This window comes from Mycolicibacterium sp. lyk4-40-TYG-92, assembly GCF_030209435.1.
GTDB lineage: Bacteria > Actinomycetota > Actinomycetes > Mycobacteriales > Mycobacteriaceae > Mycobacterium.
The window spans coordinates 452,202-509,872 of the sequence record NZ_JARVRX010000001.1 but is presented as its reverse complement, the minus strand read 5'-3'; the positions used below and the strand labels follow the sequence as shown (position 1 = coordinate 509,872).

At 68.1% G+C, this 57,671-nt stretch carries 51 protein-coding genes (2 of these 51 cut by a window edge); 23 read left to right on the top strand and 28 right to left on the bottom strand.

Annotation, left to right across the window (positions count from 1 at the left end):
• Both QRN63_RS02480 and QRN63_RS02475 read right to left on the bottom strand, forming a co-directional pair.
• A protein-coding gene (locus tag QRN63_RS02480) for a helix-turn-helix domain-containing protein (RefSeq protein ID WP_267318767.1) crosses the window boundary here: on the bottom strand, nt 1–228 show its 5' end (the start). The gene continues 228 nt to the left of window position 1, outside the view; 228 of the gene's 456 nt are visible here — the first part of the coding sequence; it begins with the start codon at nt 226–228; its stop codon lies off the left edge, out of view.
• Nucleotides 229–336: 108 nt separating this feature from the next.
• Complete coding sequence (locus QRN63_RS02475; protein WP_285029057.1) at nt 337–1,725, bottom strand: DUF445 domain-containing protein; 1,389 nt, start codon at nt 1,723–1,725, stop codon at nt 337–339.
• 49 nt (nt 1,726–1,774) lie between these two features.
• Between QRN63_RS02475 and QRN63_RS02470 the strand changes: the two genes are divergently transcribed.
• Both QRN63_RS02470 and QRN63_RS02465 read left to right on the top strand, forming a co-directional pair.
• Nucleotides 1,775–2,479, top strand: coding sequence for a TetR/AcrR family transcriptional regulator (locus tag QRN63_RS02470; protein ID WP_267318765.1), 705 nt, complete (start codon nt 1,775–1,777; stop codon nt 2,477–2,479).
• Between the two features lie 4 nt (nt 2,480–2,483).
• Entirely contained in the window at nt 2,484–3,344 is an 861-nt protein-coding gene (locus QRN63_RS02465) for a polyphosphate kinase 2 family protein (protein ID WP_285029056.1), read from the top strand.
• A gap of 63 nt (nt 3,345–3,407) precedes the next feature.
• Here the strand turns inward: QRN63_RS02465 and QRN63_RS02460 are convergent, their stop codons facing one another.
• The 4 genes from QRN63_RS02460 to QRN63_RS02445 all read right to left on the bottom strand — a co-directional run bounded on the left by QRN63_RS02460 (nt 3,408) and on the right by QRN63_RS02445 (nt 7,743).
• Nucleotides 3,408–4,283, bottom strand: a complete 876-nt coding sequence (locus QRN63_RS02460) for a cyclopropane mycolic acid synthase family methyltransferase (protein WP_267318763.1) — start codon at nt 4,281–4,283, stop codon at nt 3,408–3,410.
• A gap of 163 nt (nt 4,284–4,446) precedes the next feature.
• Nucleotides 4,447–5,307 (bottom strand): 3-hydroxybutyryl-CoA dehydrogenase, encoded by an 861-nt coding sequence (locus QRN63_RS02455; protein WP_267318762.1) that lies wholly within the window; start codon nt 5,305–5,307, stop codon nt 4,447–4,449.
• Nucleotides 5,308–5,399: 92 nt separating this feature from the next.
• Complete coding sequence (gene aceA / locus QRN63_RS02450; protein WP_267318761.1) at nt 5,400–6,692, bottom strand: isocitrate lyase; 1,293 nt, start codon at nt 6,690–6,692, stop codon at nt 5,400–5,402.
• Nucleotides 6,693–6,966: 274 nt separating this feature from the next.
• Nucleotides 6,967–7,743 carry an acyl-ACP thioesterase domain-containing protein gene (locus QRN63_RS02445; RefSeq protein WP_502888080.1) on the bottom strand — a complete coding sequence of 259 codons (777 nt, stop codon included), beginning with the start codon at nt 7,741–7,743 and terminating at the stop codon, nt 6,967–6,969.
• 216 nt (nt 7,744–7,959) lie between these two features.
• Between QRN63_RS02445 and ramB the strand changes: the two genes are divergently transcribed.
• Nucleotides 7,960–9,381: an acetate metabolism transcriptional regulator RamB gene (ramB, locus tag QRN63_RS02440; RefSeq protein ID WP_285029054.1), complete on the top strand. Its 1,422-nt coding sequence runs from the start codon at nt 7,960–7,962 to the stop codon at nt 9,379–9,381.
• A gap of 14 nt (nt 9,382–9,395) precedes the next feature.
• On the opposite strand, the gene QRN63_RS02435 is transcribed toward ramB, so the two are convergent.
• Entirely contained in the window at nt 9,396–10,727 is a 1,332-nt protein-coding gene (locus tag QRN63_RS02435) for a phosphatase PAP2 family protein (protein WP_285029053.1), read from the bottom strand.
• Nucleotides 10,728–10,812: 85 nt separating this feature from the next.
• On the opposite strand from QRN63_RS02435, the gene QRN63_RS02430 reads away from it, so the two are divergent.
• Complete coding sequence (locus QRN63_RS02430; RefSeq protein WP_410506105.1) at nt 10,813–11,394, top strand: carboxymuconolactone decarboxylase family protein; 582 nt, start codon at nt 10,813–10,815, stop codon at nt 11,392–11,394.
• Here QRN63_RS02430 and QRN63_RS02425 read toward each other — a convergent pair whose 3' ends face one another.
• A complete protein-coding gene (locus QRN63_RS02425) occupies nt 11,395–11,616 on the bottom strand; it encodes a hypothetical protein (RefSeq protein WP_323848914.1) in 222 nt (73 codons plus the stop codon). It lies immediately after the preceding gene.
• A 55-nt stretch (nt 11,617–11,671) separates the two neighbouring features.
• Complete coding sequence (gene lpdA / locus QRN63_RS02420; protein WP_285029052.1) at nt 11,672–13,078, bottom strand: dihydrolipoyl dehydrogenase; 1,407 nt, start codon at nt 13,076–13,078, stop codon at nt 11,672–11,674.
• A gap of 105 nt (nt 13,079–13,183) precedes the next feature.
• Here lpdA and QRN63_RS02415 point away from each other — a divergent pair, with 105 nt between their 5' ends.
• A complete protein-coding gene (locus QRN63_RS02415) occupies nt 13,184–14,047 on the top strand; it encodes a cyclopropane mycolic acid synthase family methyltransferase (protein ID WP_285029051.1) in 864 nt (287 codons plus the stop codon).
• Between the two features lie 23 nt (nt 14,048–14,070).
• Here the strand turns inward: QRN63_RS02415 and QRN63_RS02410 are convergent, their stop codons facing one another.
• Entirely contained in the window at nt 14,071–14,559 is a 489-nt protein-coding gene (locus tag QRN63_RS02410) for a DUF779 domain-containing protein (protein ID WP_267318754.1), read from the bottom strand.
• Between the two features lie 35 nt (nt 14,560–14,594).
• Between QRN63_RS02410 and QRN63_RS02405 the strand changes: the two genes are divergently transcribed.
• Nucleotides 14,595–16,640, top strand: coding sequence for a prolyl oligopeptidase family serine peptidase (locus QRN63_RS02405; RefSeq protein ID WP_267318753.1), 2,046 nt, complete (start codon nt 14,595–14,597; stop codon nt 16,638–16,640).
• A 51-nt stretch (nt 16,641–16,691) separates the two neighbouring features.
• Here the strand turns inward: QRN63_RS02405 and QRN63_RS02400 are convergent, their stop codons facing one another.
• The 7 genes from QRN63_RS02400 to QRN63_RS02370 form a co-directional block, all read right to left on the bottom strand.
• On the bottom strand, nt 16,692–17,573 hold the full coding sequence (locus QRN63_RS02400; protein ID WP_285029050.1) for a hypothetical protein: 882 nt from the start codon (nt 17,571–17,573) through the stop codon (nt 16,692–16,694).
• 27 nt (nt 17,574–17,600) lie between these two features.
• On the bottom strand, nt 17,601–18,467 hold the full coding sequence (gene ppk2, locus QRN63_RS02395; protein ID WP_267318751.1) for a polyphosphate kinase 2: 867 nt from the start codon (nt 18,465–18,467) through the stop codon (nt 17,601–17,603).
• Nucleotides 18,468–18,525: 58 nt separating this feature from the next.
• Nucleotides 18,526–20,043 carry an aldehyde dehydrogenase family protein gene (locus tag QRN63_RS02390; protein WP_285029049.1) on the bottom strand — a complete coding sequence of 506 codons (1,518 nt, stop codon included), beginning with the start codon at nt 20,041–20,043 and terminating at the stop codon, nt 18,526–18,528.
• Nucleotides 20,044–20,132: 89 nt separating this feature from the next.
• The gene (locus QRN63_RS02385; protein WP_285029048.1) at nt 20,133–20,699 is read right to left on the bottom strand and encodes a phosphatase PAP2 family protein; all 567 of its coding nucleotides are present in this window, start codon (nt 20,697–20,699) and stop codon (nt 20,133–20,135) included.
• The gene (locus QRN63_RS02380) at nt 20,696–21,229 is read right to left on the bottom strand and encodes a mycothiol transferase (protein WP_285029047.1); all 534 of its coding nucleotides are present in this window, start codon (nt 21,227–21,229) and stop codon (nt 20,696–20,698) included. Before QRN63_RS02380 ends, QRN63_RS02385 begins: the two co-directional genes overlap by 4 nt.
• A gap of 10 nt (nt 21,230–21,239) precedes the next feature.
• The gene (locus tag QRN63_RS02375; RefSeq protein WP_285029046.1) at nt 21,240–21,638 is read right to left on the bottom strand and encodes a VOC family protein; all 399 of its coding nucleotides are present in this window, start codon (nt 21,636–21,638) and stop codon (nt 21,240–21,242) included.
• A gap of 83 nt (nt 21,639–21,721) precedes the next feature.
• Entirely contained in the window at nt 21,722–22,333 is a 612-nt protein-coding gene (locus QRN63_RS02370) for a hypothetical protein (protein ID WP_502888068.1), read from the bottom strand.
• Between the two features lie 133 nt (nt 22,334–22,466).
• Here QRN63_RS02370 and QRN63_RS02365 point away from each other — a divergent pair, with 133 nt between their 5' ends.
• The 3 genes from QRN63_RS02365 (at nt 22,467) to QRN63_RS02355 (ending at nt 25,472) form a co-directional block, all read left to right on the top strand.
• Nucleotides 22,467–24,203, top strand: coding sequence for an N-acyl-D-amino-acid deacylase family protein (locus QRN63_RS02365; protein ID WP_285029045.1), 1,737 nt, complete (start codon nt 22,467–22,469; stop codon nt 24,201–24,203).
• Nucleotides 24,204–24,227: 24 nt separating this feature from the next.
• Nucleotides 24,228–24,578, top strand: a complete 351-nt coding sequence (locus QRN63_RS02360; protein ID WP_285029044.1) for a pyridoxamine 5'-phosphate oxidase family protein — start codon at nt 24,228–24,230, stop codon at nt 24,576–24,578.
• A gap of 63 nt (nt 24,579–24,641) precedes the next feature.
• Nucleotides 24,642–25,472 (top strand): endonuclease domain-containing protein, encoded by an 831-nt coding sequence (locus QRN63_RS02355; RefSeq protein ID WP_267318744.1) that lies wholly within the window; start codon nt 24,642–24,644, stop codon nt 25,470–25,472.
• A gap of 68 nt (nt 25,473–25,540) precedes the next feature.
• Here QRN63_RS02355 and QRN63_RS02350 read toward each other — a convergent pair whose 3' ends face one another.
• The 4 genes from QRN63_RS02350 to QRN63_RS02335 form a co-directional block, all read right to left on the bottom strand.
• Nucleotides 25,541–26,941: a hypothetical protein gene (locus QRN63_RS02350; protein WP_285029043.1), complete on the bottom strand. Its 1,401-nt coding sequence runs from the start codon at nt 26,939–26,941 to the stop codon at nt 25,541–25,543.
• Between the two features lie 206 nt (nt 26,942–27,147).
• Complete coding sequence (gene groL, locus QRN63_RS02345; protein WP_267318742.1) at nt 27,148–28,773, bottom strand: chaperonin GroEL; 1,626 nt, start codon at nt 28,771–28,773, stop codon at nt 27,148–27,150.
• Nucleotides 28,774–28,995: 222 nt separating this feature from the next.
• Nucleotides 28,996–29,832 (bottom strand): LLM class F420-dependent oxidoreductase, encoded by an 837-nt coding sequence (locus QRN63_RS02340; RefSeq protein WP_285029042.1) that lies wholly within the window; start codon nt 29,830–29,832, stop codon nt 28,996–28,998.
• A gap of 10 nt (nt 29,833–29,842) precedes the next feature.
• A complete protein-coding gene (locus QRN63_RS02335; RefSeq protein WP_267319024.1) occupies nt 29,843–30,409 on the bottom strand; it encodes a TetR/AcrR family transcriptional regulator in 567 nt (188 codons plus the stop codon).
• Between the two features lie 102 nt (nt 30,410–30,511).
• Between QRN63_RS02335 and QRN63_RS02330 the strand changes: the two genes are divergently transcribed.
• The gene (locus QRN63_RS02330; RefSeq protein WP_267318740.1) at nt 30,512–31,417 is read left to right on the top strand and encodes an SDR family NAD(P)-dependent oxidoreductase; all 906 of its coding nucleotides are present in this window, start codon (nt 30,512–30,514) and stop codon (nt 31,415–31,417) included.
• Between the two features lie 72 nt (nt 31,418–31,489).
• On the opposite strand, the gene QRN63_RS02325 is transcribed toward QRN63_RS02330, so the two are convergent.
• A complete protein-coding gene (locus tag QRN63_RS02325) occupies nt 31,490–31,825 on the bottom strand; it encodes a pentapeptide repeat-containing protein (RefSeq protein ID WP_285029040.1) in 336 nt (111 codons plus the stop codon).
• A 737-nt stretch (nt 31,826–32,562) separates the two neighbouring features.
• On the opposite strand from QRN63_RS02325, the gene QRN63_RS02320 reads away from it, so the two are divergent.
• Nucleotides 32,563–36,633 (top strand): PGRS repeat-containing protein, encoded by a 4,071-nt coding sequence (locus QRN63_RS02320; RefSeq protein ID WP_285029039.1) that lies wholly within the window; start codon nt 32,563–32,565, stop codon nt 36,631–36,633.
• Between the two features lie 77 nt (nt 36,634–36,710).
• Here the strand turns inward: QRN63_RS02320 and QRN63_RS02315 are convergent, their stop codons facing one another.
• Together QRN63_RS02315 and QRN63_RS02310 are read right to left on the bottom strand one after the other, a co-directional pair.
• On the bottom strand, nt 36,711–37,388 hold the full coding sequence (locus QRN63_RS02315; protein ID WP_267319023.1) for a M24 family metallopeptidase: 678 nt from the start codon (nt 37,386–37,388) through the stop codon (nt 36,711–36,713).
• Between the two features lie 31 nt (nt 37,389–37,419).
• On the bottom strand, nt 37,420–38,181 hold the full coding sequence (locus QRN63_RS02310) for a polysaccharide deacetylase family protein (RefSeq protein WP_285029038.1): 762 nt from the start codon (nt 38,179–38,181) through the stop codon (nt 37,420–37,422).
• A 135-nt stretch (nt 38,182–38,316) separates the two neighbouring features.
• On the opposite strand from QRN63_RS02310, the gene QRN63_RS02305 reads away from it, so the two are divergent.
• Entirely contained in the window at nt 38,317–38,814 is a 498-nt protein-coding gene (locus tag QRN63_RS02305; protein WP_267318736.1) for a cupin domain-containing protein, read from the top strand.
• A gap of 332 nt (nt 38,815–39,146) precedes the next feature.
• Nucleotides 39,147–40,538, top strand: coding sequence for a hypothetical protein (locus QRN63_RS02300; RefSeq protein WP_285029037.1), 1,392 nt, complete (start codon nt 39,147–39,149; stop codon nt 40,536–40,538).
• 65 nt (nt 40,539–40,603) lie between these two features.
• Here QRN63_RS02300 and QRN63_RS02295 read toward each other — a convergent pair whose 3' ends face one another.
• The gene (locus QRN63_RS02295; RefSeq protein ID WP_285029036.1) at nt 40,604–43,357 is read right to left on the bottom strand and encodes a helix-turn-helix transcriptional regulator; all 2,754 of its coding nucleotides are present in this window, start codon (nt 43,355–43,357) and stop codon (nt 40,604–40,606) included.
• Nucleotides 43,358–43,470: 113 nt separating this feature from the next.
• Between QRN63_RS02295 and QRN63_RS02290 the strand changes: the two genes are divergently transcribed.
• Complete coding sequence (locus tag QRN63_RS02290) at nt 43,471–44,112, top strand: TetR/AcrR family transcriptional regulator (RefSeq protein ID WP_285029034.1); 642 nt, start codon at nt 43,471–43,473, stop codon at nt 44,110–44,112.
• A 30-nt stretch (nt 44,113–44,142) separates the two neighbouring features.
• A complete protein-coding gene (locus QRN63_RS02285; RefSeq protein WP_267318732.1) occupies nt 44,143–45,861 on the top strand; it encodes a DEAD/DEAH box helicase in 1,719 nt (572 codons plus the stop codon).
• Between the two features lie 3 nt (nt 45,862–45,864).
• On the opposite strand, the gene QRN63_RS02280 is transcribed toward QRN63_RS02285, so the two are convergent.
• On the bottom strand, nt 45,865–46,680 hold the full coding sequence (locus tag QRN63_RS02280) for an HAD-IIA family hydrolase (RefSeq protein ID WP_267318731.1): 816 nt from the start codon (nt 46,678–46,680) through the stop codon (nt 45,865–45,867).
• 67 nt (nt 46,681–46,747) lie between these two features.
• Between QRN63_RS02280 and QRN63_RS02275 the strand changes: the two genes are divergently transcribed.
• Genes QRN63_RS02275 through QRN63_RS02255 form a run of 5 tightly spaced genes read left to right on the top strand, consistent with a single transcriptional unit; the run spans nt 46,748 to nt 52,709 of the window.
• Nucleotides 46,748–47,668 (top strand): SDR family NAD(P)-dependent oxidoreductase, encoded by a 921-nt coding sequence (locus QRN63_RS02275; protein WP_267318730.1) that lies wholly within the window; start codon nt 46,748–46,750, stop codon nt 47,666–47,668.
• Nucleotides 47,669–47,672: 4 nt separating this feature from the next.
• On the top strand, nt 47,673–48,860 hold the full coding sequence (moeA, locus tag QRN63_RS02270) for a molybdopterin molybdotransferase MoeA (RefSeq protein ID WP_285029033.1): 1,188 nt from the start codon (nt 47,673–47,675) through the stop codon (nt 48,858–48,860).
• A gap of 29 nt (nt 48,861–48,889) precedes the next feature.
• Nucleotides 48,890–49,618 (top strand): phosphatidylserine decarboxylase, encoded by a 729-nt coding sequence (locus tag QRN63_RS02265; RefSeq protein WP_285029032.1) that lies wholly within the window; start codon nt 48,890–48,892, stop codon nt 49,616–49,618.
• Nucleotides 49,615–50,505: a CDP-diacylglycerol--serine O-phosphatidyltransferase gene (gene pssA / locus QRN63_RS02260; RefSeq protein WP_285029031.1), complete on the top strand. Its 891-nt coding sequence runs from the start codon at nt 49,615–49,617 to the stop codon at nt 50,503–50,505. The genes QRN63_RS02265 and pssA overlap by 4 nt, the downstream gene beginning before the upstream one ends.
• A complete protein-coding gene (locus tag QRN63_RS02255) occupies nt 50,502–52,709 on the top strand; it encodes an AAA family ATPase (protein ID WP_285029029.1) in 2,208 nt (735 codons plus the stop codon). Before pssA ends, QRN63_RS02255 begins: the two co-directional genes overlap by 4 nt.
• Here the strand turns inward: QRN63_RS02255 and QRN63_RS02250 are convergent.
• A complete protein-coding gene (locus QRN63_RS02250) occupies nt 52,706–53,296 on the bottom strand; it encodes a TetR/AcrR family transcriptional regulator (RefSeq protein ID WP_267318725.1) in 591 nt (196 codons plus the stop codon). The genes QRN63_RS02255 and QRN63_RS02250 overlap by 4 nt on opposite strands.
• A 91-nt stretch (nt 53,297–53,387) precedes the next feature.
• Here QRN63_RS02250 and QRN63_RS02245 point away from each other — a divergent pair, with 91 nt between their 5' ends.
• The 3 genes from QRN63_RS02245 to QRN63_RS02235 are packed head-to-tail and all read left to right on the top strand — an operon-like array spanning nt 53,388 to nt 56,898.
• Nucleotides 53,388–54,662 (top strand): NADH:flavin oxidoreductase/NADH oxidase family protein, encoded by a 1,275-nt coding sequence (locus QRN63_RS02245; protein ID WP_285029028.1) that lies wholly within the window; start codon nt 53,388–53,390, stop codon nt 54,660–54,662.
• Entirely contained in the window at nt 54,659–56,146 is a 1,488-nt protein-coding gene (locus tag QRN63_RS02240; protein WP_285029027.1) for a flavin-containing monooxygenase, read from the top strand. The genes QRN63_RS02245 and QRN63_RS02240 overlap by 4 nt, the downstream gene beginning before the upstream one ends.
• Nucleotides 56,143–56,898 (top strand): alpha/beta fold hydrolase, encoded by a 756-nt coding sequence (locus tag QRN63_RS02235; protein WP_285029025.1) that lies wholly within the window; start codon nt 56,143–56,145, stop codon nt 56,896–56,898. The genes QRN63_RS02240 and QRN63_RS02235 overlap by 4 nt, the downstream gene beginning before the upstream one ends.
• On the opposite strand, the gene QRN63_RS02230 is transcribed toward QRN63_RS02235, so the two are convergent.
• On the bottom strand, nt 56,861–57,671 hold the 3' portion of the coding sequence (locus QRN63_RS02230) for a zinc ribbon domain-containing protein (protein WP_285029024.1). The gene runs 686 nt beyond the window's last position; 811 of the gene's 1,497 nt are visible here — the last part of the coding sequence; its start codon lies off the right edge, out of view — the gene reads right to left on this strand; it ends in the stop codon at nt 56,861–56,863. The genes QRN63_RS02235 and QRN63_RS02230 overlap by 38 nt on opposite strands.

Here is a 57,671-nt window from a genome sequence, read left to right as displayed (position 1 = left end):
GAGCACCTCGGCCGAGACCCTGAGCGCCTTGGCGATCTGGTTCAGCACATCGGCCGACGGCTTGCGCAGGCCACGCTCGATCTGGCTCAGGTAGGGGTTGCTGACGCCCGCCTTCTCAGCGAGCTGGCGGACCGAGACCTGCGCAGCCTCCCGCTGGGTGCGGATGAAGCTGCCGATGTCCTGGGCTGCATTCGACATGACGGCGGCGATATCTGCATCCTGCGCCATGTCGTGCCCCTGTCTCCGTCGACCGCATTTGGTTGGCGGTCCGTACCAAAACAACGGTACGAGGGGGTGCTAACTATTGCAAGCGCTAGCAAGCGCCAGCTAGCACTTTCAGACGAACAGCTCCGCGATGGTGTAGATGACGAGGCCCGCCAACGAGCCGACGACGGTGCCGTTGATGCGGATGAACTGCAGGTCACGACCCACGTGGAGCTCGATTCGCCGGCTCGCCTCATCGGCGTCCCAGCGCTCGATGGTCTCGGTGATGATCGCTGTGATCTCCGTCCCATACTGCGCAACAAGGTGTTTTGCGCCCCTGACGAGCCAGTTGTCGACCTTGTCCCGGAGCTCCGCGTCGTCCCGCAGGGACTCCCCGATCCGCACCACCGAGTCTGCAATCCGGGTGCGCAAAACTGACGACGGATCGTCCACCGATTCGAGGATGATGCGCTTGGCGGTACTCCACGCGGTCTCCGCCGCGCGGGCCACCTCGTCGCGCGCCAGGATCTGTTCCTTGATCCGTTCCGCGCGCGCGATGGTGCCTTCGTCGTTCTGCAGATCGTCGGCGAAGTCGAAGAGGAACTTGGTGGCCGACATCCGCAACTCGTGCTCGGGGTTGCGGCGCACCTTGTCGGTGAAATCCATCAGCTCGCGGTGAATCCGGTCGCCCACCAGGTGGTCGACCCAGCGCGGCGACCACGTCGGCGAATCCCGCTCGATGACGCGCTCGATGGTCTCGCCGGCGTTGAGCGACCACTGGAACGCGCGGTCGGCCAGCAGCTGCAGCAGCGCCTCCTGCCGTCGTTCCGCCAGCAGGCTCTCCAGCACCCGGCCGATCGGCGGACCCCACTGCGGTTCGGCGATGCGCTTGACGATCATCCGGTCCAGGACGTGCTGGACGTCTTCGTCACGCAACAGCTCCACCAGCACCCGCAGCACCGTCGACGCCTCGGCGGCCACCCGCGCCGCATGCACCGGCTCCGACAGCCACTTACCCAGCCGGCTGGCCACCTGGGCGTCGCGCAGCTTGGTCTCCACCACTTCCTGCGACATGAAGTTCTCGCGGACGAACGTGCCGAGACCCTCGCCGAGCTGGTCCTTCTTGCGCGGGATGATCGCGGTGTGCGGGATCGGGATGCCCAGCGGATGCCGGAACAACGCGGTGACGGCGAACCAGTCGGCCAGCGCGCCGACCATGCCGGCCTCCGCGGCGGCCCGGACATACCCCACCCACGGCCCGGTCCAGCTGTACGCACCGCCGCGGGCCTGCAACCACGTGCACACCGCAAACAGCACCGTCGCGCCGAGCAGGAAGCTCAGCGCGACCGCTTTCATCCGGCGCAGATTGCGGCGCCGCTCTTCGTCGGCAGTCTGGTCGGCGCCGGCAAACGACTCCGCGAGGCTGACGGGCGGTTCGGGGGGTGCCTGGTGCCTCGGATGAGGTTCGGTTCCCGGCCTGGGTCGGTGTGCCACCATTCCATCATCCTGCATGCCCGACATGGTCGCCCCGTATTATTAAGCGGACCTAGCGGAATGGACTACTGCGACCGTGGCACAGCAAAACGCACCCTCGTCGGCAAAAGCCGACGGGCGTAAACGACGCTGGCACCAACACAAGGTCGATCGCCGCAACGAACTCGTCGACGGCACCCTCGAAGCCGTCCGGCGCCGCGGCAGCAACGTCAGCATGGATGAGATCGCGGCCGAGATCGGCGTGTCGAAGACCGTGCTCTACCGCTACTTCGTCGACAAGAACGATCTGACGACCGCGGTGATGATGCGGTTTGCGCAAACCACGCTGATCCCGAACATGGCGTCAGCGCTGTCGTCCGACCTCGACGGCTTCGAACTCACCCGCGAGATCATCCGCGTGTACGTCGACACCGTCGCCGCCGAACCCGAGATCTATCCGTTCGTCTTCGCCAACAGCTCGGCGAGCAAGAGCAAGGCCATCGCCGACTCGGAAAAGATCATCGCGCGGATGCTCGCCGTGGTGCTGCGCCGCCGGATGGCACATGCCGGTATGGACACCGGTGGCGTCGACGCCTTCGCGTTCCACACCGTCGGCGGTGTACAACTGGCCACCCACTCGTGGATGTCCAATCGCCGGATGACCGCTGAGCAGCTCATCGACTACCTGACCCTGCTGTCCTGGAGTGCACTGCGCGGCATCGTCGAGGTGGGCGGCTCACTCGCGCAGTTCAACTCGCAGCCCCATCCGTCCCCGGCCCTGCCGAGTCATCTGCTTCACTGATCGCGTGACCTCCGATCTGCCGTCGTTGTGGACCCACGAACCGCACAAGCACCTGGAGTTCAAACCCGGCCTTCGGGTCGCCGACATCGACCCGGACGCCACCCCCGGATTCCGCGGCAGCAAGGCCGACGCCCCGGAGCTGCAGATCGAACGCAACGAGCGGTTCGCCGAACTGCAGGAGATGCTGTACGCGGGCAGCCGCTCCGGCGATACCCGCTCGATCCTGCTGGTGTTGCAGGGCATGGACACCGCCGGCAAGGGCGGCATTGTCAAACATGTTGTGGGAGCGGGTAATCCGCAAGGTATCCGCTATGCCAGCTTCGGCAAGCCGACGGAGGAAGAGCTGTCGCACCACTATCTGTGGCGGATCCGCAACGCCCTGCCCCCGGGTGGTCACGTCGGCGTTTTCGACCGGTCCCACTACGAGGACGTGCTGATCGTCCGGGTGCACAACCTGGTGCCGCCGCCGGCGTGGGAAGGCCGGTACGACGAGATCAACGCGTTCGAGCGCGAACTCGTCGACGCGGGGACGACGATCATCAAGGTGGCGATGTTCGTATCGCTCGACGAGCAGAAGAAGCGGCTCGCCAAGCGGCTGAATCGGCCCGACAAGTACTGGAAGTACAACCCCGGCGACATCGACGAACGGCTGTTGTGGCCCAAGTACGAGGAGGCCTACCAAGCCGTACTCGACCGCACCTCCACCGACTACGCGCCCTGGCACGTCGTGCCCTGCAACCGCAAGTGGTACTCCCGGCTGGCCATCACCGAGTTGCTGATCGAGGCGCTCGAACAACTCGATCTTTCTTGGCCGCCGGCAGATTTCGATGTCGAGGCGGAGAAGAAGCGGCTGGCCGAGGCTTAGGGCCCCAGAGCGCGGACAAACGAAAGCCGCCCCCGACCATGTCGGGGGCGGCTTTCGGAAAAGCTACTTGACCAGCGTGAACTGGCCGATGTTGGTGATGCCGCGACGGAAGAAGTCGGCGCACCCGGTCAGGTACTTCATGTACCGGTCGTAGACCTCCTGGCCCTGCAGGGCGATGGCCTCGTCCTTCTTGGCGGCGAGGTTGGCCGCCCACATGTCCAGGGTGCGCGCGTAGTGCGGGCGCAGCAGGTGGATGCGCTCCAGCGTGAAGCCCGAGCCCGCGGCGAGCTGCTCGATGTCCTCGACCGCCGGCAGCTGCCCGCCGGGGAAGATCTCGTCGCCGATGAACTTCATGAACTTCAGGTCGCTGATGGTCAGCTTGATGCCGTTCTCGCGGAAGAACTGCTGGGTGTGCGCGAGGATCGTGTGCAGCAGCATCCGGCCGCCGTTCTCCGGCAGGATGCTGTAGGCCCGCTCGAAGAAGATCGGGTAGCGCTCCTGCTTGAAGGCCTCGAAAGCGCCGATCGAGACGATGCGGTCGACGGGCTCGTCGAACTCTTCCCAACCCTGCATCCGGATCTCGATGCTGCGGTTGGTGTCGATCTTGGCGAGGCGCTCGCGGGCGTACTCCGACTGCGCCTTGCTCAGGGTGATGCCGATGACGTTCACGTCGAACTGGGTGATGGCCCGCTCCAGCGCGCCACCCCAGCCACAGCCGATGTCGAGCAGGGTCATGCCCGGCTTCAGGTCGAGCTTGCCCAGCGCAAGGTCGAACTTGGCGTTCTGCGACTCCTCGAGAGTCATGTCCTCGCGCTCGTAGTAACCGCAGGTGTACCCCATGGTCGGTCCGAGCCACAGCGCGAAGAACTCGTTCGAGATGTCGTAGATCGACTGCGACTCCTCGTAATGGGGGGTCAAATCGATGTCGGCTTGTGACATTTCGGTATCTATCCTTTGCGTTTACGTCCGCTGGCGCGGGCGGCGCTACCGCGTGTTGCGGTCAGCTGGCAACCCGTACGTGCGCAGCCCTGACGGGCCCAGCGAAAAACAACCCGCACGCAAGGTTAACGAAAATTACTGCCAGGCTCCAACCCGGCGTCTGTCAATAGGTGTAAAAGCCCTTGCCCGACTTCTTGCCGAGCTGGCCGGCCTCAACCATACGCAGCAACAGCGGCGGCGCCGCGTACAGCGGTTCCTTGTACTCGTCGTACATGGAGTCGGCGATCAGCTTCATGGTGTCCAGGCCCACCAGGTCGGCAAGCTTGAGCGGACCCATCGGATGCGACAGCCCGGCGACGACCGCGGTGTCGATGTCCTCGACGGTGGCGAAGCCCGACTCGGCCATCCGGATGGCCGCCAGCAGGTAGGGAACCAACAGGAAGTTGACAACGAAGCCCGAGCGATCCGACGCCCGCACGACCTTCTTGCCCAGCACCTCGCCGGCGAAAGTCTCGACGCGGGCGGCGGCCTCCGGGGCGGTCGTCACCGAGGAGATGAGCTCGACCAGGGGCAGCACCGGCACCGGGTTGAAGAAGTGCAGACCGAGCACCCGGCCCGGGTTCTTGGTGGCGGCCGCGATGCGCATGATCGGGATGGACGACGTGTTCGACGCCAGCACCGCGTCGGGGTCGGTGATGATCTCGTCGAGCTGAGAAAAAACCTTCGCCTTGACGTTGACGTCTTCGACGATGGCCTCGATGACGAGCTGACGGTCGGCCATGTCGGCCAGGTCGTTGGTGAAGCTCAGGCGACCCAGCGCGGCGTCGCGGTCGGCCTCGGACAGCTTGCCCTTCTTGACCGCGTTGTCCAGCGACTTGGTGATCCGCTCCCGACCGGCGGTCGTCAGCGCCTCGGTCGGCTCGAACGCCAGGACCTGTGCGCCTGCCTTGATACAGACCTCGGCGATGCCGCCGCCCATCTGCCCGGCCCCGATGACCCCGACTCGTTCGATTGCGTTGCTCACCGCTGTCCTCTCCTCGTGATTACTTCTGAAGATATGCGACAGGCCCCGCCCAGTTTCTGAGCGGGGCCTGCCGTATCTGGCTCGTGGCCGACTTAGTGGAACTGACCCTCTTCGGTCGAGCCCTTCAGAGCTGCGGTCGAGGTGTTCGGGTCCACGGTGGTGGCGATCTTGTCGAAGTAGCCGGCGCCGACCTCACGCTGGTGCTTGGTGGCGGTGTAGCCACGCTCCTCGGCCGCGAACTCGCGCTCCTGCAGGTCGACGTAGGCGGTCATGCCCTCGCGGGCGTAGCCGTAGGCCAGGTCGAACATGGAGTAGTTCAGGGCGTGGAAGCCGGCCAGGGTGATGAACTGGAAGGTGAAGCCCATGGCGCCCAGTTCCTTCTGGAACTTGGCGATGGTCGAGTCGTCCAGCGCCTGCTTCCAGTTGAAGGACGGGCTGCAGTTGTAGGACAGCAGCTGGTCCGGGAACTCGGCCTTGACGGCCTCGGCGAACTTGCGGGCGACCTCGAGGTCCGGCACACCGGTTTCCATCCAGATCATGTCGGCGTACGGGGCGTAGGCCTTGGCACGCGCGATGCAGGGCTCGATGCCCTTCTGGACGTTGTAGAAGCCCTCGGCGGTGCGCTCACCGGTGACGAACGGCTTGTCGCGGTCGTCCACGTCCGAGGTGATCAGGGTGGCGGCCTCGGCGTCGGTACGCGCGATGACGACGGTGGGGGTGCCCGCGACGTCGGCAGCCAGGCGAGCCGAGGTCAGGGTGCGGATGTGCTGCTGGGTCGGGATCAGCACCTTGCCACCGAGGTGGCCACACTTCTTCTCCGAGGCCAGCTGGTCCTCCCAGTGGGTACCGGCGGCACCCGCGGCGATCATGGCCTTCTGCAGTTCGTAGACGTTGAGGGCGCCACCGAAGCCGGCCTCACCGTCGGCGACGATCGGGACGAGCCAGTTGTCGACGCTCTTGTCACCCTCGACGCGGGCGATCTCGTCGGCGCGCAGCAGGGCGTTGTTGATGCGGCGGACGACGGCCGGCACCGAGTTGGCCGGGTAGAGGCTCTGGTCCGGGTAGGTGTGGCCGGAGAGGTTCGCGTCACCGGCGACCTGCCAACCCGACAGGTAGATGGCCTTGAGGCCGGCGCGGACCTGCTGAACGGCCATGTTGCCGGTCAGGGCGCCCAGGGCGTTGATGTAGGAGCCGTCGCCCTTGGTGACGCCTTCCCACAGGATTTCGGCGCCACGACGCGCGAGGGTGTTCTCCTCGACGACGCTGCCCTGCAGCTCTTCGACCTGGGCTGCGGTGTAGTCGCGGGTGATGCCCTTCCAGCGGGGGTTGGTGTCCCAGTCCTGCTGAATTTCAGCGGCGGTACGTGGCTTTCCGACGTTGGACATTGTGCTCCTTCGTATGGGGAGGGTTAGCCGCGTCGCCGGGGCGCCAAGATTCAAGCTGATTGTTAACGCTTTGGCGACTTCGCTTGTGTGCTGCCAACGACGATGACACAGCACATACCCGCAGGTCCAGCGGTTACAAGTGCCAACTTTCGCCAACACATGTAGCGAAGTTGCGAAGATTGCGAAGTTGCTGGGGTGCTTGACCGGTTCAGAAGCTACCGGGCGGTAACCGATATGCGCTGGTCAGTACGTTCGTACTGTTAAATCGGTGCACTCAGAGCGCGAACAGGCAGGCGACCGCTTTGACCTCGTCACCGACCACATATGTGAGCGTTGTAACACTGCGGTCACATAGCTCGGGACCGAATTTCTCGGTCGATCCGGCCGGGTACTCGTGCGTGATGATCTCCAACCGCTCCCCGAGCGCCACCGCGGCGTCGTGCTCGATGGTCACCCGCAGCGGCGCCTCGAGCAGCTCGGGCCGGTAGGTCTGCAGGTAGTCCTCGACCACCGACCAGTAGACGGAGTTGTTCATGTGGTCGAACAGGTCGATATCGCTGACCCGGACCGGGAAATCGGCGATCCGGACCGCGTCTTCGCGAGCGCCCGCCTTGAGGTAGCCCTTCCAGCGCAGCCGGTCGGTGGAGGCGGTCCGCTTCAGACCGGCGAGGAAATCGTCCGAGATCCGGGCCGGACCCTGCGTCTCGAGGTTCATGTTGATCCAGAACGCCTCGGACTCGATCAGACCGCCCTTACGGCCGTCGATGCGCACCCGCATCTCGCACCACCGGTTCGACGTGCCCGAACACCAGCGCCGCAGCCGCAGGATGTCGCCGCGCGCGAACGGACGGATCAGATCCACCATGGTGCGCCGGACGACCCAGGCAGGGTGGACGTCCTCGTAGCCCATCTGACGCAGCTGGTCCTGGCCGATGTCCTGGATGTGCCGGCAGGCGCCGTCGAATCGCAGCCGGCCGTCCCGGTCGACGTCGGCCATCCGCAGTGGCCAGCTGGTGTCGAACACGTCGGGGTGACCCTCCGGTACCGGCATCAGGGCCTTGGTCAGCCCGGTTACACCTGCGGCCGTGGCCTTCTTTTCAGTGGCGTTCTCGGCAGTCTTCTCCGCGGTTTCGACAGTGCTCATGGCGTCCCTTCGACACGGGTCCCCTCGGCTGGATCGCCCAACTCACCCGCGGCCCGATCCTGCCACAGGGCCAATTTGCCAATTATGCGAAGACGGTATTCACATGATTGTTAGGCTGGTCTCATGGCGAAGACCTTCGTTGGCTCACGGGTGCGTCAGCTCCGCGGCGAACGCGGCTTCAGCCAGGCCGCGCTGGCGCAGATGCTCGACATCTCCCCCAGCTACCTCAACCAGATCGAGCACGACGTCCGGCCGCTGAGCGTGGCCGTGCTGCTCCGCATCACCGAGGTGTTCGGGGTCGACGCGACGTTCTTCGCCTCCCAGGACGACACCCGACTGGTCGCCGAGTTGCGCGAAGCACTGATGGACCGCGACCTCGGCGTCGACGTCGATATCCCGGAGATCGCCGATCTGGTCAGCACCCACCCGACGATGGCCCGCGCGATGGTCGACCTGCACCGCCGCTACCGGCTGTCGACCGCGCAGCTGGCAGCTGCCACGGAAGACCGCTTTTCCGACGGCAGTGGCAGCGGGGCCATCACCATGCCGCACGAAGAGGTGCGCGACTACTTCTACACGCGGCAGAACTATCTCCACGAACTCGACACCGCAGCCGAGGAGTTCATCCTGCGCATGCACATGCGCAGGTCCGAGCTGTCCCGCGAGCTGGCCGAGCGCCTGAGCCGCGTGCACCATGTGCGCATCGTGCAGCGGCTCGAACTCGGCGACAACGTGCTGCACCGGTACGACCCCGAAACCAGGACGCTGGAGATCGGCAGCCATCTGTCGTCGGGGCAGTACGTGTTCAAACTGGCCGCCGAGCTGGCGTACCTGGAATTCGGCGACCTGCTCGAAAGCCTGGTGGCCGAGGGCAATTTCACCAGCGAGGAGTCGGTGAAGCTGGCCCGCATGGGGCTGGCCAACTACTTTGCCGCCGCCGCGGTGCTGCCCTACGGCCAATTCCACGCTGTCGCAGAGGAATTCCGCTACGACGTCGAGCGGCTGTCGGCGTATCACTCGGTGAGTTACGAGACCATCGCACACCGGTTGTCGACGCTGCAGCGGCCGTCGATGCGCGGCGTACCGCTGTCGTTCGTCCGCGTCGACCGGGCCGGAAACATGTCGAAACGACAGTCCGCCACCGGTTTTCACTTCTCCTCGTCGGGCGGCACCTGTCCCCTGTGGAACGTCTACGAGACGTTCGCGAACCCGGGAAAGATGCTCGTGCAGATCGCCCAGATGCCCGACGGGCGCAACTACATGTGGGTCGCGCGCACCGTGGAACGACGGGCCGCGCGCTACGGCCAGCCCGGCAAGACGTTCGCCATCGGACTGGGTTGCGAACTGCGTCATGCCAATCGGCTGGTCTACTCCGAGGGACTCGACCTCTCGGGCGGGGCCGCGACACCCATCGGCTCGGGCTGCCGCGTGTGCGAGCGTGACAACTGTCCCCAGCGCGCGTTCCCCGCATTGGGCCGGGAACTGGACCTCGACGAACACCGCAGCACCGTGACGCCGTATGTGGTGAAGCGGGTAAATCAGTGACGAGCAGAGTGCCGTTACGCAGCGGGACTTTCTGACGCCTCGCCGGGCAACTGCTCGATCGCCGGCGCCGGGGTGCCCGGCGGCGCGAAGAACGTGCCGTAGAAGCCGTAGACCAGTGTCGCGAGCGCCCCGATGATGAGCAGCCCGAACATGATCGGATACTGCGCCATCCACCCGGACAGGTAGCGAACGCACAGCATCACGCCGACGATGACGGCCGCGCCACCGGCAATCAGCCGTAGCCGGGCATGGGCAGCGGGCCGGACGGGTTCCCGCAGAGCCGATTCCACGGTCAGGCACAACACCGCACCGACGACCAGGTCGACGCCGTAGTGGAAGCCGAAGCCCAGCGTCGCGGTCAAAGTGCCCACCAGCCAACAGGTGCCACCGATGCGCAACCACCGCGGGCCGGACCGCGAATGGATGAACACCGCCAGCGCCCACGCGGTGTGCAGCGACGGCATGCAGTTGCGCGGGGTTGACGTGTCGAACGCGAGCGGCACAGCCGACCCGTCGACCGGCGGCAGCAGCGCCGGCCAGAAGTCGCCGACCTGAAAGCCGCCACCTGCCACGCCGAACGCATAGGTCGGCCCGACCAACGGGAACACCAGGTAGATCAGCGGGCCGATCAGACCGAGCACGAGGAAGGTCCGCACGACGAAGTGCCGCGGCCACCGTCCACCCGTGGTGACGTTGCGCAGCTGATAGATGGCGACCACGGTCGCGGCGGCGGAGAGTTCGAGATACACCCAGTGCAGGACGAAGTAGAGCACCGAGTGGTGCTGCACCAACTGGCCCAGCACCCAGGACGGCTGCCCCAGCGCAGCGTCGGCCCGCACCGCGAACTCGTCGAGAACCGTGGGACGCGTCAACGACGTGATGGTCAGCCAGGCGTCGCCGGCCTTGGTCGCGAGGACCAGCAGCAGACCGGTGGCGACACCCTTCAGCGCGGTGTCGCGCTGCGGGCCGGTCCACCGCGCCAGCGCGAACACGCCCAGCCCGGTGAGCGCGACCAGTGCGCCGCTACCCATCGCTGACGGCAGGCCGAGAAAATCCCGCCCCGCGACAAAGGCGACGTCGAGCCCCAGCGCCGCGGCCGCGGTGGGCAGCCGGAACTGACGCGGTACGGCGACCAAGGCCACCACGAGGGCTGCCCAGGGCACCGTGAACCCCGCAGGCGCTCCGACGTAATCGCTGATCAGCCGCTCGATCGGGCCCCGGAAACCGCACAGCATCGCCGTGATTTGCAGTGCGCACATGAACGTCGCGACCAGCGCAATGCCGATCGCGACCTTCGTCCGGGGCGGTACACCCTCCTTAAGAAAGGGTGAATGTTCGGTGAACACGCATAGACGATAGGCCGTCGGCCGCCGCTACCAGCAATTTGCGACCAAACTGCGACGCATCGGTTTCACCGCATCGCTGGACCCTATGTCCCCGTCGCCTGTGCCAGACTCGGGAATTGTGAACAGCATCGAGCCGGCCCGCATCGAACCCGGCGGCTTCCGTGAACTGGGGCCGCTCAACTGGGTCATCGCCAAGATCGGCGCCAAGACCATCCGGGCCCCGCGGTTCGCGCTCTTCAACGTCCTCGGCCAGCATCACCTGCTGTTCCTGACGTTCCTGCCCTACTCCGGCATGCTGCTCGGCCGCAGCAAGCTGGGGCTCCAGGACGCCGAGCTGGTGATCCTGCGTGTCGGGCATCTGCGCGGCAGCGAGTACGAGTTGCAGCAGCACCGCCGGCTCGCCCGCAGCCGCGGCGTCGACGCCGAGACGCAGGCCCGGATTTTCGAGGGCCCCGATGCCGAGGGCCTCACCGACCGGCAGCGCGTGCTGATCACCGCGACGGACGAGTTCGTCATCACCCGGTCGGTGTCCGACCAGACCTGGAAGGCACTGGCGTCGTACCTCGACCGCAAGCAGCTCATCGACTTCTGCCTGCTGGCCGCGCACTACGACGGGCTCGCGGCCACCATCGCCACGCTGCGCGTGCCGCTGGATTTCCCGGACTAGCTAGAGATAGGTGACGCCGAGCACCGCGAGCGTCATCAACACCGGTGCGACGGGCAGGCACCACAGGAACGCGGACTTCGCAAAAGCTTTGCGCTCCTGGAACTTTCGTGCAAAGAACACGGCGACGCCGGCCACCACGAAGACCACGCCGGACATCACCAGCACCCAGAAACTGATGCTGGTGGTGTCCATCGCGAGCGAGATGGCCAGCAGCCACAACATGTGACCGACGACCAAACCGCCTATCGCGGCAACGACATTCGCGCGCAAAACCGACTCAGAAGTTGATCATGTGGCCGGCCAGGCCGTGGATGGCCTCCTGCAGCGCCTCCGACAGCGTCGGGTGGGTGTGCACGTTGCGGGCCAGCTCGGTGGCGGTCAGGTCCCACTTCTGGGCCAGCGTCAGCTCCGGCAGCAACTCGGACACGTCGGGACCGATCAGGTGTCCACCGAGCAGTTCGAGGTGCTTCTTGTCGGCGATCAGCTTCACGAAACCGGTCGGATCCGCCAGGCCGTGTGCCTTGCCGTTGGCGGTGAACGGGAACTTCGCGACGACAATGTCAGACCCTCGCCGTAGCGCTTCTTCTCTGGCCTGCTCCTCGGTGAGCCCGAAGCTCGCGACCTGCGGCTGGCAGAACGTCGCGCGCGGCATCATGCGGTAGTCGCCGAGCGTCTGGGTCTCGGCACCGGCGATGGTCTCGGCAGCGACGACGCCCTGCGCCTCGGCGACGTGCGCGAGCTGCAGCTTGCTGGTGACGTCACCGATGGCGTAGATGTGCGGCACGTTGGTGCGCATGTTGTCGTCGATCGCGATGGCCCCACGGTCGGTGAGCGCGACGCCCGTCGTCTCGAGGCCGTAGCCGTCGACGTTGGGCCCGAAACCGATGGCCTGCAACACCTTGTCGGCCTTGAGCTCCTGAGTGGCGCCGTCCTTGCTGACGACGACGGTCACTTCGGACCCGTTGTCCTCGATCGACTCGACCTTGGTACCGGTGAGGATCTTGACGCCCAGCTTCTTGTACTGCTTCTCGATCTCCTTGGACACCTCGGCGTCCTCGTTGGGCAGCGCGCGCGGCAGGAACTCGACGATGGTCACGTCGACGCCGTAGTTCTTCAGCACGTACGCGAACTCCATGCCGATGGCGCCCGCGCCCGCGATGATGATCGAGCCGGGCAGGTCCCGGGTCATGATCTGCTTCTCGTAGGTGACGACGTTCTCGCTCAGCGAGGTGCCGGGCACCAGCCGCACCGACGAACCGGTGGCGATGATCGCGTTGTCGAACGTGAGGTCTTCGGTACCGCCGGCGTTGAGCGCGACGCGCATCGACTTGGGGCCGGTGAAGGTGCCGTAGCCCTCCAACTCGGTGATCTTGTTCTTCTTCATCAGGAAGTGCACGCCCGCGACGCGGCCCTCGGCGACCTTGCGGCTGCGGTCGAATGCCGCACCGAAGTCGAACGTGGCCTCGCCGCTGATGCCGAAGGTCTTGGCTTCCTTGTTGAAGATGTGGGCCAGCTCCGCGTTGCGCAGCAGGGCCTTGGATGGGATGCATCCCACGTTGAGACAGACGCCGCCCCAGTACTTCGGTTCGACGATGGCGGTGGTCAGCCCCAGCTGGGCTGCACGAATTGCGGCGACATATCCGCCGGGACCGGCTCCGAGAACGACGACGTCATAGTGAGTCACATGCACACCTTATAGGCGCGGCGACGGGGAGGGTCGGGAGACCGATTCAACTTCGCGAAACTGGGTATCCGGCGGGGACCCGTCGTCAGAAAGGGTCGATGCCCCATGTCCAATTCCCTGATGCCGCACTTCAGCGATGTGCAGGCGCACTACGACCTGTCTGACGAGTTCTTCCGGCTGTTCCTCGATCCGACCCAGACCTACAGCTGCGCCTACTTCGTGCGCGACGACATGACACTGCAGGAAGCACAGCTGGCGAAGATCGACCTGGCGCTCAGCAAGCTCGGCCTCCTCCCGGGCATGAAGCTGCTGGACATCGGCTGCGGATGGGGGTCGACGATGCTGCGTGCCATCGAACGCTACGACGTCGACGTGATCGGCCTGACGCTGTCGAGGAACCAGGCGGCCCATGTCCAGCGCACCTTCGACCGGATGAACACCGCCCGCAGCCGCGAGGTCCGATTGCAGGGCTGGGAGCAGTTCGACGAGCCGGTCGACCGCATCGTGTCGATCGGCGCCTTCGAGCACTTCGGCCCGGACCGCTATCCGGAATTCTTCCGGCGGACGTACGCGGCCATGCCACCCGACGGCGTCATGCTGCTGCACACCATCTGTGGTTTCGACTTCCGGGACGCCAAGGAACTCGGGATACCGCTCACCTTCGAATTCGCCCGCTTCGTGAAGTTTCTGCTGACCGACATCTTCCCCGGCGGCCGACTGCCGATCATCCCCGTCGTGGAGGAACTCGCGACCGCCGCCGGATACACCGTCAGCCGGAAACACTCACTGCAGCCGCACTACGCCACGACCCTCGACATCTGGGCGCAGAACTTGGCGGCACACCGGGACGAGGCCATCAGAATCCAGTCTCGGGAGGTCTACGACCGCTACCAGCGGTACCTGACCGGGTGCGCGGAACTGTTCCGCAACAAGCAGGCCGACGTCGTCCAGTTCACCTTGGAGAAATAGCTCGTCGTGGCGGCAGGTGTCACCTACGCCAAACCCTGACGCGCGGCCGGCACCGGGCACGCCTCCTCGGCGTGATCGACGATCAGCGTGCCATCCCGCACCGGCCTGATGCCCTGCGCATACTGCGCGCCGGTGACAGGCGGCTGCGCGGCCAGCTCGGCGTTCTCCGCTTCGGTGAACACCCGTCCGCGCGACAGGAAGCGCTTGCCTTCGGGCGCCTCCAGGCTGAACCCGCTGCCGCGGCCCGCGACAACGTCGATGATGAGCTGGGTGTGCTGCCAGGCCTCGAACTGCGGTCCGGAGATCCACACCGGGACGCCGTCGGGGCCGACGTCGAGTACCGCCAACAGGACGTCCCGATCCCCGACGATGAAGTCGCCGTCGGGGTAACACATCGGCGACGAGCCGTCACAGCAGCCGCCCGACTGGTGAAACATCAAGGGGCCGTGCTGGTTCTGCAGCGCGCGCAGCAGCTCGGCGGCCTCGGCGGTGATCAGTGCCCGAGATGGCATACGGCCACCCTACGCCGGGGAGTAAGAATGACCAGGTGAGTTCTGAATCCCCAGTTGATCCCGTCGCTGCGCTCGCCCAGTCCTCCGAAGACCCCTACCTCTGGCTCGAGGACGTCACCGGTGACGACGCCCTCGCCTGGGTGCGCGAGCACAACGAGCCGACGATCGCCGAGTTCGGCGGCGAGCGCTTCGAGCAGATGCGCGCCGACGCCCTCGAGGTGATGGACACCGACGCCCGCATCCCGTACGTCCGGCGGCGCGGCGAGTTCCTCTACAACTACTGGCGCGACGCGGAGAACCCGCGTGGGCTGTGGCGGCGCACCACGCTGGACAGCTACCGCACCGACGCCCCCGAGTGGGACGTGCTGATCGACCTGGACAAGCTCGCGGCCGACGAGGACGAGAACTGGGTGTGGGCCGGCGCCGACGTCATCGAGCCCGGGCTGAACCTCGCGCTGATCGCACTGTCACGCGGCGGGGCCGACGCCACCGTCGTGCGCGAATTCGACATGGAGACAAGGCAGTTCGTCGAAGACGGGTTCAACCTGCCGGAAGCCAAGTCCAGCGTCTCGTGGGAGACACCCGACACGGTGTTGGTGGGCACCGATTTCGGGCCGGGCGCCATGACCGAGTCGGGGTACCCGCGGATCGTCAAGCGGTGGCACCGCGGGCAGCCACTGGCCGAGGCCGTGACGATCTTCGAAGGCGCGGCGTCCGACGTCAGCGTCGGCGCAGGCTACGACAGCACACCGGGTTTCGAGCGGCTACTGGTGTCGCAGTCCACCGACTTCTTCAACCGTGAACGCTACGAGGTCCGCGGCGACGACCTGGTCCGCATCGACGTGCCCACCGATGCCGCGATCTCCATTCACCGGGAATGGCTCCTCATCCGGCCGCGCGTCGAATGGACCGTCGGCGAGACGACGTACGCCGCGGGCACGCTGCTGGCCGCCCGCTACGACGACTACCTCGCCGGAAACCGGGAACTGAGTGTGGTTTTCGAGCCCGACGACCACAGCAGCATGCAGAACTTCGCGTGGACCCGCGACCGGCTGCTGCTGCAGACGCTGGTCGACGTCATCGGCCACATCGAGCTCGTCACCCCCGGCACGTGGGAACGTACCGACATCCCGGGCGTGCCGAAGCACGCCACCACGGTCATCGTCGACGTCGACGAGTACGGCGACGAAATCTTCCTGGACTCAAGCGGATTCGACAGCCCGTCGCGTCTGCTCTGGGGACACGCCGGTGGCGCGGTCACCGAGATCAAGCGCGCACCGGCGTTCTTCGACGCCTCCGAGGTCGAGGTGTCGCAGCATTTCGCGACGTCCGCCGATGGCACACGGGTGCCGTATTTCGTTGTGGGACAACGCGGCGTCACCGAGCCACGCAAGACGCTGCTGAGCGGATACGGCGGCTTCGAGTCATCGCTGCTGCCCGGCTACGCCGGGGTGCTCGGCCGGTTGTGGCTGACGCAGGGCGGTACCTACGTCGAGGCCAACATCCGCGGCGGCGGCGAGTACGGGCCGCGCTGGCACACCCAGGCGATGCGCGAGGGCCGTCACCTGGTGTACGAGGACTTCGCCGCCGTCGCAGCCGATCTGGTGCGCCGCGGCATCACCACCGTCGAACAACTCGCGGCCGAGGGCGGCAGCAACGGCGGGCTGCTCATGGGCGTCATGCTCACGCGGTATCCGGAGTTGTTCGGCGCCCTCGTGTGCAGCGTGCCGCTGCTCGACATGAAGCGCTACCACCTGCTGCTCGCCGGGGCGTCATGGGTGGCCGAGTACGGCGACCCCGACAACCCCGATGACTGGGAGTTCATCTCGAAGTACTCGCCGTACCAGAACATTTCGACCGACCGGAAATACCCGGCGCTGCTGATGACCACGTCGACGCGCGACGACCGGGTGCACCCCGGCCACGCGCGCAAGATGACGGCGGCCCTCGAGGCCGCCGGCCACCGCGTCAGCTACTACGAGAACATCGAGGGCGGACACGGTGGGGCCGCGGACAATTCGCAGGCTGCGTTCAAAGCCGCGCTGGTCTATTCGTTCCTGGAGCGCACCGTCGGGTCGTGATTTGTGCACGATTTTCCGCGCCCACCGCGGATTTTCGTGCACAAATCACTGTCAGGCGGTGGGAGCTGCCACCGGCTTGGGCTTGCGGACCACGCGCCGGCCCAGGTTGCCGAGCAGCGTGACGAGCACGCCCAGCACGACCAGTCCGCCGCCGATCGCGAGGGTGATGTTGAGCCACTGGTGGGCGTTGGCGATCGCCGTGTCGACCATGACGTCGGCCACTTGCCGCACGTTGCCGGTGGTGCGGTTCAGCGCGTCGTTGATGTAGCGCCGACCCGCCTCGATACCGGCCCAGCCCGCAGCGCCCACGACCATGGTCGAGATACCCAGGGCGGCAACGGTTTTCCCGCGCGAGCGGGTCACCGCCAGAGTCAGCAGGGCGAACGCGCCCGTCAGGACGCAGATACCGACGCGCGCCCACGGCCCCCATGTCGTCGCGGCGCGGAACTGGCCCGGCCGCAACGATTGGGCCGAATCGGTGATCGGTACCTCGATCTTCGACGGGACCCGGATCCCGAACGCCGCCAGGGTCGCCTTGAACGACCGGTCCGACAGCATCGGCGACAGGTCGATGGTCCAGCGGCCGGACGAGTCCGAGTGGGCCATGGTGTCGGTGAACAGCCAGTCGTGCGCATAGCCGTTCGCGGCGCCGAACTGGCCCGGGAACGCCGAGCTGGACGTGTAGATGCCGGCGGCGTTCGACACGGTGCTGGTGCTCAGGTCGTATCCCGCACTCGTGGCCAGTCTGTTGACCTGGATGCCCAGCTCGCTGGCCGTGGCCTTCTGCAGCTCATGGTTCTTGGCTGCCGTGGTGGCCAGGGCGACGTAACCACCCCGGTCGACGAGTGTGTGCTGCGCCCAGCAGACCGGCACAGCCACCGCCACAGCGACGGTGGTGACCAGCCACAACAGCAGTGTCGCGACGAATCGCAAGCGCCCTCCTACGTTGGTGGGCGCCGCTCAGTCGGACAGCGCCCGTCCCACGATCAGCGGATCGGCGTGTCCGACCACCTCATGGTCCTTGTTGTCGTAGTCGAATTTACCGAGAACATGACGCATCGCGTTGATCCGGGCGCGCTTCTTGTCGTTGCTCTTGACCACAGTCCACGGCGCGACCTCGGTGTCCGTCCACGCGAACATCTCTTCCTTGGCCGCGGTGTAGGCGTCCCACTTGTCCAGCGAGGCGAGATCCGTCGGCGAGAGTTTCCACTGCCGCACCGGGTCGACCTGGCGGATGGTGAAGCGGGTGCGCTGCTCGGCCTGGGTCACGGAGAACCACAGCTTGGTGAGGCTGATGCCGTCGTTGGTCAGCATCTGCTCGAAAAGCGGTGCCTGGCGGACGAATTCAGCGTGCTGCTTGGGCGTGCAGTAGCCCATCACACGTTCGACGCCGGCCCGGTTGTACCAGGAGCGGTCGAACAGCACGATCTCGCCGGCGGCCGGAAGATGCGTGACGTACCGCTGGAAGTACCACTGGGTACGTTCCCTCTCGGTCGGCTTCTCCAGCGCGACGACGCGGGCCCCGCGCGGGTTGAGGTGCTCCATGAACCGCTTGATGGTGCCGCCCTTGCCGGCGGCGTCGCGGCCCTCGAAGACGATGACGTGCCGCAGCCCGTTGGCCTGGCTCCATTTCTGGAGCTTCAGCAGCTCGATCTGCAGCAGGCGCTTCTGCTCTTCGTAGTCGTGCCGGCTCATCCGCTCGTCGTACGGATAACCCTCGCGCCAGGTGTCGACCACCTCTCCACTGGGCAGCAGCACCAGCTCGGGGTCGTCGTCATCATCGTCGCGAACGGCGTAGCCATTAACGGCAGCACTGTCGAGGGTCACTGGCCGAAAATAGCTGGCAGGCCGAACCTGCCGGTGACGCGCCGGTGAACAACAGGTGCTACTTGGCGGTGCGCTTGGGCCGGATCAACGACACCTTGGTCAGGACCCTGTTCATGCGGGCCAGGGCCTTCATGGAGTTGTGGTAGTAGTTGCCGCCCGCGCCCTTGCTCGTGCGCGGCTCGACGACCGTCTCCTGGCGACAGAACTTGCGGATGCCGTCGGCTCCGCCGAACCGGGCGCCGATGCCCGAGGTCTTCCAGCCACCCATCGGGGCGGTCGTGCACATCAGGTTGGCCAGCACGTCGTTGATGTTCACCGCACCGCAGTCGAGCTGCAGCGCCACATCTTTGGCCCGCTGCACATCGCCCGAGAACACGGTCGCGCTCAGACCGTACGGGCTGTCGTTCGCCAGTCGGACCGCCTCGCCGACGGTGGCGACCTTCATGATCGGCAAGGTCGGGCCGAACGTCTCCTCGGTCATGCAGGCCATCGAATGGTCGACGTCGACGAGCACCGTCGGCGGGTAGAAGCTGCCCGGGCCGTCGGGGCGTTTGCCGCCGGTCAGGGCGCGGGCACCGGCCGCCACGGCCTCGTTGACGTGCCGCTCGGTGATGTCCACCTGGCCGGCGTCGATCTGGGCGCCCAGGTGATAGCCCTCGCCGGCGCCCACCTTGAGGTTCTGCACCGCTTTGACGACGGCTTCGACGAACGCGTCGTAGGCCGGTTCCAGCACGTAGACGCGCTCGACGGACACGCAGGTCTGCCCGGCGTTGAACATCGCGCCCCAGACCGCGGCGTTGGCGGCGAGCTCCACGTCAGCGTCCTCGAGGACGATCATCGGGTCCTTGCCGCCGAGTTCGAGGCTGACCGGGGTGAGGCGGCGCGCCGCGCGCTCCATGACCTTGCGGCCGGTGGCCGTCGAACCGGTGAACTGGATGAAGTCGGAGTTGTCGATGACGGCCTCGGACACCTCGCGGGCACCCTGGGCGAGGGCCAACACCTCGGGCGCCCCGGAGTCGGTCCAGCCGCGCAGCAGCAGTTCGGCGGTCAGCGGGGTGCGCTCGGACGGCTTGAGCAGCACCGCGCACCCGGCGGCGAGCGCCCCGATGGCGTCCATCAACGCGTTGGCCACCGGGTAGTTCCACGGCGCGATGATGCCGACCACCGAGCGCGGGCGGTAGTGCACGGTGATCTTCTTGACCGACAGCATCGGCAAGGGGGCCGGCCGGGTTTCGGGCGCCAGCGCCTTCTCCATGGTCTTGACCACGTAAGAGATGATCAGGATGGCCAGCGGGATTTCGACCTTGGCGTCGACCATCGACTTGCCGGTCTCGCGGATCAGCAGGGCCTCGACCTCGTCGCGGTGATCGTTGAGCCATACCGCAAAGCGAGCCAGCACCTTCGCCCGGCCCTGGGGCCCCCGGGCCTCCCACTCACGCTGCGCCGCGCGCAGGCCGGCGGCGATGCGCGGCACATCGGCCGGGTCCGTCCAGCTCACGGTCCCTGCGATGGCACCCGTGGCGGGGTCGAAAATGGTGCCGGAGCCGGGCGATCGGACATCAGACGTAGCGGTCATACCGCCATCGTAACGACCAGGTGTGACGCGGGTCGCACCTGGCTTGACGCGTGTCAAAAATGGCTCGCCCGGGACCCGGCGCTGGCGAATCAGACCGCCGCTTCTCGCCGCGCCGGCACCGCGAGCAGCCGGGCCGCCAGGCACACCAGACTGGACCCGAACAGCAGGGCGCCGATGGTGTCTGTGAAGTAGTGGTACGTGAAGGCCTGGCCGAGCATGCCCAGCGGAACGAAGACGCCGGCCAGCACGCGTGACCACAGCACGGCCCCGGCCGCCACGACGATCACGCCCAGCACCGTCACCATCAGCACGGTGTGTCCACTCGGATAGGCCAGCGCCCCGCCCTTGTGCCGACCGAACAGTTCCTTCAGCCCGCGCTCGATGAACACCGCCAACTGGGGCGTCAGCGCGATGACCGCGGCGAGGCGCCAGCGCCTGTGCCACAACGCGATTCCCACTGCGATCACCAGCATCGCCATCAGCACGCGCGGGTCGGTGAAGAACAGCAGCCAGCCCGTATACGGCCGGCCGGCCCGACCTGCGTCCTGGAAGACATCGTCGACGGGCGTCGAGGCCTTGCCGACGCCCCAGCCCAACAGGGCCATCAGGCCCAGCCCGACCGGCGGCCACCAGCGGACGAATGTCTCAGCCGTCATCTGTGCGCGGCGATGCCCTGCACATACGCGGCCTGTCCCAGGTGCTGCGCACAGTCGTCGACGATGCTCACCAGTCGCGCACTCGCGGTGACCGGGGGATCCCAGCGTCGGTCGACGATCCGCTCGAGGTCCTCGGGAGTCACGCTCGCGACATATTCGAGCGTGACCTTGTGCACCGCGCGGTAGTAGCCGACCAGCAGCTCGACCGGCGGCCGCACCTTGCCGACGTCCTCGGGGGTGTGCCCGTACCCGATGTCGTAGCCGGGCGCGTCACTGTGCGGCAGGTCGAGCGCGAACCGCTGCTCCCAACCTTCGCTCGTCCACACCTGCTCGATGCCCGCGACATCGCACAGCTGCATGTCCTGGCACCGGGCGCTGTGCCACAGTAGCCATGCAATGCTGTTGGCCTCCGGCGTCGGCCGCCAGCACGACACCTCTTCGGTCAGACCGTCGGCCACCTCGTCGACGTGCTCGATGAGCCGAGTGAATGAGTCGCGCAACAATTCTCGCGCTGCAGCGGTGTCAGACATGGCGCCGACGCTACCCGACTTGACGGTCGCTGGCCGAGCCGTGGAACACCGCTTCCACGTTGTTGCCGTCGGGGTCACGAACGAATGCGCCGAAGTACTCGGGGTGGTATTCGGGCCACAGCCGCGGCGCGTGCAAGGACTCGGCGCCGAGCGCGACCGCGGCATCGTGGAATGCGGTCACCGTCGCAGCGTCAGCAGCGTGGAAGGCGATGTGCACCTCGCGGTTCGGCCCGGATGCCTCTCCAGCACTTGCGTCGGCAATCCAGAACTCAGGCCTGCCGTTGCTGCCGTAGCCGATGGCGATCCCGAAATCCATCTGCCGGCTGAACCCGAGCACGCCGAGCACAGCGTCGTAGAACTGCTGGGACTTGGCCCAGTCACTGCAGTTGATGCCGAAGTGGTCGATCATGCCCAGATCGTGCCACGCGGTACCGACAAGAAATCGGAGCGACGAACCCGGGGGTCCGCCGCTCCGATTTGGTCAATGACCGATCAGTTGTCGGCAAGGGTGCGGTAGAGCGCCTTCTTGGCCTCCGCGACCGCGGCCGACAGGGTGGCGACGGCCGCCGTCAGGTCGGCCTTCTGCGCGTCGTTGCCGGTGAACTTGATCGTGCGGGCCAGCCCGGCGAGCTCGAACAAATCCTTACGCAGCTTGATGACGTCGCCGAACTTCCCCGCCTGTCCGAGGAACGCCTGTACCGTCTCGCTGCTGACACCGCGCCAGGCGAGCAACTGCTCACCGAACTCGGTCAGCGTCGCGACGCCGTCCTCGACCGTGGCCACGCCACGAGCCGCGAGCAGCGAGAGGACGAACTCGACCTTGTCCACCGGCGGCTCGAACGCGCCGTCGGTGATCTCCGAAACCCGCTGCGAGAGCTGCTCGGCCGTGGCCGGGCCTTCCTGTAGTAGCGCGGCCGCCGCAATCGCGGCACGCTTGATACGACCCTTGACGAAGTGGTGTCCGGGCCCGGCTCCGAAGCCGCCGCCGAAACCACCACCGAAGCCCGGGCCGCACGCGCCGGGACCACCCGTGCCGGGACCGAAGCCCCCGAATCCGGGACCGAAGCCCCCACCGAAACCGGGGCCGAAACCAGCTGAGAACATCGCTATTCCTTTCGTTGTGTCGATGCATCTTGTACCTATCACGATACATCGGTTTTGCAATGCCTAGTCGTTCTAACTTCAACTCAAAGCCAACTCACAGATCTGATGACGGCCTGAGTCGTACGTTGTTCACATGAACGCAGCGGGCGCCGCCTACGACATCGTCATTCGCAACGGACTCATCGCCGACGGGTTGGGCGGCGCGCCCTTCCGGGGCGACGTCGCAGTTCAGGACGGGTTGATCGCGGCGGTCGGCGCCGTAGACGGGACCGGCGCCCGGGAGATCGACGCCACCGGCCTGCTCGTCACCCCGGGCTTCGTGGACCTGCACACGCACTACGACGGACAGGCCATCTGGTCCGACCGGATGACCCCGTCTTCCGCTCACGGCGTAACCACCGCGGTGATGGGCAACTGCGGCGTCGGCTTCGCACCCTGCCGTCCGGACGATCACGACGTGCTGGTCGACGTGATGGCCGGCGTCGAGGACATCCCCGGCGTGGTGATGGTCGACGGCCTGCCCTGGACCTGGGAGACCTTCCCCGAATTCCTCGACGCCGTTGATGCCGGACGCCGCGACATAGATGTGGCCGCGTTCCTCCCGCACTCGCCGCTGCGCGTGTACGTGATGGGCCGGCGCGGCGTCGACCGCGAACCCGCCACCCCCGAGGACCTGGCACTGATGCGCAAGCTCGCGGCCGAGGCCGTCGAATGCGGCGCCCTGGGCTTCGCGTCGTCGCGGCTGACTCTGCACAAGACCTCGGGCGGGCAACCCATCCCCAGCCACGATGCGGCACAGGTCGAGATCGAGGCCATCGCCCGAGGCGTCGAGGACGGCGGCGGCGGACTGATCCAATTCGTGCCCGACCTACTGGCCGGCGACTACGAGGTCGCGCTGAAGACCGTGTTCGACGTCGCGGCCGACGTCGGCCTGCCCGTCACGTTCACCCTGGCCGTCGGCAACGCCGGGCCGGCCACGTTCGAGGACGCGCTGCGCATGGTCGAGAAGGCCAACAGCGATGGCGGCAGCATCAGCGCCCAGATCTTCCCGCGGCCCATCGGCCTCGTCATCGGCCTCGAACTGTCGGGCAATCCGTTCGTGCTGTATCCGTCGTACCGCAAGATCGCCGACCTGCCGTTGGCCGAGCGCGTCGCCGAGATGCGCAAACCCGAAGTCCGCCAACACATCCTGAACGACACGGCGGCCGCCGACGGCCACCCCCTGATGTTCGCCGCGCAGGCATGGGACTACATGTTCCCCCTGGGCACTCCCCCGAATTACGAACCGGCGCCGTCGGATTCGATCGCCGCCCGCGCCGCCGCCCGCGGTGTCAGCCCGTTGGAAGAGGCGTACGACCGCGTCCTCGACGACGACGGCCATGCCATGTTGCTGGTGACCCTCGCCAACTTCCGTGACGGATCCCTCGACACCGTGGCCGAATTGATCCAGCGCGACGACGTCATCCTGGGCCTCGGCGACGGCGGCGCACACTACGGAATGATCTGCGACGCATCGTTTCCGACGTACCTCCTGACGCACTGGGTGCGTGATCGCGCCGCCGGCCGGCTGGACCTGGCGCACGCCGTGAAGGAGCTGACGTCGGTGCCGGCACGCGTCGCGGGCCTGCACGACCGCGGCCGAATCGCGGTGGGCTACAAGGCCGATCTCAACGTGATCGACCAGGACGCGCTGACACTGCACAAGCCGACCATCGAGCACGACCTGCCCGCCGGCGGGCGCCGGCTGGACCAGACGGCCGACGGCTACGTCGCGACCATCGTGTCCGGCGAGATCATCGCGGAGAACGGCGCGCCCACGGCGGCCCGGCCGGGTCGGTTGGTGCGCGGGCGGCAACCCGCACCGGCGTGAGCGGCGGCGACCTATCCTGGCCACATGAGCGTGAAGGTGGATCTGGAAAAACTCGGCGACACCCTGGCCGACTTCCCGGTCGGCTTTCTGATCACCGTCGGTGACGACTTCCGTCCGCACACGGTCGCCGTCGTCCCGGCGTTCGACGGTGGCGCGGTGACGATCGAGCCCATCGGCAACACCACCCGGCGCAACACCGGCGCCCACCCGGCCGTGACGGTGCTGTGGCCGCCGCGGGAACCCAGCGGCTATTCGCTGATCGTCGACGGGACTGCCGACGCCACCGATTCGGGCCTGCGCATCGTGCCGACACGAGCAGTGTTGCACCGCAGCCCTGAAGGCGTCCACGACTGCGTGTCACTCAAAGAAACCTGAGTTATCCACAGGCTGACGCCGCGGGGACTGTCGCCGGCTGCCTCTTTCGGCTGCTATTGAGCGATGGGGGAAATCGAACTGGTGCTTGCCGCGAACGGTGGGGTGGCGTCCGCGGTGCAACTGCGCGAGGCGGGCTGGTCGCGTCAGCAGATCAAGAAACAACGGTGGCAGTCGGTACGGCGCGGTTGGTACGCCGGCCCGTCCGCCGACCCGCAGGTAGTGCGCGCGGTTGCCGCCGGGGGCGTGATGGGATGCGCCTCCGTGCTGCGCCGCTTCGAGGTGTGGGTTCCCGATTCCGGTTTGCACGTCCGGTATGCCGAACGTGCACGCCGGTCACGACCCGGTGTCCGGTCGTGCCATCCGTACCGACTTGATCCACCGATCACCGGGGCCGTCGATCCGATCGATGTTGCAATTGCATCGGCAGCGAACTGCCTGAACAGCGAGGGCCTCATCGTGGTCCTGGACTCGATGCTGAACAAGCGCATGATCCAGATGGCCGACGCGCGAGACATTGTCGCCGCATCGCGCTTCGCCCGGCTACACCTGGCCGAGCGATGTGATGCCAGGAGCGAATCCGGCACGGAGACCATGATCCGGTTACGACTTCGAGCACTGCGAATTCACGTACGCATCCAAGTCCGCATCCCTGGAGTCGGGCGAGTCGACCTGCTCGTGGGCGACAGACTGATCATCGAAGCCGACAGCCGCGAACATCACGTACCCCGATATCAGGCCGACCGGGACAGGGACAGAGCGGCGACGAAGATGGGGTATCTGGTGATTCGACTGAGCTACGAGGATGTTGTGTACCGCTGGGACACGGTGGAGGCGGACATCCTGGCCATCATCCGGCGAGATCGACACCTCGGCCCGATCACAACGTCGGCCTGAGAGCGTCGATAACCGTATATAGCCTCAACGACGCTCTCAGCCCGACATTGTGTCAGGCATCGTCATCGTCAGGCAGCTGCATCCGAGCCCGTCGAACCCGAGGTGGCACCGCCGGCAGGCTTGTCGGTCCCGGCGGGCGCCGATACGGAAGTCGTTGACTTGTCGGCTCGGCCGGTGGCCGCGCCGGTCGGAGCGGACTTGGTACCCGGCCGAACCTTGTTGCCCGACTTGACTTTTCCGGCCTTCTTATCCGGCGTGCCGGTCGTGCTGCCCTGCGTGTCCGGCTTTGCCTCCGGAGTGTTCGCGGTCTCCTGAGACTTCGCGGTCTCCTGAGACTTCGCGGTGTCCTGAGTTTTCGAGGCATCCGGAGCCTTGGGGCTATCCGGGGCGGTCGGCGCTTCCGGTGCTTTCGAAGTGTCCAGGGTCTTGGGCGCTTCCGGAGTCTTCGGGGCCTTCGGGCTGCCCGCGACGGTGAGCGTCACCGAGTTCGCGCTCGGCCCGTCGGCCGCCGGGATGTCGCCGGCGGCCACACCGTGGACCGCGGCAGTCGGCGCCGGCCCGCTCACCACCACAGTTTTCGCGGCCGCGGTGCTTGCCAGGGCCGGCGGTACCGGCGCCGGCAGATTCGCCAGCAGATTCTCGAGCCCCTGTTGGAGGTTGGCGACGACGCCCGTCGCGAATTGGCCGACGGGCCCCGGGAGCGTGGTCAGCGGGTAGGTGAGGTCGTGGATCAGGTAGCCGGCCAGTCCGCCTTGGGTGTCGGAGCCGAGAAGTCCGTACACCAGATTGCTGATCAGTCCGGGAATGTCCTGCGGGTTCTTGATGGCCGACTCGACAGTGGCTGCGACGTTGTACGGCAGGAAGCCGACATAGTCGACCACATCCCACGCCGCCCACACCGGCGCGAGCGGCACATTGTTCAGCGAACTCACGATGCGCCCGGGTGTAGTGGCCCAGAAGGCGTCGGTCGCGGCGACACCGGTCGCCGGGTCGGGCAGCCCGCCGAGGGCGGCGCCGATGACGTTGGCGATGCCGTCGGCGATGCTGTTGATCAGGCCCGGCTGAGTAGCGCTCGGGCCCACCGGATAGGGCAGGCCGAAGGCGATGTTGCCGATCGCGTTTGCCTTGAAGTCCCACGGGAAGGTGTAGTTCGGGTAGGACTCGGCCGGGTTGGCATATCGGTTGACCAGCCAACTCAACACCGAAGGTGCGTAGTCCGGACGCTGCACCGAGATGGCGATGGCGGTCAGCGCGTCGAACGGCAGGGAGACCACCGCTTCGATCGGAATGGCGACGCTGCCCGCGAGGCCGTCGACGATCCAGCCCGCGCCCGCCAGCGCATCGGTGATGAGCGACGTCGGGACGACGTCGGCCTTGATGGTCGGGACGCCGCGTTCCGCCGCACCGATCGATGCGCCGGCAGCGACCACGCCGGCCGCCAGGGCCGCAGCAGCCAGTTTGGTCGGCATCAGTCGAATAGAAGCACTCATGAGACCGCGACCCCCTCGGCGGCGTGGCGAGCAACGAGAAGATGCTGCACCAGGAAGCCGTTATTGACTTCTCTGTAAATAACTAGCAGATTCCCAGCCCCCGCGTAGCCGATTCAGCAACCAAGCCGACGAAAAGGCCCCGGCGTGCAGAGCGCGCGCCGGGGCCTTTCGTAGAAGAGCTGGACTTAGAAGTCCATACCGCCCATGCCACCGGTCGGGTCGCCGGCGGGAGCCGCGGCCTTCTCCGGCTTGTCGGCGACAACGGCCTCGGTGGTGAGGAACAGCGCCGCGATGGACGCCGCGTTCTGCAGCGCCGAGCGGGTGACCTTAACCGGGTCGGCAACGCCGGCGGCCAGCAGGTCCTCGTACACGTTGGTCGCGGCGTTCAGGCCGTGACCCGAGGGCAGGTTCGACACCTTCTCGGCGACGACGCCCGGCTCCAGACCACCGTTGAAGGCGATCTGCTTCAGCGGAGCCGACAGGGCGACACGCACGATGTTGGCACCGGTGGCCTCGTCACCCTCGAGCTTCAGCTCGTCGAGAGCCGGAGCCGACTGCAGCAGGGCCACGCCACCACCGGCAACGATGCCCTCTTCGACGGCAGCCTTCGCGTTGCGGACGGCGTCCTCGATGCGGTGCTTGCGCTCCTTGAGCTCCACCTCGGTGGCGGCGCCGGCCTTGATGACTGCAACGCCACCGGCCAGCTTGGCCAGGCGCTCCTGCAGCTTCTCGCGGTCGTAGTCGGAGTCGCTGTTCTCGATCTCGCTGCGGATCTGGGCCACCCGGCCGGCGATGGCATCGGAGTCACCGGCGCCCTCGACGATGGTGGTCTCGTCCTTGGTGACGACGACCTTGCGGGCGGTACCCAGCAGCGTGATGTCGGCGGTGTCGAGCGAGAGGCCGACCTCTTCGCTGATGACCTGGCCACCGGTGAGGATCGCCATGTCCTGCAGCATCGCCTTGCGGCGGTCACCGAAGCCCGGGGCCTTGACGGCGATGGACTTGAAGGTGCCGCGGATCTTGTTGACGACCAGGGTCGACAGGGCTTCGCCCTCGACGTCCTCGGCGATGATCAGCAGCGGCTTGCCCGACTGGATGACCTTCTCCAGCAGCGGCAGCAGGTCCTTGACGGTCGAAATCTTCGACGAGACCAGCAGGATGTACGGATCCTCGAGGACCGCTTCCTGACGCTCGGCGTCGGTCACGAAGTAGCCCGAGATGTAGCCCTTGTCGAAGCGCATACCCTCGGTGAGCTCCAGCTGCAGGCCGAAGGTGTTGGACTCCTCGACGGTGATGACACCCTCGTTGCCGACCTTGTCCATGGCCTCGGCGATCAGGTCACCGATGGACTGGTCACCGGCCGAGATACCGGCGGTGGCGGCGATCTGCTCCTTGGTGTCGATCTCCTTGGCGGACTTGAGGAGGCTGGCAGTGACTGCTTCCACGGCCTTCTCGATACCGCGCTTCAGGCCGAGCGGGTTGGCACCGGCCGCGACGTTGCGCAGGCCTTCGCGAACCAGGGCCTGAGCCAGGACGGTGGCGGTGGTGGTGCCGTCGCCGGCGACGTCGTCCGTCTTCTTGGCGACTTCCTTGACCAGCTCAGCGCCGATCTTCTCGTACGGGTCCTCCAGCTCGATCTCCTTGGCGATGGACACGCCATCGTTGGTGATCGTGGGGGCGCCCCACTTCTTCTCCAGGACGACGTTGCGGCCCTTGGGGCCCAGCGTCACCTTTACCGCGTCGGCGAGGGCGTTGAGCCCACGCTCGAGGCCACGGCGGGCCTCTTCGTCATACGCAATTGTCTTGGCCATTGCGAAGTAATTCCTCCGGTTGGGAATTGCACGTCTTTGGTCAGGCGCAGCGCCCGCGACGGACGGCCTGGGCTGTGCTCGCAGATGCGGCCCCGGCCTCACTGTCCCGACCTAGCACTCACCTATCGAGAGTGCCAACGTCTTTTTAGCACTCTGACAGGGCGAGTGCAAGGTTGTTCGCCATCCGCGCAAGCACCCGGCGACGCCGATTCGCAGCGGGGGTCAGGACGCCGACCGGTAGCGCGCCACCTGCGCCGTGTATTCATCGAGCAGACGCAGCGATTCATCCTTGTCGACCGACGGCAGGAACAAGCCGATCTGCCCATAGCCCAGGTCCTCGGCGGCATGCCAGTAGTCGGGCTTGACGGGCGCACCGAACATCGCCAGCGGGACGTCGTGTCCGGCTCCGTCACGCATCTGACCGATGCGTTTGGCCAACACGTCCCGGGGCAGCGGGTTGGAAATCCAGCCGGCGCGGTGCCGGATCACTCGCTTGACGGTGGCGTCGGAGTTGCCGCCGATGTAGACGGGCGGGTGTGGTTTCTGCACCGGCTTGGGCCGGCAGTACGACGAATCGAAGCTGACGTGCGTGCCGTGATACTCGGCAGGTTCGGTGGTCCACAGCGCCTGGATCGCCTCGATGCTCTCGTCCAGCCGGGCGCCGCGGGTCTTCGGGTCCGTGCCGTGATCGCGCATCTCCTCGAGGTTCCAGCCGGCTCCGACACCGAAGACGAAGCGACCACCGGAGATGAGGTCGATGCTCGCGGCCTCCTTGGCCGTATGGATCGGATCGCGCTGGATGAGCAGGGCGACACCGGTGAAAAGCTCGATCGAAGAGGTCACGGCAGCGGCCGCGGCAAGAGTGACGAAGGGGTCCAGCGTGTTGTAGTACCAGGGCGGCAGGTCACCACCGTTCGGGTACGCAGATTCCCGGCTCGCCGGAATGTGACTGTGCTCGGCGACGATGAGCGAGGCGAAGCCGCGCTCTTCGATCGCCCGCGCCAAGCTGACCGGATCAATGGTGTCGTCATCGACGAAGGTGGCGATTCCGAACTTCATGCCGCCGACGCTACTCCCGACGCGGCCGAAGGCCGTCCATCATGAGCTCGACGACCCGGTCGGCGGCGTCGGCGTTGTAGCGCTGCGCGGCATTCGCGGCCACGAGCAGTGTCTTCACATCCGCCGGCGTGACGTCGACACGAACGGCACCGGCCCCTTGGGCGGCAGCCAGCAGCTGGCCGAGGAGCGCCAGGAATTCCTGTTCGACATCGGGCACCAGGGTGTTGACGTCGATCCCCAGGCCGGCGAGCGCGTCGACCAGACCCTGATCGGTTTCACCCCAGCGGACCATCGAGCGCAGGAAGTCGAACAGCGCCTCGCCCGGCGCGTCCGACGCCAAACACGCCCGGCCGGCACCCATCACGGACTCCAGCCGATCCTCGATCACCGCGCGGTAGAGATCGTCCTTCGTCGGGAAGTGCCGGTAGACGGTGCCTGCGCCGACGCCGGCCCGGCGGGCGATCTCATCGATCGGCACCGCGAGGCCCTCGTCGGCGAAGGTTTGGTAGGCGACTTCCAGCACGCGCGCGCGGTTCCGGGCCGCATCGGCCCGCAGCGGCCTCTTCGGTTTGCAGATCATCATGCTCCCGGGAACAAATAAAACGGGGCGACCGTTCCGGATAAGTGAAACATCCGGGGCGCTCGCCCCGGTTCAGGCCCAGGCTACCGAGGAACCGTCATGACCAAGTGGACTACCGCCAACATTCCCGACCAGACCGGACGCACCGCCGTCATCACCGGCGCCAACACCGGCCTCGGCTACGAGACCGCAGCCGCACTCGCCGCCAAGAACGCACACGTCGTGCTCGCCGTCCGCAACCTCGACAAAGGCAAGGAAGCCGTCGACCGCATCCGGCAGGCCACGCCCGACGCCGACGTCGCTCTCCAAGAGCTCGACCTGAGCTCGTTGCAGTCGGTTCGGGAAACCGCCGAACAACTGAAGGCCGAATACCCGGCGATCGACCTGCTGATCAACAACGCCGGCGTGATGTGGACGCCCAAACAGACCACCGCCGACGGCTTCGAGATGCAGTTCGGCACCAACCACCTGGGACACTTCGCGCTGACCGGCCTCCTGCTCGACCAGCTCCTGACGGTGCCCGGCTCTCGCGTCGTGACGGTCAGCAGCCTGGGCCACCGCATTCGCGCCGCCATCCACTTCGACGACCTGCAGTGGGAGCGCCGCTACAACCGCCTGGAAGCCTATGGCCAGTCCAAGCTCGCCAACCTGCTCTTCACCTATGAGCTGCAGCGCCGGCTGACGGGCGCGGAGACCGTCGCCCTTGCCGCACACCCGGGCGGATCGAGTACCGAGCTGATGCGGCACGTTCCCGTGCCGCCCGCCGTCGCGGCACCCGTCGTCGAGCGACTGTTCCAGAGTGCGGCCATGGGCGCCCTGCCCACCTTGCGCGCCGCGACCGACCCGGCCGCGTTCGGCGGCCAGTACTACGGGCCGGACGGACGGTTCCAGCAGACCGGCTACCCGAAGGTCGTCGGCTCGAGCGACCAGTCACATGACACCGAACTGCAGCAGCGGCTGTGGGCGGTGTCCGAAGAACTGACCGGGGTGACGTTCCCGGTCTGAGCAAAAAGAAGTCCTGTGGGTTGTGCGACAGGAGGTTTCGCACAACCCACAGGACTCCGGGACCGCGAGCGGCTAGTGGGGGTAGCCGATGTTCAGCAGGCCGTTGCGCCCGTCGCCCACGGTGACGACACCGCCGCTCCCGTTACCGATGTTGAGGATGCCGGTGCTTCCGTTGCCGATGTTGGCGACGCCGGTGCCCCCGTTGCCCAGGTTGAGGATGCCCTTGTTTCCGAAACCGAAATTGAGGACGCCGGTGTTGCCGGCGCCGCCGTTGAGCACGCCGTCGTTGCTGCCCGGCCCGAGGTTGATACCGGAGTCGGCGGAAGCCGCGCCTGCGCCGAGCAGCGCGATTGCGCCGGCACCAACCACCGCCGCTCCCACGAGGACGGTTGAACGGATCATCGACATGACTTCTCCTTCGCTAGCCCGAATGTTGATAACCAAGAATAGACAGCATCCGGTCGAATGAGAAGCAATTCGAGCAAATACGCTACCCAGTTACGCGTATCCGCACTCCGAAGGTCGGTCACCGACTCGCGCAGCCCCTGCACCAACGGCGACCACATCCAATACTCATCCAACTGGATTAATTACCAACCATATTCGTCGACAGCTCACTGGTCGACAATTTACCGCGCGATTCAATTTCCAACGCTTGCCGCAACGGCTTTTTGCGTATACGGGCCACAATTACAACGTGTGTGGCAAATTTTATGCGCATCGTAGTATTTACGCTGTCGAGTGATTACGTAACGCCGTCGACGCCCGATAGGAATTTGCTACCGACTCACGACCGGGCTGCCCCCGGCCCCGAGTTCGAGGACCCGTCGCGACGCCCAGATTGGTTGCGCACCAGGAGAATGAACGTGTTCTAGATTTGGTCCGGGCAGCGACCCCGTCAACTGCTCAACGGCGTACCGCGATCACCTCTCCCAGAGCCGGCCGCACCGGCCGAACTATGCACGACAGCCGACTTTCCGCAGGTGAGAATCACTTTTTCGCAGCGATTCCGGTACCCGCGGTCCGCCGATATGAACGGACGCACACTTTCCCCAAGATGTTCACAGTTTTCGATTACAGGTGTTAACCTCGCCACGTTTATTTACGGGGGTGCTGTTTCTCACACCCGACGCGCGAGGAGGATCGTGGGCAAGCACAGGGCAGTGGGGACGAACAGTTGGTGGAGCGCGGCGGGACCGCTCGCGGCCGCGGGGTTGACGAGCGCGGCATTCGCCAGCGCCGGCGTCATGCTGCTGCTGGGCCCTGATTCTCCGACGATGCAGTCGGTGACAGCGGACATCAGGCTCGTCAACACCGAGAGCTCCACGGGCGACAGTGGCGCCAAGTCGGGCAACTCCGGCGCCACCAAGGCGACCGACGGCAAGAGCACGAACCCGAGCAAGCCCAAGCCGTCCACGAAGCCGTCCACGAAGCCGTCCACGAAGCCGAAGCCGTCGGCGGAGACCGGCGGGACGCCGTCGTCCGGCACCACGCCCGACACCCCTCGCACCCCACGGCAACAGGCGCAGGACCGCATGCGCCAGTACGCGGACGATGCCCGAAAAGCCTTGAACGACCTTGCCAAGGGCGTCAAGCCGCCGAAGCACGCCGCTCCCGGTACGGGCAGCGACTCGGGCGCCGGCGCCGGCAACACCGGCACCCAGCAGCCCCGTCACTCGCGGGGTCCGCGGCCGACGGGCGCCCTGACGGACAAGACGAGTTCGACCTCGGCGGTCGGTCCCAAACAGCCTCACACCGGCGCAACCACGGGGCACACCGCCACCGAACCGGGCACCGCGGCAGGTGCCACGGCCCCGGCGGCTCCGAGTGGCCCGTCCACCTCTGCCCCGGCGGCCCCGGGGACGGGGACGGGGACGGTCATCACGGCCCCCACGACCAAAACGTTCAACCCCATCACCGGCCTGCTGTCCGCGGTCGGGCTGGGCACGATGCTGGCCCCCGACGCGCCGACCCACCCCGACCAGATGCCCGGCGTCTGGGCCGTGATGGCCTGGGTGCGCCGCCAGGTCGAGTACGGCACCCCCAAGCGGTTGCACCCGAGCGCCCCGCATTCGGTGGCTGCCACCGCCCCGCCCACGGCCAACCCCGTGGGCACCGTCAACCCACTCGCGGCGACCACCCAGACGGCCACGCCCGCTCCCCTGGCAGCCGTCAACCCGCTGGCCGCCGTCAACCCGCTGGCTGCGATCGGCCCGCTGGCACTGCCCACGTTCGTCGACCCGACGGTGATCGTCGCCAACTGGATTTACCAGAACGTGCACTTCGGCGTGCAGGCCTGGATCAACAGTCCCATCGGCTTCGTGGTCGACACCGGGATCAACCTGTTGGCCGGCCAGTACCTGATCGGCAACGGCGCCAACGGCAACCTGATCAACCCCAACGGCGGCAACGGCGGCCTGTGGTTCGGTGATGGCGGTAAGGGCTACTCGAGCGGCCTGCCCGGGGTGAACGGCGGCAACGGAGGCAATGCCCGCGGCTTCGGCAACGGCGGCGCGGGCGGCGGCGGCTACTCGGGCTTCGGCATCTTCACGCCGACTGCCGGTGGCAATGGTGGCAACGCCGGAGGGATCGGTCACGGCGGCGCCGGCGGCAAAGGCGGCGACGGTGCCAATGGCGCCGACGGCCTTGCCGCGCTGGGCCAGAACGGCGGCAACGGCCAGACCGCCGGCAACGGTGGCGACGGCGGCAATGGTGGTCACATCTTCGGCATCGGTGGACGCGGTGGTGCCGGCGGAAAGGCCGGTAACGGCGGTAACGGCGGCTCGGGCGTCCTCGGCGGCGGAGCCCTCGGCGGTGGCGGAAACGGCGGCAACGGCGGTAACGGCGGCGTCGGCGGCAAGGGCGGCAAAAAGGTCGGGTTCATCGGCACGGTCGGCGCCGGCGGCACCGGTGGCGCGGCCGGATACGCCGGAAACGGCGGCAACGGTTCGGACGGCAGCTCGTCGCTGATCCCCGACGGCGGCAAGGGCGGTGACGGCGGCAATGCCGGTACCGCGGGTGTCGGCGGGTTCAATGGCAACGGCAAGAAGCAGGCCGCGACCGGTAACGCCAGTGCCACCGGCGGCAACGGCGGTAAGGGCGGCAACGGATTCGACACCATCACCGCCATCGGCGTCGCCGGCAATGGCGGCGCGGGCGGCAACGGCGGCTCCGGCGGGACCGCGGGCAACGGCGGTAGCGGCGGTGCGGGTGGCACCGGTGGCAACGGCGCCAATGGTCTTGCCGCACTTGGCGAGAACGGCCCCAACGGCGGCCACGGCGGTGCCGGCGGTAACGGTGGCGCGGGCGGCACGCAGTCCGGAAATGGCGGCAAGGGCGGTGTCGGTGGCGATGCCGGCACCGGCGGTAACGGCGGCTCGGGCGTGCTCGGCGGCGGCGCCTTGGGCGGCGGCGGTAACGGCGGCAACGGTGGTAACGGCGGCGTCGGCGGTAAGGGCGGCGCGGCCGCCCACGGCACCGTCGGGGCCGGCGGTCAGGGCGGTGCCGCCGGTAACGGCGGCGACGGAGGCAACGGCTCCGACGGCAGCTCGTCGCTGATCCCCGACGGCGGCAAGGGCGGCAACGGCGGCAATGCCGGTTCCGCCGGCGCGGGCGGCCTCAACGGCAACGGCCAGAACCAGGCTGCGACCGGCAATGCCAGCGCGCACGGCGGCAACGGCGGCAAGGGCGGCAACGGGTTCAGCACCATCACCGCCATCGGCGTCGCGGGTAACGGCGGCGCGGGCGGCAACGGCGGTACCGGTGGAACCGACGGCAACGGCGGCAACGGCGGTGCGGGTGGCACCGGCGGCAGCGGCGCCAATGGTCTTGCCGCACTTGGCGAGAACGGCCCCAACGGCGGCCACGGCGGTGCCGGCGGCATCGGTGGTGCCGGTGGTACCCACGCCGGCAACGGCGGTACCGGTGGGACCGGCGGCTCAGGTGGCAACGGCGGCAGCGGCGGCTCGGGTGTCCTCGGCGGCGGCGCCTTGGGCGGCGGCGGTAACGGCGGCGTCGGCGGCAACGGCGGCGTCGGCGGCAAGGGCGGCGCGGCCGCCCACGGCACCGTCGGCAACGGCGGCAAGGGCGGCAAGGCCGGAAACGGCGGCACCGGTGGTGCCGGTTCGGACGGCATTTCGTCGATCCAGCGCGACGGCGGCAAGGGCGGTACCGGTGGCGCCGCAGGCAACGCCGGCTCCGGCGGCTTCAACGGCAACGGTGTCAACCAGGCGGCCAACGGCGCCGGCGGTTTCGGAGGTGACGGCGGCAAGGGTGGCAACGGCTTCGACGCCCTCACCATCCTCGGCACCGCCGGCCGCGGTGGCGACGGCGGCACCGGCGGTTCGGGCGGCCTGACCGGCGACGGCGGTGCCGGTGGGGCCGGCGGGACCGGTGGCAACGGCGCCGACGGGACCATCGGGGCGTCGCTGGGCGCCACCGGCCTGTCCGGGACCAGCGGTGGTGCCGGCGGTAATGGTGGCGTCGGCGGGGCCGGCGGCACCGTCTCGGGCGTCGGCGGTGGTGGCGGTGCCGGCGGCACGGGCGGCACCGGCGGGTCCGGCGGTGTCGGTGGGCTCCCGGCCTTCGGGTCCAACAACGCGGCCGGTATCAGCGGCGGCGGTGGCTTCGGTGGCACGGGCGGTGCAGGTGGCGCCGGCGGCAACGGGGGCGCCGGCGGATACTCCGCGAACGGCATCGACGGCGCCGGCGGTGCAGGCGGCACCGGCGGCAATGGTGGCCTCGGCGGCGACGGCCAGACCGGCGCGAACGGCATTCCGTTCATCAACGGCAATGCCGGCGCCACCGGCGGTGTGGGCGGCCACGGCGGCGCCGCGGGCGCCGGCGGTAACGGCGGAAGCACCGGCGACAACGTCGGTGGTGCCGGCGGTAAGGGTGGCGTCGGCGGTGCCGGCGGCACCGGTGGCGACGGCGGCAAGGGCTACAACGACAACGTGACCCAGTGGGGCAACGGCGGCAACGGCGGCGCCGGTGGGACCGGTGGCACCAGTGGCAATGGCGGTGACGGCGGCGCCGGTTCGATAACTGGCGCCGGGGGCGACGGTCCCGCCGGCGGCGCAGGCGGCGCAGGCGGTTCGGGCGGCGCCAATGGCGGCCACGGCACCCACGACGGCACCGGCGGCGCCACGGGAAGCTCCGGCGCCAGCGGTTCCGGAGGCACCGGCAACCCGGCCGGCGGCACCGGAATCCAGCTCTAGCCACAGGAAGCGAATGCGGTGTGGCACCAATCGGTGCCACACCGCATTCGGATGTTCAGGACTGCCGCTGGAAGCTGTCACCTCCGCAGGTCGAGTAGCTCCTCCTGGAACCCGCCGAACCGCCGGCCCGGCTCGACAAGATGGACCTCGAGAATCCAATGGCACTGTCGCCCTTGGGAATCCAGGCGCCGCATCGGCAGGTCCGAGCCGGGCGCCACATAGGAGTCGATCTCGTGGCCACGGATCTTCTCGTGCGGGAACTCCCCCACGAGGTGGCCGGCGATCGCGCCACCGAATTCCCAGCCGGCAGCTCGGCTCAACCCGACGACGTGATCGAACAGCTGCGCGCCGGTGATATCCGGAGTCGATTCGAAGTGCGTCCGAGCCGCTTCCCACACTTCCGGTAAGTCGTTGCGCAGGGCCAGCTTTCGCGGGTCGTCACCGAGCACGAAGGTACGGCCGAAGTCGGCCTCCCACTCCTCGAAAAGCGGGCCCAGGTCGACGAACACGATGTCGTCGTCGGCGATCAGCCGGTCGGGCGGGTTCTCCCGCGCGGTCGCCAGCGTGTTCTCGCCGCCATGCACGATCCGCTTGTGCCAGTGCCGCGTGACGCCGAGGATTTCGGCCGCGAGATCACGGATCTCGTCGGTCACCTGGCGCTCGCCGACACCGGGCCGGATCAGTCCACGTTCTTCGATGGCGACGAACAGTTCCGCCGCTTTGTCCTGAGCATCCAGAAGCCGCGCGGCGCGCATGCCCTCGTCAAACTTCTCCACCGCACCGATGCTAGGCGGGCCGCACGAACTCCCACCCTGCCGCCCGCATATCGGCGATGGCCCCGGCGTAGCCGGCCGCGGTGCCCGAACCCGGATGGTTCATGTGGGAGATGACGACGGAACCGGGCTGCGCTCCAACGAGATTCGCGCGTACCCGGGCGGCCGGCAGCGTGGCGCCGGAGTCGCCGTTGACGCTGAAGCCCAGCGGCTGTAACCCGAGGTCGTGCACGATCTGCACGGCGACGTCGTCGTAGTGGGCGGTGCCCGGGCGGAACCAGGTGGGCGCCCGGCCGGTGAGCGCGGTGAGCTTCATCTGGTTGCCCCACACCTCGTCGACGACCTCGGCGGCCGTGCGCGTGCCGACGATGCCGTAGGCGGCACGGCCGGTCACCGACAGCGGCACGTGGCGGGTGCCGTGGTTACCGATCTCGAAGAGGGGGTTGGCGGCCAGTTGCGCGGCACGGTCCGGGTGCTGGTCGACCCAGCGGGAATTGAAGAAGAGCACCGCCGGCACGTTGTTGCGCTGCAACGTGTCGAGCAGTGCCTCGTCGACCCCGCCGCGGCAGGCGTCGAATGTCAGGGCGAGCTGGCGCCCGCTCGCCGGGACCGAGGTGACGATCCCTGGCAGCGCCATCCCCCACTGGGTGGGCACCCGGCGCTCGTACTGGCCGGCGACGGCGCTCGGATCCTGCGCAGCGGCGCTCCGCGCGGCCAGCGCCAGCGAACCGGCGGCTGCGGCCCCAGCAGCCAGGAAAGCGCGTCTGGTTATCACCGGACGGACGCTAGGCCCGGACTCTGAACAACGAGTGTCCGGAGCCTGTGAGTTCGCCGCGAACCATGTGAACGGCGGGCCGCCCTATGGTTGAGAATCGAGGAGCCGATGCTCGATGACCACCAGGAGTCGATCATGTCGTTGGTAGTACCGCCTTATCCCCCAGCCCGGTACACATCCGATCAGCCAGAAGTCAGCGCCACGCTGCGGCGCGGTGACGAGCCTCCCGATTACGACTCACACGGCGTCATCCAGTACCACTACCTCGCGAACCAGCAGAAGACCGCGGGCGACTACGGCCTGTACCGCGTCGACATCGCGCCGCGCGGCGGTGGCCCTGGCCCGCACTTCCACCGCGCGATGTCCGAGGCGTTCTTCGTGTTGTCCGGCACCATGACGCTGTACGACGGCACCGACTGGATCCAGGCCGGCCCCAACGACTTCCTCTACGTCCCGCCGGGCGGCATCCACGGTTTCCGCAACGAGGCCGACGAGTCCGCCTCGGTTCTGATGCTGTTCGCCCCGGGCGCACCCCGGGAGGCCTATTTCGAAGGCTTCGGCCACCTCGCCGACATGACCGACGACGAACGTCGCGAGTGGTTCATCAAGCACGACAACTTCTTCGTGGAGTGACGCGGGGCGGCCGGTCCGGACCGGGCCCCCTCGAACCGTGCACATTGAGTCATTTGTCTCTACCGGCCAGTAACACAAACATCCCATGATGTGCGTTGCCGTCAATATTTGTTCGATCCGTGATCGAACCGACGGAAAAGTCAGGTAGGCGCTGCCGCCACTGTCCGGCCGCAGCGAATGAGAGGAAACCCATCTTGCACGCCGCCGTTCGATCGTCCGTCCTTTCTGGAGCCACACTGCTGACGGCGGGAGCCATCGCAGTCACTCCCATCCAACCGCTGGCTCACATGCCGTCGCTCCCGTCGATCAGTCACGCGGTGTCGACTGCCGCTGTGAACCTGACCAGCAGTCCGTTCGACCTGTACGGCCAGGTTCTGAAGACCGCCGCCGGCAACCTGCAGGCGGACGTCAAGTCCTACCTGGACATGGGGCTGTTCCCGATCCTGCGCCAGATTCTGACCAACCAGGTCGGCACCATGACCGGTCTGGTCAATGCCCTGGGTGAGAGCGGCAAGGCTGTGGTGACCGCGCTCACCACGCAGGTGCCGGGCTACCTCGGCGCCGCCTTCGGCGACCTCGGGAAGGCCAACATCGAGGGCGCGCTGAACAACCTCCAACTGGCGATCGTGCTCCCGATCTTCGCCGCGATCAACCCGATCGGGCCCCTGCCGAAGGCCCTGGGCAATCTCATCTCGCAGCCGCTGCAGAGCGTCATCAACATCGCCAATGACCTGCCGAACATCCTGCTCGAGCTCGGCGTCGGACTCATCGGACCGGTCGCCAGCACCGTGGGCGCGATGGGCACCGCGGTCCAGAACGTCATCAACGCGGTGAAGGCCGGCGACCTCGGCAAGCTGGCGACGGCCATCATCCAGGCGCCCGCGACCGTCGTCGACGGCCTGCTCAACGGCGGCTACGGACCCAATCTCGGTGCGCTGCTGGGACTCAACATCCCCGGCTTCAACATCTACGGCGGCGGCCTCTTCGGCGGCGGGGCAGCCGTCCCCGGTGGCACCACGATCGCCGGCACGTTGCAGGCGATCGTCGCCGTCGTGAAGTCGATCCTCACCGACATCACCCCCGCCAAGCCGGCGGCGGCTGCGGCAACGACCACCACCAAGGCCGCCTCCGATGTCGCTTCCGTGCCGTCGACCACGGCTGCGACGGTGACGCTGAGCACCGCCGCGACGACCAAGGCCGTGTCGACCGACACCGCGGGCACGGACAAGACCAAGGCGGCCGGCTCGACGAGCGAGTCGGCAGGGTCCACCGGTGCGGCAACCGACGCCACCACCAAGCCCAGCGGCTCGGCCGGCGACACCACCGGTTCGACCACCGAAACATCGAGCGACGGCAAGTCACCCAGTTCGACCACCGACGGCACCACCAAGACCGGCACCTCGTCCGGCTCGGCTACCGACGGCTCGACCACTGGCTCGACGTTCGCCGGCGGCACCAAGACCGGTGACACCAAGGCCGGCGACACCAAGACGGGTTCCGGCAGCTCCAGCTCCGGCAGCTCGTCCTCGTCGTCGTCGTCGGCCTCGTCCTCGTCGGCCTCGGGCAGCGACGGCACCAAGACGACCACGCCCGGCCGTAAGGGCCATCAGGGCAAGTCGGGCTCCGACTCGGGTTCGGCGTCCGGATCGGACTCGGGTGCCAAGGGCGGCAGCACCAAGGGCTCGCACACCAGCTCGAAGTCGAAGTCGCACAGCGCGGCCTGACGCGTGAGACCAGTCGGCGGCGGCGGATTTTCCGTCGCCGCCGACTTTCTATCTATCTGGGGCGCTCACTCGCCCGCCCAGGTCGCCGGGCGCGCCACGTCATGAATCTGATGACGGCTGGTGACGCCGAGCTTGGGAAACGAGCGATACAGGTGGTTGGACACGGTCCGCACCGACAGGTTCAGGATGGTCGCGATCTGCGGATTGGTGTAGCCCTCGCTCACGAGGTAGACCACGTTGTGTTCCTGCGAGCTCAACGTGCCGGGCTGCACCGATGACGAAGGCGGACGCACTCCGGCCGCCCGCAGTTCACGGTTGCACAGGTCGACCCACGGGCCCGCCCCGAGGTCCTGCATGACGGTCAGCGCCGCCGCCAACTGATGCTGGCAGTCCCGGCGCCGCCGGTGCCGGCGCAGCCACCCGGCATAACTGATGCGCAGCCGCGCCCGCTCGAACGGCCAGCGGTTGCCGGCCGGATCGGCGAGCGCCTCGACATAGCGCGCCCCTGCGGTGTCCGGATTGAGTACAGCGTCCGCGTGGGCGACCAGCTGCGTCAACCGCGGTGACACGGCTCTGGGCAGGTGACTCACGATCCGGGTCAGTTGTTCGCGCGCCTGTTGCGTTCGGCCCGTCAGCACCGCGGCGTCGGCGTAGTCCGGCAGGGCCAGATACGACGCATACGCGTGCAGCGGCAGTCCGGACTCGTCGAACAACTCGGCCAGTTCGGCGTAGGCGGTGGTGTCCTGGTTCTCGGCCAGCGCGATCGAACCCGCGACGTTGTGTATCCACGCCGCCAGCGCGGGCCGGTCCCGAAAGTCGGCCAACTCGACGGCCGACTTGAGGCGCGCACGGCTGGTGGCGATCTGACCGCGTCGGGCCGCCACCGTCGCGATCACCAGATCCGCGATCCGTGCGACGACCGGGACGTCGGCGACGGCCGCCGAACAACTCATGGTGGTCGCCGCGTCGACGGCCTCGTCCCAGCGGCCCGACTCGACGAAGGCCCAGCACAGGGCGGTCGACGCCAGACCGCCGAAGCGCGGCGCCAGCGCTCCGGTGTGCGCACCGCGCAGGCAGCGCACTGCCAGGTCGGGCTTCCCGGCGAGCCAGGCCGACGCCCCGACCGCGGTGAGCCCGATGGCGTCACCGACCCGGCCGGCCAGCCCGATGATCTCGGGCAACTTCAGATGAGCCAGGTGCGGATCGGTGGCGGTACGGATCCAGAGCTGGTCGGCGAGCGCGGACACGTCCGCCGGCGCCGCGGCGTCCTCCAACTGTCTCAGCAGGCGGATGACGCCGCATCGCCCCGCGGCGTCATCCGCGATGAACGTGACCGTCGCGGCGACCCGAAGCGATTCCCACGCGACTGCGGGGACGATGTCGACCGCCAGGCCGGCCGATTCGAGAAGCATGTCCAGAACCGGCTGACTGTCCGCATCCCAGCAGCGCGCCGACCCCAACTCGGTGTGGGCGCGCAGCCGAGAGATGAGGTCGGCTACGCCGTCGAGCGCACACCGGCTCAGCGCCGCGGCCCAGTGCGGGTCGCCGGCGTTGCGCGCCAGGGGCGCCGCGCGCACCAGATGCCGGGCATGCTCGCCGACATCGGTGGTCAGCTTCGCCGCGCGTTGCATGGTTACCGCGGCGGCCAGATAGCCGTCCCGGCGCAGCACCTCGTCGCAGGTGTCGGCCAGCTGCGCGGCCAGCGCATCGTCGGGTTTGAGCGCCGCTTGCGCGCGATGCCACACCTGCCGGTGCGGTAGCGCTGCCAGTGCATCGGCCAGGCGCAGATGCGCCGCCGAGCGGGCCGCCGCCGGTGCCCGGTGATACGCCGCGGATCGCAGCAGGGGATCCAGGAACCACACGCCGCTCGGCTCGACCCGGACGATCCCGGCGACCTCGGCCGGCGCGAGCGTCTGTGGATCGGCCAGCACCGCGGGCAGCAGATGCCGCAGGTCCTGGTCGGAGGCCGCGGCGAGAACGAGCAACGCGGCCCGGGTCGCCCCCGGCAGCAGAGCGAGCCGCCGGCTGTAGATACCGAGGCTGGCGGCGGGCAGCGCCAACGGTTCGGCGACCGGACCCACTGTGAGCCCATCGGCCGCCGCTGTCTCGGCGAAGGCGATGACGGCCGCCGGGTTACCCGCGGCCGCCGTCAGAACCTGCTCCCGGCGCAGACCGCGCGGCACCGCTGACTGCCGGTCGAGCAGCAGGGCGGCATCGGCCCGCTCCAGCGGGGACAGTTCGATCTCGACGGCGCGGCCGTCGCCACCGAATACCTTTCCGGCGGTGGCCGGGATCGCCAGCACGACGGTCAACGACCGCCCCGCGCTGCGCCGGGCGGCGAACATCATCGCGTTGCGCGACGGCGCGTCGAGCCACTGCGCGTCATCGATGCAGACCAGGACCGACTGCTGTCGCTCAACGGCGTCCAGCAGCCCGAGCAGCGCCATCGCGACGCGGACGACGTCGAGCTGCTCACCTGTCGGCGAGCGCAGCGCCGCGTCGATGATGCGGTGGTACTGCTCGGCTTCGTCATCCCAATATCCGAGCGCGTGGATCAGCTGGTGAACGCCGGCGAACGGGGTATCGGACTCGCCCGGCGTTCCGGCGATCGGCACCACCCGAAAACCGATATCGCAGGCATGGCGGCGGGCCATGTCGAGCAGTGCGGTCTTGCCGGACCCGGCAGCGCCGGACACCACCACTGTGTGGCCGCGCGGGGTATCGCCGATCGCAGCCATCAACCTCGAAAGTTGTTCGCCGCGGCCGACGAGCTCCGGCGGCGGCGTGGCCGACTGCGGCTGACAGGGCTCAGCGACCACACCACCTCCTGTGATCCACATCCCACCCGATGCCGAACGTTAGGCAGGCCTCACTCGGCTGTCAACTAATTAGTTAGTTAGCAAACGCCTGCCTACCAGCTAAAATCTCCGAAATGGGCCACCCGCGGGATTCCGACGCCACTCGGGCGCGGCTGCTCTGCGCGGCGACCACCGAATTCGCCCAGTACGGCATCGCCGGAGCCCGGGTTGACCGCATCGCCGCCAACGCGGGCGCCAACAAGGCGCAGATTTACCATTACTTCGGCAGCAAAGATCAGCTGTTCGACGCCGTGTGGGCCGCGATGACGCAGCGGTTCTTCGCCGACAGTCCCGTGGTCGCCGACGACCTGCCGGGCTACGCCGCCCACCTGATCGACGTTTACGCGAGCCAGCCCGAAGTCGGCCGGCTGATCGCCTGGCACCGGCTCGAGCGCGCCGACGATTCCGCCGCGGGCTTTCCCGGCGAGACCATGCACGAGCAGATCGCCTCCATCGCCGCCGCCCAGGCCGACGGCAGGCTCACCGGCGAGCTTCCCGCGCCGGTGCTCTTCACCCTGGTGCTCACCATCGCGTCGATGTGGCACAACCTCAGCCCCACCCTGCTGGCCGTGGTCGGCATCGACGACCATGCCCAGCGCAAGGCCATCGTCTGCGACGCGGTGACGCGCCTGATCACCGCGACGGCCGCCGACACCGCCGGGCCGAGCACCAGGACACGCCGGGCAAATGTGCATCCGCCAAACCCGTTGCCCTAGACTGCCCTTCGACCAAGGAGGAGTCTTCGGGTGCGGGCTTATGCAGCGCCCAGCACCCAGGCTTTGCGGGGCTGGCAACGTCGGGCTTTGGTGCGGTATCTGACCGCCAAGCCACGTGATTTTCTTGCTGTCGCAACCCCGGGCGCAGGCAAAACAACCTTCGCCCTGCGGATCGCCGGCGAGTTGCTGACGGAGCGCACCGTCGACCAGGTCGTGGTCGTCGTCCCGACCGAGCACCTCAAGACCCAGTGGGCGGAAGCCGCGGCGCGCGTCGGCATGGCGCTCGACCCCAAGTTCAGCAACTCCACCGGGCACACTTCCGCGGATTACCACGGCATCGTCGTCACCTATGCCCAGGTCGCCAGCCACCCGACCAGGCACCGGGTGCGCACCGAGAACCACAGGACGCTGGTGATCTTCGACGAGGTCCACCACGGCGGCGACGCGAAGAGCTGGGGCGAGGCCATCCGTGAGGCCTACGACGACGCGACGCGGCGCCTGTGTCTGACCGGGACCCCGTTCCGGTCGGACGACAGCCCCATCCCGTTCGTGCAGTACGAGCCCGACGGCAGCGGCCACCAGCAGTCGGTGGCCGACCACACCTACGGCTACTCCGACGCGCTCGCCGACGGTGTGGTGCGTCCGGTGGTGTTCATGGCGTACTCGGGTGAGGCCCGCTGGCGCGACAGCGCCGGCGAGGAGCACGCGGCCCGCCTCGGCGAGCCACTGACCGCCGAGCAGACCGCCCGGGCCTGGCGTACCGCGCTCAACCCCGAGGGTGAATGGATGCCCGCGGTGATCGCGGCCGCCAACAAGCGGCTGGGGCAGCTGCGGCAGAGCATCCCCGACGCCGGCGGCATGATCATCGCCACCGACCAGACCACAGCCCGCGCCTACGCCAAGCTGCTGCACACCATCACGGGCGAGGAGGCGACGGTCATCCTGTCGGATGACCCGACGGCGTCGGCGCGCATCTCACAGTTCTCCGAGGGCACCAGCCGCTGGCTCGTCGCGGTCCGCATGGTGTCCGAGGGCGTCGACGTGCCGCGGCTCGCGGTCGGCGTGTACGCCACGAGTGCGTCGACCCCGCTGTTCTTCGCGCAGGCCATCGGCCGGTTCGTGCGCCTGCGGCGTAAGGGCGAGACGGCCAGCATCTTCCTGCCGTCGGTGCCGAACCTGCTGGAGCTGGCCAGCGAGCTGGAGCGCGAGCGCAACCACGTGCTCGGCAAGCCACACCGCGTGTCCGACGGGCTCGACGACGAACTGCTCGAGCAGGCGCAGAAGAAGGAAGACGAGAAGTCGGAGCTGGAGAACGGCTTCGAGATGCTCGGGTCGGACGCCGAGCTGGATCAGGTGATCTTCGACGGCTCGTCGTTCGGGACCGCGACCGAGGCCGGCAGTGACGAGGAAGCCGACTACCTGGGTATCCCGGGTCTACTCGACCCCAATCAGATGCGCGATCTGCTGAGCAAGCGCCAGGACGAGCAGCTGCAGAAGCGCAGCGCCAAAGCTGCGGCCACCGGCGCGCCGCCGCCACCGATGACGACGCACGGTCAGCTGCGCGAGCTACGCAAGGAGCTCAACCTGCTGGTGGCCGCTTTCCACCACCGCACCGGACGGCCGCACGGCTGGATTCACAACGAGCTGCGGCGCCGGCACCCCGGCCCGCCGGTGGCCGCCGCGACCCGCGAGCAGCTGCAGGACCGCATCGCCGCGATCCGCAACATGCAGCGGGAGCTGACGGCCTGAGGGTCAGAGCCCCAGCAGCTCCGGCAGATCCGCGACGGAGTCCACGACGTAGTTCGGCTGCATCGCGAATTCGTCTGCGGCCCAACGGTTCAGCGTGTCCTGGCGGAATTTGCCGGTGCGCACCAGCACGCCGGTCATCCCGACGACCTGGGCCGCGAGTACGTCGTTGTTGAGGTCGTCGCCGACCATGTACATCTCTTCCGGCTCGACGCCGAGCCGCGCGGCCGCGGCCAGGAACCCGGCCGGCGCGGGCTTGCCGACGGCGGTGCCCTGATAGCCGGTGGTCTGTTCCAGGCCGGCCAGATAGAGCCCGGTGTCCACCCGCAGCCCGTCAGCGGTGTTCCAGGCGTTGCTGCGGTGCATGGCGACGACGGGGACGCCGCGGGCCATCCAGTCGTAGACCCAACTGAGGGTCAGGTGCGTGTATTCGGGCCCCGCGCCGCCGAGGAGCACCACGTCCGGCGTGTCGGGCTGCTGCGGGCCGGCGAAGTCGGAGGCGTAAACCAGCTCGACACCCGGCATGTCCGCGCCGATCTGGCCGCTGTTGACCAGGAAACATCGGGCGCCGGGGTAGCGCTCCCGCACGTAGTCGGCGGTCAGCACCGCTGCGGTGACGACCTCGTCGGCGGCGACCTCGATGCCTGCCGCACAAAGCAATTCGGCGATCTGCACCCGGGTCCGGGTGGTGGTGTTGGTCAGGAACGAGCGGGCGATCTGACGCTCCTCCAGCGCCCGCAAGGTCTCGGCCGCACCGTCGATCGGACGCCACGAGGTCACCAGGACACCATCGATGTCGAAGAGCACCCCGCCGATTGCCATGGTGCCGACAGTAAACGCCCGCCGCTCCCGCGCAACTCAGGCGGTCCGCTCGGTAGTGTCTTCGGCCATGACCACCAAATGGACCGCCAATGATGTGCCGGACCAGACCGGGCGGGTGGCGATCGTCACCGGCTCCAACACCGGGCTCGGATACGAGACGGCGCGGGTGTTGGCGGGCAAGGGCGCTCGCGTGGTGATGGCGGTGCGCGACACCGCCAAAGGCGACGACGCGGCCGCCCGGCTCCGGGCGAGCACCCCGAACGCCGACGTCGTCGTCCAGAAGCTGGACCTGGGTTCACTGACCTCGGTCCGGGCGGCGGCCGACGACCTGCGGGCGGCCTATCCGCGGATCGACCTGCTGATCAACAACGCCGGCGTGATGTACCCGCCCAAGCAGACCACCGCCGACGGTTTCGAATTGCAGTTCGGCACCAACCATCTCGGTGCCTTCGCGCTCACCGGCCTGCTCGTCGAGAACCTGCTGCCGGTGCCGGGCTCGCGGGTGGTGACGCTCGGCAGCATTGCGCACCGCATCCTCGGGAAGATCGACTTCACCGATCTGCAGTGGGAGAAGCGCCGCTACAACCGCGTCGCCGCCTACGGCCAGTCGAAGCTGGCCAACCTGATGTTCGCCTATGAGCTGCAACGCCGCCTCGTGGCCACCAACGCCGCAACCATCTCGGTCGCGGCCCATCCGGGCATCTCCAACACCGAGCTGATGCGCCACATCCCCGGCTCTGACCTGCCCGGCTTCAACGCACTCAGCGGGCTGGTCGCCAACAGCCCCGAGGTCGGCGCGCTCGCCACGCTGCGGGCCGCCGTCGACCCGGTCGCGCGGGGCGGCGAGTACTACGGCCCGTCGGGTATCCGGCAGCTGGTCGGCCACCCGGTGCTGGTGCAGTCGAGTGCCCAGTCGCACGACGCCGGCATCCAGCGCCGGCTGTGGACGGTCTCCGAAGAGCTCACCGGCGTCACCTTCCCGATCTAGCGCCATGCGGACCGTCGAGGAACATCAGCAGGTCGTCGCCGGGTTGATCAGCGCCCGGCCGGCCGTCGCCGTGCCGCTGGCCGACGCCCTGGGGCTGGCCCTTGCCGAGGACGTGGTGGCTCCGCTGTCGCTGCCCGGCTTCGACAACTCGGCGATGGACGGTTACGCCGTCCTGGCCACCGACGTGGCCACCGCCTCTGCCGAGAAACCCGTGAAACTGCCTGTCGCAGAAGACATTCCAGCCGGCCGCACCGACCTGCTGACGTTGGCGCCCGGCACCGCGCACCGGATCATGACCGGCGCCATGCTGCCGGCCGGGGCCACCGCGGTGGTCCAGGTCGAGGCCACGGACGGGGCGACCGACGTCGTGTCGATCTACTCGGCGGTCCCCGAAGGCCGGAGCATCCGGCGCGCCGGCGAGGACGTCACCGCGGGGATGACGGTACTGCCCGCCGGCGAGGTGCTGTCCCCCGCGGCACTGGGCCTGGCCGCCGCGCTGGGTCTGGCCGAGCTGAAAGTGATTCCGCGGCAACGGGTTCTGGTCCTGTCCACCGGGACGGAGCTGGTCACGCCGGGCACCCCGCTGCAGCCCGGCCAGATCTATGAGTCCAATGCCGTGATGCTGGCCGCCGCGCTGCGGGATGCCGGCGCCGACGTCACGACCGCACCGGCGACGTCCGATGACGTCGCGCTGTTCCGGGAGACCCTGGCAGGTCATGCCCGCGACGTCGACCTGATCGTCACCACGGGCGGCGTCAGTGCCGGCGCCTACGAGGTGGTCAAGGACGCCCTTTCCGGGGACGTCGAGTTCGTGAAGGTCGCCATGCAGCCCGGTATGCCGCAGGGCGCCGGGACCGTCAACGGCACCCCTATCGTCACGTTGCCGGGCAACCCGGTCTCGGCGCTGGTGTCGTTCGAGGTGTTCATCCGGCCACCACTGCGGGCGGCGATGGGCCTGCCGTCGCAGCGACCGCGGCGCTCGGCGACCCTCACCGAGAAGCTGACCTCTCCGGCCGGGAAACGCCAGTTCCGCCGCGGCGTGCTCGGCACCGATGCGCAGGTGAGCAGCTACGGCCCGCCGGCGTCGCACCACCTGCGCTGGCTGGCGACGGCAAACTGCCTGCTGGACATCGGCGAGGACGTGATCGAATTAGCGGCTGGATCGCCCGTGCCCGTCTGGGATCTCAGTTAGAGCCCCGCAAACCGTAGAATCGAGTCCCCATGGCCAGACCTGCGCGCCCCCCAGCTGACACTCCAGAGTCCGAACTGTCACGTTTCGTCGACCTGGTCCGTTCCACCGTTCCCCCGATCCATCCGGCCGGGCTGCCGTTCGTCGGCGGCGCCCTCGGTGTCGCCGCGATCGGCCACCGTAAGCGCTGGGTGCGGGCGGCCGGTCTCACCGCGGCCGCCGCGTGTGCCGGGTTCTTCCGGCATCCGCCGCGGACGCCACCGAGCCGGCCCGGCGTCGTCGTCGCCCCGGCCGACGGCCAGGTGACGCTGATCGACGAGGCCGTCCCGCCCGCCGAACTGAACCTGTCGGACACGCCGCTGCCGCGGATCAGCATCTTCCTGTCCTTGTTCGACGCGCATGTGCAGCGCGCGCCGGTCGCCGGTGAGGTGATCACCGTCAAGCACAAGCCGGGCCAGTTCCTGTCCGCCGACAAGGCCGAGGCCAGCGAGGACAACGAACGCAACAGCATCTGGCTGCGCACCGCCGACGGCCATGACGTCGTCGCGGTGCAACTCGCCGGGCTGCTGGCCCGCCGCATCGTGTGCAACACCCACCCGGGTGCGCAGCTGGCCCTCGGCGAGACGTACGGCCTGATCCGGTTCGGCTCCCGCCTGGACACCTACCTGCCCAAGGGCTCGGTGATGGGCGTCGAGATCGGACAGCGCGCCATCGGTGGCGAGACGGTGCTGGCAGAGCTGCCGAGCGGGTCGCCGGCATGAAACCCCGGATCAAGACTCCGCAGGTGAGCCTGCGGAAGCTGGTCCCCAGCGCCCTGACGGTCGCTGCCATCTGCCTGGGTCTGTCGGCGGTCAAGTACGCCCTCGATCACCGCCCCACCGAGGCCATGGCGCTGCTGGCGGGTGCCGCAATCCTCGACGCGCTCGACGGTCGCGCGGCCCGCATGCTGAACGCCACGTCCAAGATGGGCGCCGAGATCGACTCGCTGGCCGACGCGGTGAACTTCGGCGTGGCGCCGGCGTTCATCGTGTACGCCACCCTGCTGGCGCACAACACCTCGCCGCTGGCCTGGATCGTGGTGCTGCTGTACGCGGTGTGCATCGTCCTGCGGCTGGCCCGCTTCAACGCCATGCTCGACGTCGAGGGTCCGGCGTTCGAGAAGGAGTTCTTCACCGGCATGCCGGCACCGGCGGGCGCGATCGGCGCCATCGGCCCGCTGGCGGCCAAGATGCAGTTCCCCGGGCCGTGGTGGGATTCGCACTGGGGTCAGATATTCATCTGCCTCTGGCTGATCGGCGTCTCGCTGCTGGTGGTCAGCACCGTCCCGATGCGCAAGGTGCACACGTTCGCCATCCCGCCGAACATGGCGTTGCCCCTGCTGGCGCTGCTGGCCATCCTGGTGGCCGCCTCGGTGATGTACGGCTACATCGTGATCCTGGTGATCATCGTCGCGTACGTGCTGCACATCCCGTTCGCCATCCGCACCAAGGCCTGGCTGCGCGCGCACCCCGAGGTCTGGGATGACAAACCCAAGGAGCAGCGACAGGCACGCCGCGCGATCCGCCGTGCGCAGCCGCGTCGCACCGACCGCGGACAGCGCCGGTCCACGGCCCGGCTGCGGTTGCGTAGGCCGGGTCCTCGTCGATGACGCCCCCGCAGGCACAGGCCCTGCAGGGCGCATCCGACCCGTCCGGCGCGCAGCTTCAGCTCACCGCCCGACTCAACACCTCAGCACTGGACGCCCGTCGCGGCGTGGTACTGCTGCACCCGGAAGCGATCGCCGCCCTCGGCATCCGCGAGTGGGACGCGGTGTCGCTGACCGGCACCCGCACCACCTGCGCGGTGGTCGGGGTGGCCGCCGCGGGGACTCCCCCGGGCACCGCGCTGCTCGATGACGTGACGCTGTCCAACGCCGGCATCCGGGCTGACGCCCCGGTGCTGGTGTCCCCCGCGACGGTGTACGGCGCCCGCTCGGTGACCGTCAGTGGTTCGCGACTGGCCAGCAGCTCGATACCGCCGGCGACCTTGCGAATGGCGTTGCTGGGCAAGGTGATGACGGTCGGCGACACGGTGTCGCTGCTGCCGCGGGACCTGGGTCCGGGCACCTCGACGTCCGCGGCCACGGCGGCGCTGGCCACCCAGGTCGGCATCACCTGGACCTCGGAACTGCTCACGGTGACGGGCGTCGACCCCGCCGGCCCGGTCAGTGTGCAACCCAATTCGGTGGTTTTTTGGGGCGACGGCATCACTCCGGCATTGTCTCAGCCGGTGGCGATCCCGTCGGAAACCACTGCCGTCCAAGCCCTTTCGATCGACGACCTGAAGGGCATGACCGCCCAGGTGACCCGGCTGACAGAATGGCTCAAGCTGGCTCTCGATGAGCCCGAACTCCTCGAAACACTCGGCGCCACCGCCAATCTGGGCGTCCTGGTGTCCGGGCCCGCGGGCGTCGGCAAGGCCGCCATGGTGCGCGCGGTGTGCACGTCCCGCCGCCTCGTCGAGCTCGACGGGCCGGAGGTCGGGGCGCTGCGCGCCGAGGACCGGCTGGCCGGGGTCGCCGCGGCCGTCAGTTCGGTGCGGGATGGCGGTGGTGTTCTGCTCATCACCGACATCGACGCGCTGTTGCCCGCCGTCGCCGAGCCCGTGGCCACGTTGATCCTGACCGAGCTCCGCAAGGCCGTCGCCGGCCGCGGTGTGGCATTCATCGCGACGTCCGCCGTGCCCGACGGCGTGGACGCGCGCCTGCGCGCGCCCGACCTCTGCGACCGCGAGCTGGGACTGACCCTGCCCGACGCCGCCACCCGCAAGGCCCTGCTGGAAGTGCTCCTGCGGTCGGTTCCCGCCAAGGAGCTGAACCTCGATGAGATCGCCGAGCGCACACCGGGATTCGTCGTCGTCGATCTCGCAGCTCTGGTGCGCGAGGCCGCGCTGCGAGCGGCTGGCCGCGCCAGCTCCGACGGTGCCGCACCGGCGTTGACGCAGGACGATCTGACCGGCGCGCTGTCGGTGATCCGGCCACTGTCCCGGTCGGCGACCGAGGAGGTCGCGGTCGGTTCGGTGACCCTCGACGACGTCGGCGACATGGTGGCCACCAAGCAGGCGCTGACCGAGGCGGTGCTGTGGCCGCTGCAGCACCCGGACACCTTCGCGCGGCTCGGCGTGGAACCGCCCCGCGGGGTGCTGCTCTACGGTCCACCCGGCTGCGGCAAGACATTCCTGGTGCGAGCCCTCGCCAGCTCCGGCCGGTTGTCGGTGCACTCCGTCAAGGGCGCCGAGCTGATGGACAAGTGGGTGGGCTCCTCGGAGCGCGCCGTGCGCGAATTGTTCCAGCGCGCACGCGATTCCGCGCCGTCGCTGGTGTTCCTCGACGAGATGGACGCCTTGGCGCCGCGCCGCGGGCAGAGCTTCGATTCCGGCGTCACCGATCGCGTGGTGGCCGCACTGCTCACCGAGCTGGACGGCATCAACCCGCTGCGTGACGTCGTGGTGGTGGGCGCCACCAACCGGCCGGATCTGATCGACCCCGCGCTGCTGCGACCGGGCCGGCTGGAGAAGCTGGTCTTCGTCGAGCCGCCCGACGCCGATGCCCGTCGCGAAATCCTGCGTACCGCAAGCAAATCCATCCCCCTGGCACCCGATGTCGACCTCGGCCGGCTGGCCGGTGAGCTCGACGGCTACAGCGCCGCGGACTGCGTCGCCCTGTTGCGCGAGGCTGCGCTGACCGCGATGCGCCGGTCCATCGACGCCGCCGATGTCACCGCGGCCGACGTCGCCAAGGCCCGCGAGACGGTCCGGCCGTCACTGGATCCCGCTCAGGTGCAGTCACTTCGGGAATTCTCCGAGGGACACTAGGACCCTGCCAGCCCCACGACCGCCTGCACCGCGGCCCGGACGCGGTGTTCCAGCGCACCGGAATCCGCGCTGTCGAACTTGCCGTCCAGGAACAGGAATGCCAGGCCGTGCACCAGCGCCCAGACGGCGTCGCTCAACGCGTCGGGATCCGCGTCCGGAAACACCCGCACGATGTTCGCTCTGAGATAGGCCGAGATCGCCGCGACGGCTTCGACCCGCTCGGGGCTGCCGGCATCGCACTGCTCGCTGAACATCGCGCGGAAGAGCGCGGGGCGCCGCAGTGCGAACCGGACGTAGGCGATGGCGACGTCGGCGATCTCGTCGGCCGTCGACGGGGATGGGCTGACGGCTACCAGGTCCGCGGCCAGCTCGCGATAACCCACGGCCGCGACGGCTGACATCAACGCGTCCCGGTCCTGGTAGTGCCGGTAGGGGGCCGCCGCCGTGACGCCGGCATGCCGCGCGACGGCGCGCATCGACAATGCCGCGGCGCCCTCCTCTTCCAGAAGCGCCAGCGCCGACTGCACCAGGGCGGTCCGCAGATCGCCGTGGTGGTACCCCGGCTTGGACACCGCTTTCGACGTCATTCTGAGTTCCGCCTCACAAATGTTGACACTGTTTACATTGCCCACTATAAATGTGAGCAGCGTTTACATCATACCGACCCGAAGGCAACCGATGTCTCCCACACTCTTCACCCACTTCACCCTCGCATCCGGTCAGACGCTCCGAAACCGCATCGCCAAAGCCGCGATGGAGGAAGGACTCGCCGGCCCCGGCCAGGCTCCCGACGATCGGCTTATCGCGCTGTACCACCGCTGGGGCGTGGGCGGCGCGGGCGTACTGATCACGGGCAACGTCATGGTCCATGCCGAGGCCCTCACCGGCCCGGGCGGCGTCGTCCTCGACGCGAACTCGCCACTCGAACCGTTCGCGAAGTGGGCCAAGGCCGGCAAGGCAGGCGGCGCGAAGATGTGGATGCAGATCAGCCACCCCGGCCGCCAGGTCAACGCCAACATGCCCGGCGTGGTCTGGGGTCCGTCGGACGTCGCGGTGGACGTCGGCAAGCACAGCAAGCGATTCGGCCGGCCGAGCGCGATGACGCCGCAGCAGATCGGCGCCACCATCGCGCGCTTCGTCACCACCGCGGCCCGCGCCGAGGAAGCCGGCTTCGACGGTGTCGAGGTGCACGCGGCGCACGGCTACCTGCTGTCGCAGTTCCTGTCGCCGTTGGTCAACACCCGCACCGACGAATGGGGTGGGCCGCTGGAGAACCGCGCCCGTCTCCTGCTGGAGATCGTCCGCCAGATCCGGCTGGCCGTCAGCCCGGAGTTCGCGGTCGCCGTCAAGCTGAACTCGGCAGACTTCCAGCGTGGCGGCTTCGACACCGACGATGCGCTGCGCGTCATCGAGATGCTCGCACCACTCGGCGTCGACGTTGTCGAGCTGTCCGGCGGCAGCTACGAGAGCCCGGCCATGACCGGCCGACCCACGGACAGCCGTACCGCCGCCCGCGAGGCCTATTTCCTCGAGCTGGCCGCAGAACTCGCCAAGACCAGTCCCATCCCGCTGATGCTCACCGGCGGCGTCACCCGGCAGGACACCGCGAACACGGTGCTCGCCAACGGCATCGACATCGTCGGCATGGGCACCGCCATCGCCGTCACGCCGGATCTGCCGAACCGCTGGAGCCGCGGCGAGGAAGCCACCCGGCAACTCAAGCCGGTGACGTGGTCCGACAAGACGCTGGCGTCCGCGGCGAGCATGGCGCTGGTGCGCTACCAGATGCGGCAGATCACGCAAGGCCTCGAGCCGACGGCCCGTACACATCCGTTGTGCGCCCTCATCGTCGACCAGCGGGTACAGCGCAAAGCCCTTGCGCGCTACCGCAAGTGGCTGCCCGCGCAGCCGTCCGACCTGAAGTCTCCCATCGCACTCAAGGATCACCGATGAACCAGCTCGTCCCCCACAACCACGTCGCGATCATCGGCACCGGATTCGGCGCCCTCGCCACCGCCGTCCGGCTGCAGCAGTCCGGGATCGATGACGTCGTGCTCATCGAGCGCGCCGGCGACGTCGGCGGCGTGTGGCGCGACAATGCCTATCCCGGCGCGGCGGTCGACGTGAAGAGCCACCTCTACTCGCTGTCCTTCGCCCCGAACCCCGGCTGGCACAACGTCTTCGCCAAACAGCCCGAACTTCACGCATACCTGAATCGCGTCGTCGACGACTTCGACCTGCGCCGGCGCCTGGTACTGGACACCGAGGTGACGGCCCTGCAGTGGCAGGCCGGCCGGCAGCGTTGGCACATCTCGACCGCGGACGGCGAGCGGACGGCCGCCCACGTCGTCGTCGCCACCGGCGCCCTGGCCGAGCCTGTGATCCCGAACCTGCCCGGCCTGGACGAGTTCGAGGGCGAGAAGTTCCATTCGGCCCGCTGGAACCACGAATTCGATTTGCGCGGAAAGAAAGTCGCGGTCATCGGCACCGGCGCCTCGGCCATCCAGTTCGTGCCGGCCATCCAGCCGCACGTCGGCAAGCTGACGCTGTTCCAGCGCACGCCGCCGTGGATCATGCCCCGCCACGACCATGCGATCTCAGCCCGCCGCCGCGCCATGTTCCGGAAGTACCCCGCCCTGCAGCGCCTGGCGCGGACCCGCATCTACTTCCAGTTCGAATGGATGATCCTGGCGTTCCGTAACCCCGGCCTGATGCGGGTGCCACAGCGGCGCGCCCTCAAGCACCTGAAGAAGCAGGTGCCGGACCCTGCGCTGCGCGCCAAGCTGACCCCGGACTACCGGATCGGCTGCAAGCGAATCCTACTGTCGGACAACTACCTTCCCGCGGTATCGCAGCCGAACGTCGACGTCAACACCGACGGCATCCGGGAAATCCGGGCCCACAGCGTCGTCGACAACCAGGGTATCGAGCACGAGGTCGACGCCATCATCTTCGGCACCGGCTTCGAGACCCGGCAGCTGCCGCTGACCGACCGGCTGTTCGGCACCGACGGCATCTCCATGGCCGAGAGCTGGGACGGCAACCCGGCCGCCTATCTGGGCACCGCCGTCCACGGCTTCCCCAACTGCTACCTGATGCACGGCCCGAACATCGGCCTCGGGCACAACTCGGTGGTGCAGATGCTGGAGGCGCAGGCGAACTACATCGCCGAAACCGTGACCTACGCACGCGACTTCGGCTTCGCCGCTGTCGAACCGACGCAGGCAGCCCAGCAGAACTACGACGACGATGTCCAGCGCCTCAGTCAGGGCACCGTGTGGACCGCCGGGGGCTGCCAGAGCTGGTACGTCAACGAGCACGGGCGCAACGTCAACATCTGGCCGAGCAGCACCATCGACTTCCGCCGCCGCACAAGCCGCTTCATCCCGGTCGACCACCTGGTCCAGCGTCCGGTGCGCGAACTGGTCGAAGCATGACAACGGCCGGGGCCCTGGTCGCAGGCGATCCCGAAGCGCCGCTGGTCGTGCTGATCCACGGCCTCGCCGGATCGCACCACACCTGGGACCGCGTGGTGCCACTCATCGAGGACCACGCCCGGGTGGTCGCCGTGGACCTGCCGTCGACCCGGTCCATCGAAGGCGAGGCCGACGCGGTCGCCGCCTTGATCGACAGGCCGGCAATCGTGGTCGGACACTCGCGCGGCGGCCTGATCGCGACGGCCGTCGCCGAACGTCACCCCGGCCGCGTAGCGAAGATCATCGCGCTGTGCACGCCGCACTCCATCGAAAGTCGGCTCGGCTCAAACCGATTGACAGAGCGTGTCCTCAGGGTTCCGGTTGTCGGCGACCTGGCCTGGGCGCTGGCCGGAGACGGCCGCCGTCGCGCCGGGTTGGCATCGGCCTTCGCTCCCGGGGTGGTTGTCGACGACCGATTCGTGGCGGCGCTCGAGCAGGCCGGCCGCCGCGGGCTCAACGACGCGTCCGCGGCAATCGATCGCTACCTCACCAAAGCGACACTTGCCCAACGCATTCGGACGCTATCCGTCGATGTCGAACTGGTCTTCGGTGACCGCGATGCGCGCGTCAGCCGCCCCACGCCGGGCGAGCCGGACCACCGATTGCTGACCGGCGTCGGCCACACACCGCCGTGGGAATCCCCGGAGGATGTCGCCCGGATGATTCTCACCGACGTCAGCGCGGCGCCTCGTCCCGCCACCGAAAGCTGTTGACGTACTTGCCCATATCGGCAGCGAGTTCCAGGCTGGCCCCGGTCGGCGGGCCGGAACCGGGGCCGAATTCGCTGAACGGCCCGGCCGCCGCGGCGACGAGCGCCAGATCATCCTTCACCGCCACCATGATCAGGATGCGGGTCCGCGAGGCGACGACGTTCTGGCCGTCGGGCCAGTCGTCGGCAGCGACGCCGTAACCCGGGTGATAACCCACCAGCGTGTTGGGTATCTCGTAGGCCACTCGTGAATCCGGGAACTTGTCGAGGAGCAACGCCGTCGTGATGTCCTTGGCGTCGCGGCCCTGTGCCGGTTCGCCCCACAGCCGCATGATGCCGCCGGTGCCGCCGGTGTATTGGGCCGTCACGCCGGTGTCGTTCATGGTCACCTCGTACGCGGTGCCCGGCGCCGGGTAGGAGACGCTGAAGGCTCCGTCGGGGGCGGTGAATCTGGGGTTGATCACGACGGGCTTGCCCATCGGCGGGTGACCGCAATTGGGTGGGCACTGATACCGCGCCGCCGGTCGGGACGTCGCAGCGGCGATCCCGACCAGCCCGAGCGCCAGCACGGTGACCACCGCGGTCCAGGTCGCGACCAGGCGTGGTGCGGACAGCGTGCGCACGTCGCGGTCCGAGCCGTCGGCGTCTTCGTGCTGTACCGCCAACCGCAGGACCAGCCACAGCAACAGCAGCCCCAACACGGCGAATGCGATATGCCACGCCAGCTTCGCCCACTGCGAGATGTCGGCGGAATCCTCGTCGCCGAGCCAGACGTGC

Bases quoted from the DNA above. Each gene is read 5' to 3' on its own strand.
- ramB (WP_285029054.1), top strand. From the start codon at position 7,960: ATGGCGAAGACCTTCGTTGGCTCACGGGTGCGTCAGCTCCGCGGCGAA.
- QRN63_RS02280 (WP_267318731.1), bottom strand. From the start codon at position 46,680: ATGGCAATCGGCGGGGTGCTCTTCGACATCGATGGTGTCCTGGTGACC.
- QRN63_RS02330 (WP_267318740.1), top strand. From the start codon at position 30,512: ATGACCAAGTGGACTACCGCCAACATTCCCGACCAGACCGGACGCACC.
- QRN63_RS02460 (WP_267318763.1), bottom strand. From the start codon at position 4,283: ATGTCACAAGCCGACATCGATTTGACCCCCCATTACGAGGAGTCGCAG.
- QRN63_RS02325 (WP_285029040.1), bottom strand. From the start codon at position 31,825: ATGTCGATGATCCGTTCAACCGTCCTCGTGGGAGCGGCGGTGGTTGGT.
- QRN63_RS02355 (WP_267318744.1), top strand. From the start codon at position 24,642: ATGGGGGAAATCGAACTGGTGCTTGCCGCGAACGGTGGGGTGGCGTCC.
- aceA (WP_267318761.1), bottom strand. From the start codon at position 6,692: ATGTCCAACGTCGGAAAGCCACGTACCGCCGCTGAAATTCAGCAGGAC.
- QRN63_RS02240 (WP_285029027.1), top strand. From the start codon at position 54,659: ATGAACCAGCTCGTCCCCCACAACCACGTCGCGATCATCGGCACCGGA.
- QRN63_RS02380 (WP_285029047.1), bottom strand. From the start codon at position 21,229: ATGTCTGACACCGCTGCAGCGCGAGAATTGTTGCGCGACTCATTCACT.
- QRN63_RS02235 (WP_285029025.1), top strand. From the start codon at position 56,143: ATGACAACGGCCGGGGCCCTGGTCGCAGGCGATCCCGAAGCGCCGCTG.
- QRN63_RS02360 (WP_285029044.1), top strand. From the start codon at position 24,228: ATGAGCGTGAAGGTGGATCTGGAAAAACTCGGCGACACCCTGGCCGAC.
- QRN63_RS02390 (WP_285029049.1), bottom strand. From the start codon at position 20,043: ATGACCGCTACGTCTGATGTCCGATCGCCCGGCTCCGGCACCATTTTC.
- QRN63_RS02350 (WP_285029043.1), bottom strand. From the start codon at position 26,941: ATGCCGACCAAACTGGCTGCTGCGGCCCTGGCGGCCGGCGTGGTCGCT.
- QRN63_RS02275 (WP_267318730.1), top strand. From the start codon at position 46,748: ATGACCACCAAATGGACCGCCAATGATGTGCCGGACCAGACCGGGCGG.
- QRN63_RS02410 (WP_267318754.1), bottom strand. From the start codon at position 14,559: ATGCCATCTCGGGCACTGATCACCGCCGAGGCCGCCGAGCTGCTGCGC.
- QRN63_RS02425 (WP_323848914.1), bottom strand. From the start codon at position 11,616: ATGTTGTGGCTGCTGGCCATCTCGCTCGCGATGGACACCACCAGCATC.
- moeA (WP_285029033.1), top strand. From the start codon at position 47,673: ATGCGGACCGTCGAGGAACATCAGCAGGTCGTCGCCGGGTTGATCAGC.
- QRN63_RS02250 (WP_267318725.1), bottom strand. From the start codon at position 53,296: ATGACGTCGAAAGCGGTGTCCAAGCCGGGGTACCACCACGGCGATCTG.
- QRN63_RS02445 (WP_502888080.1), bottom strand. From the start codon at position 7,743: ATGCCGGTACCGGAGGGTCACCCCGACGTGTTCGACACCAGCTGGCCA.
- QRN63_RS02315 (WP_267319023.1), bottom strand. From the start codon at position 37,388: ATGCGCGCCGCGCGGCTTCTGGATGCTCAGGACAAAGCGGCGGAACTG.
- QRN63_RS02340 (WP_285029042.1), bottom strand. From the start codon at position 29,832: ATGAAGTTCGGAATCGCCACCTTCGTCGATGACGACACCATTGATCCG.
- QRN63_RS02375 (WP_285029046.1), bottom strand. From the start codon at position 21,638: ATGATCGACCACTTCGGCATCAACTGCAGTGACTGGGCCAAGTCCCAG.
- QRN63_RS02475 (WP_285029057.1), bottom strand. From the start codon at position 1,725: ATGTCGGGCATGCAGGATGATGGAATGGTGGCACACCGACCCAGGCCG.
- QRN63_RS02245 (WP_285029028.1), top strand. From the start codon at position 53,388: ATGTCTCCCACACTCTTCACCCACTTCACCCTCGCATCCGGTCAGACG.
- QRN63_RS02415 (WP_285029051.1), top strand. From the start codon at position 13,184: ATGTCCAATTCCCTGATGCCGCACTTCAGCGATGTGCAGGCGCACTAC.
- QRN63_RS02290 (WP_285029034.1), top strand. From the start codon at position 43,471: ATGGGCCACCCGCGGGATTCCGACGCCACTCGGGCGCGGCTGCTCTGC.
- QRN63_RS02370 (WP_502888068.1), bottom strand. From the start codon at position 22,333: ATGTTCTCAGCTGGTTTCGGCCCCGGTTTCGGTGGGGGCTTCGGTCCC.
- groL (WP_267318742.1), bottom strand. From the start codon at position 28,773: ATGGCCAAGACAATTGCGTATGACGAAGAGGCCCGCCGTGGCCTCGAG.
- QRN63_RS02385 (WP_285029048.1), bottom strand. From the start codon at position 20,699: ATGACGGCTGAGACATTCGTCCGCTGGTGGCCGCCGGTCGGGCTGGGC.
- QRN63_RS02255 (WP_285029029.1), top strand. From the start codon at position 50,502: ATGACGCCCCCGCAGGCACAGGCCCTGCAGGGCGCATCCGACCCGTCC.
- QRN63_RS02365 (WP_285029045.1), top strand. From the start codon at position 22,467: ATGAACGCAGCGGGCGCCGCCTACGACATCGTCATTCGCAACGGACTC.
- QRN63_RS02430 (WP_410506105.1), top strand. From the start codon at position 10,813: ATGTCCCCGTCGCCTGTGCCAGACTCGGGAATTGTGAACAGCATCGAG.
- QRN63_RS02265 (WP_285029032.1), top strand. From the start codon at position 48,890: ATGGCCAGACCTGCGCGCCCCCCAGCTGACACTCCAGAGTCCGAACTG.
- pssA (WP_285029031.1), top strand. From the start codon at position 49,615: ATGAAACCCCGGATCAAGACTCCGCAGGTGAGCCTGCGGAAGCTGGTC.
- QRN63_RS02305 (WP_267318736.1), top strand. From the start codon at position 38,317: ATGTCGTTGGTAGTACCGCCTTATCCCCCAGCCCGGTACACATCCGAT.